Origin of the sequence: Deefgea rivuli DSM 18356 (genome assembly GCF_000620145.1) — a bacterium.
Taxonomy (GTDB): domain Bacteria; phylum Pseudomonadota; class Gammaproteobacteria; order Burkholderiales; family Chitinibacteraceae; genus Deefgea; species Deefgea rivuli.
The window spans coordinates 328782-384441 of sequence record NZ_KK211083.1; the positions used below are offsets into that span (position 1 = coordinate 328782).

A 55660-nucleotide genomic window follows, 5' to 3' on the forward strand; every position below is an offset into this window, starting at 1 on the left:
TACCGTCCACAGTTCTATTTCCGTACTACTGATGTAACTGGCGCGATTGATTTGCCAGAAGGTACAGAAATGGTGATGCCTGGCGATAACGTATCGATTACAGTTTCATTGATTTGCCCTGTTGCGATGGAGCAAGGTTTGCGCTTTGCGATTCGTGAAGGTGGTCGTACAGTAGGTGCAGGTGTAGTTGCAACAGTATTAGCATAAAAAGGTTGCAAAAAGGGTTTAACGTTGTTATAGTTATGCCCTCTCCGTAGGCGAGTAGCTCAATTGGTAGAGTACCGGTCTCCAAAACCGGGGGTTGTGGGTTCGAGACCCCCCTCGCCTGCCACAATATATCAACGGAGCCGTTCCTGAGAAGGAGCGGCTCTGTTTTATGGGTCGCAGATAAAGCAATGCAAAGCATAGAACGACTAAAGTTAGTTGCAGCCCTTTCCCTGGTGTTGTTAGGTGTTGCGGGTTTTTATATGGTTCCAGCGGGTCAATCCTTCTTGGGTTCTTTGTCTGTTGCAGTAGGTTTGGTCGCCGCTGGTACGGTAATGTGGTTTACCACGTTGGGTCGTACATTTGTCGATTACGCTCGCGACTCAATCAAAGAAGCGCAGAAAGTGGTTTGGCCTAGCAAAAAAGAAACATGGCAAGTGACTGCTGTGGTTTTCTTGTTTGTGGGCGTATTGGCTCTGTTTATGTGGGCGGTGGACTCGGGTCTAGCCTGGTTGTTTTACGATATCGTGTTAGGTCGCGGTAAATAAACGGAGGGTTCGCTATGGGTATGCGCTGGTATGTGGTTCATGCGTATTCTGGCTTTGAAAAAAGTGTACAGAAAGCATTGGTAGAAAAAATTGCTCGGCTCGATATGGCGCATTTATTTGGTCAAATCTTGGTGCCAGTTGAAGAAGTAATGGAAATTAAAAACGGTAAAAAAACGCTAACAGAGCGCAAGTTTTACCCAGGTTACGTATTTGTTGAAATGGATATGACCGATGACAGCTGGCATTTGGTGAAAAGTACACCAAAAGTAACTGGCTTTATCGGTGGTAGTGGCACAAAGCCTATGCCAATTCCTGCGAAAGAAGTTGAGCGCATGATGCAGCAAGTGCAGGAAGGTGTTGAGAAGCCACGTCCGAAAGTATTGTTTGAAGTGGGTGAGTCTTTGCGTGTTACCGAAGGCCCGTTTGCTGACTTTAATGCAACGGTTGAAGATGTTGATTATGACAAGAGTCGTCTGAAAGTATCGGTGATGATTTTTGGTCGTGCAACGCCAGTAGATTTGGAATTTTCACAGATCGAGAAAGTTTGATCTGTGTAGGCTGACGCAGTAATGCGTTGATGTTTGGGGAGCTAACTTGCGTTAGCGTTTAACCCATTTTTTAGGAGTTGTATCGTGGCTAAAAAAATTGTCGGCTATGTAAAGCTACAAGTGCCCGCTGGTAAAGCAAATCCATCGCCACCTATCGGTCCGGCTTTGGGTCAGCGCGGTTTGAACATCATGGAATTTTGTAAGGCATTTAATGCTGCAACCCAAGGCGTTGAGCCAGGTTTGCCAATTCCAGTGGTGATTACTGCTTATGCAGATAAATCATTCACATTCGTGATGAAATCACCTCCAGCGACTATTCTGTTGAAAAAAGCTGCTGGTATCACTAAGGGTTCTGCTAAGCCACATACTGATAAAGTCGGTGTTGTGACTCGCGCTCAACTCGAAGAAATCGTTAAAACTAAGCAAAATGACCTGACTGGCGCCGATATGGATGCTTCAGTGCGTATTCTTGCTGGTTCTGCACGTTCAATCGGTATCACCGTGGAGGGCGTGTAAATGGCTAAGCTTTCTAAGCGTCTTGCAGCTCTAAATGCAACTGTAGATCGCAATAAATTGTACCCAGTTGCTGATGCAATTGCTTTGGTTCAATCTGCTGCGACTGCAAAATTCAATGAATCAGTTGATGTGTCTTTCAACCTAGGTATTGATGCACGTAAATCCGACCAAGTTGTTCGTGGCGCGGTTGTGTTGCCTAAAGGTACTGGTAAATCAGTACGCGTTGCTGTGTTTACACAAGGCGCAAACGTTGAATTGGCTAAAGCTGCCGGTGCAGACATCGTTGGTTTTGAAGATTTGGCTGAACAAATTAAAGCAGGCGTAATGGACTTTGATATCGTTATTGCATCTCCAGATGCAATGCGTATTGTTGGTCAATTGGGTCAAATCTTGGGCCCACGTGGCCTGATGCCTAACCCGAAAGTGGGTACTGTAACTCCGAACGTTGCTGAAGCGGTTAAAAACGCGAAAGCCGGTCAAGTTCAATACCGTACTGACAAGGGTGGTATCGTACATGCAACAATCGGCCGCGCATCATTTGCTGCTGCTGATTTGCAAGCTAACTTGGCAGCTTTGGCTGATGCTTTGCAAAAAGCAAAACCAGCTAGCGCTAAGGGCGTGTACTTTAAGAAAATCGCTGTTTCTAGCACAATGGGTGTGGGCGTTCGCGTTGACACTGGTACTGTACTAGCAGCATAAAGACTTTGGGTTGCTGTGCCGTATTTCGATAGGGCGCAGCAAAATGTCAAAGACCGTAGGCGCCAAAATTAATTTTTTGGCTTAATCACAGCGCCCAAACGCTAGCCTACGCAGACGGTGTGCCCAATGCAGGCTTCTCACTGATTCATTCGAATTGGTACAAGTCTCCTGAATATTGGTCGCCGTTTGATTGGGTGGCGCGATTTATCGCGCTGAACTTAACTAATGGAGGTTGACCTTGAGTCTGAATCTTGACGACAAAAAAGCGGTCGTGGCTGAGATTGCAGCAGTAGTTGCAAATGCTCAAACCATCGTTATCGCTGAATACCGTGGAATCGGGGTTGCTAGCATGACTGAACTGCGCAAACAAGCGCGTGAGTCAGGCGTTTTCTTGCGTGTTCTTAAAAACACCTTGGCGCGCCGTGCTGTTGAAGGAACACCGTTCGCTGCATTGGCCGACCAAATGTCTGGCCCGTTGGTGTACGGCATTTCTGAAGACGCAGTTGCTGCAGCTAAAGTGATCCAAAACTTCTCTAAGAAAGATGAGAAGATTAAGGTAATCGCTGGTTCGTACGAAGGCAAAGTATTATCTGCTGCTGAAGTAGCGCAACTCGCAACTATCCCGAGCCGTGATGAATTGCTCTCGATGTTGTTGGGCGTTATGCAAGCTCCAGTTTCTGCGTTTGCTCGTGGTCTTGGCGCATTGGCTGCCAAGAAAGCCGAAGGTGAAGTTGCTGTTGAAGCGCCTGCTGTTGCTGCTGAAGAAGTTGCAACAACAGAAGCGCCAGCTGACGCTGCCTAAGCTTTATCCAATTTTGAATTTGATTTAATCTGACAAGATTTTCAGGAGTACTAGAAATGGCTGTTACTAAAGAAGACATCCTTGAAGCAGTAGGTTCTTTGACTGTTATGGAATTGAATGACCTTGTTAAGGCATTCGAAGAAAAATTTGGCGTTTCTGCTGCTGCTATGGCAGTTGCTGGTCCAGCCGGTGCTGGCGCAGCTGTTGCTGAAGAACAAACTGAATTCGACGTTATCTTGACTGGCGCTGGCGCTCAGAAAGTTGGCGTAATTAAAGTTGTTCGTGAAGTAACTGGCCTTGGCTTGAAAGAAGCTAAAGACCTAGTTGATGGCGCACCGAAAGCAGTTAAAGAAGGCGTGTCTAAAGCTGATGCAGATGCAATCGCTAAGAAATTGATCGAAGCCGGCGCTACTGCTGAAGTTAAGTAATTGTTGTTGAAGTAATGTAGTGCAGGCAGACGGAGCAATCCGTCTGCCCTTTTGCGTTTGTATACTGTGTGCTTGCTTACAAACACTTGGTTCTTATGCATCGTTTGCAGCTTGTTCTTGCAGCTGACAAACCAGAGACCGCTCACAACCGAGCTTTCGGGCGTTTGCGGTTTGTCAATTGCGCCCAACCCATGGAGAGTTTATGAGTATGAAATACTCGTTCACTGAGAAAAAACGTATTCGCAAGAGTTTTGCGAAGCGGGCGAGTGTCCTCGAGGTGCCGTTCCTACTGGCTACTCAGATTGACTCTTATTCCGAATACTTGCAACTAGGCGTTTCTGTAGAAGATCGCCGCGAAATTGGTTTGCAAGCAGCGTTTAATTCAATTTTCCCTATCGTTTCCCATAACGAATATGCACGTTTGGAATTTGTGCATTACACCTTGGGCGTGCCAGCATTCGATGTTAAAGAATGTCAGCAGCGCGGCATTACGTTTGCCGCTCCGTTGCGTGCGCGAGTTCGTTTGGTCATCATGGACCGCGAATCGTCGAAACCAACGGTCAAGGAAGTGAAAGAGCAGGATGTTTACTTCGGTGAAATCCCACTCATGACACGCAGTGGCTCGTTTGTTATTAACGGTACTGAACGTGTAATCGTTTCTCAGTTACATCGCTCTCCGGGTGTGTTCTTTGAGCATGACAAGGGTAAAACCCACAGTTCAGGCAAATTATTATTCTCGGCGCGTGTGATTCCTTATCGTGGCTCATGGCTCGATTTCGAATTCGACCCGAAAGATTTGCTGTTTTTCCGTATTGACCGTCGTCGTAAAATGCCGGTTTCCATCTTGCTTAAAGCATTGGGGTATACGGCTGAACAGATTCTGGCTCAATTCTTTGATACAGATACCTTCTATCTCACTGAAGATGGCGTGTTCTGGGAACTGGTTCCAGATCGCCTACGCGGTGAAGTTGCGAAGTTTGACATCATTGCTGATGACGGTAAGGTACTAGCGCAAAAAGACAAGCGTATTACCGCTAAAACCATTCGCGACATCAACAATGCCGGTATGACGCGTATTCCAGTTCCGCTGGACTATATGTACGGCCGCATGTTGTCGACTGCCGTGATTAGCCCAGAAACTGGCGAATTGGTGGCAAAAGCGAATGATGAGATTACCGAAGATCTATTAGTAAAACTCGATAGCGCTGAAGTAAAAGAAATTAAAACGCTGTACATCAATGATCTCGACCAAGGTGGCTTTATGTCCGCGACCTTGCGTACCGATGAAACATTAGATGAATGGCAAGCTCGTGTGGCGATTTATCGCATGATGCGCCCAGGTGAGCCACCAACTGAAGATGCAGTTCAAGCCTTGTTCAAAGGTTTGTTCTTCAATGAAGATCGTTACGATCTTTCTGCAGTTGGTCGCATGAAGTTCAATAGCCGCGCTTATCCGGATCGTTTGGAAGAAAAAGCACCGGATTGGCAACGTCGTTTCTACGAGCAAGCCGGCAAAAAGGGCATTACTGGCCCAGGCATCTTGTCGACTGAAGACATCGTTGCAGTGATTGGTATCTTGCTTGAGCTGCGCAATAGCCGCGGCGAAGTGGATGATATCGATCACTTGGGTAACCGTCGTGTTCGTTCAGTGGGTGAGTTGGCGGAAAATCAATTCCGTGCTGGTTTGGTTCGTGTTGAGCGCGCAGTGAAAGAGCGTTTGTCACAAGCAGAATCTGACAACTTGATGCCACATGACTTGATCAATGCCAAGCCAGTTTCGGCGGCAGTGAAAGAGTTCTTTGGTTCGTCGCAGTTGTCGCAGTTTATGGATCAAACGAATCCATTGTCTGAAATTACCCACAAGCGCCGTGTATCGGCACTTGGACCGGGTGGTTTGACGCGTGAGCGCGCAGGCTTTGAAGTTCGTGACGTGCATCCAACGCATTACGGCCGTGTTTGCCCGATTGAAACACCGGAAGGTCCAAATATTGGTCTGATCAATTCATTGTCTTGCTATGCACGTACCAATGAATATGGTTTCTTGGAAACGCCTTACCGTAAAGTGATCAATGGTCAAGCCACGCTTGAAATTGAATACTTGTCGGCGATTCAAGAAGGTAAATATGTTATTGCGCAGGCGAATGCCGGTTTGGATAGCGATAGCAAATTGACCGACGAATTGGTGACTTGCCGTGAAGCGGGCGAAACCATTGTTGCTACGCCAGACCGCGTGCAATACATGGACGTTGCGCCAAGCCAAATTGTTTCTGTTGCTGCTTCATTGATTCCATTCTTGGAACACGATGACGCCAACCGTGCATTGATGGGCGCCAACATGCAACGTCAAGCGGTTCCTTGCTTGCGTGCTGAAGCCCCAATGGTCGGTACCGGTATCGAGCGCACGTGTGCGACTGACTCGGGTACTGCGGTCACTGCATTGCGTGGCGGTGTAGTTGATTTCGTTGATGCAACGCGTATCGTGGTTCGTGTGAACGACAGCGAAACCGTAGCGGGTGAGACTGGTGTAGATATCTACAACTTGGTTAAATTTACTCGTTCGAATCAAAATACCAATACCAATCAACGTCCGATCGTCGTCAAAGGTGATCGTATTGAGAAAGGTGATGTCGTTGCTGACGGTGCGTCTACTGACCTCGGTGAGTTGGCTCTGGGTCAAAATATGACCATCGCCTTCATGCCATGGAATGGTTATAACTTCGAAGATTCGATTTTGATCTCCGAACGTGTTATTGCTGAAGATCGTTACACTTCGATTCATATCGAAGAGTTGAACGTGATGGCGCGTGACACGAAGCTAGGTCCTGAAGAAATTACCCGTGATATTTCAAACTTGTCTGAGCGCATGCTCGGTCGTTTGGATGAAGCTGGTGTGGTTTATATCGGTGCAGAAGTTGAAGCTGGCGATGTACTCGTCGGTAAAGTGACGCCAAAAGGCGAAACTCAACTCACACCAGAAGAAAAACTACTGCGTGCAATCTTCGGTGAGAAAGCATCAGACGTTAAAGATACCAGCTTGCGCGTGCCATCAGGCATGGTCGGCACGGTGATTGACGTGCAAGTGTTTACCCGTGAAGGGATTGAACGCGATCCACGCGCTCAAGCCATTATCGAAGAGCAATTGCGTCGCTATCGTCAAGATTTGAACGATCAACTGCGTATTGTTAATGATGACTTGTTCGAGCGTATCGAGCGGATGATTGTTGGCAAGGTCGCGAATGGTGGTCCAAAGCGTCTGATCAAAGGCACTGAAATTACTGCTGAGTATTTGGCAGATCAAGTTTCTCGTCATGATTGGTTCGATATTCGTTTGGCAGAAGAAGAAGCCGCGCGTCAATTGGAAGCGATGAAAGATTTGATCGCCCAAATGAAGCAAGAGTTCGAACTGCGTTTTGAAGATAAAAAACGCAAATTGACGCAGGGTGACGAGTTGCCACCTGGTGTTATCAAGATGGTGAAAGTGTATGTGGCCGTTAAACGTCGCTTACAGCCTGGCGATAAAATGGCCGGCCGTCACGGTAACAAGGGTGTGGTTTCAAAAATCTTGCCTGTTGAAGATCTGCCGCATATGGCTGACGGTACTACCGTTGACATCGTCTTGAATCCATTGGGCGTTCCATCGCGGATGAACATTGGTCAGATTCTTGAGGTGCATTTGGGTTGGGCAGCGAAAGGGATTGGCCAGCGTATTGATGCGATGTTGCGTGAACAACGTAACGTTGCCGAAATCCGTGAAATCTTGGATAAAATTTACCAATCCAAAGGTAAAGCGGAAGATATTAGCGACTTGAGTGATGTAGAAATCATGACTCTGGCGCAAGGTCTACGTACCGGTATGACGTTTGCAAGTCCAGTATTTGACGGTGCTGATGAGTCTGAAATTCAAGAGATGCTAGAACTAGCTTATCCTGATGAAGATCCACGTACTGAACAATTGGATTTCAATAGCAGCAAAACGCAAATGCAGTTGTACGACGGCCGTACGGGTGAACCGTTCGAACGTAAAGTCACTGTCGGTGTGATGCACTACTTGAAACTGCATCACTTGGTTGATGACAAGATGCATGCACGTTCAACTGGTCCTTACTCGCTTGTTACTCAGCAGCCGCTGGGTGGTAAAGCGCAGTTCGGTGGTCAGCGTTTCGGTGAGATGGAGGTTTGGGCCCTAGAAGCATACGGCGCAGCGTACACCTTGCAAGAAATGCTCACGGTGAAGTCCGATGACGTGAATGGTCGTACTAAAGTTTATGAAAACATCGTGAAGGGTGATCATCGCATTGATGCTGGCATGCCAGAGTCATTCAATGTGTTGGTCAAGGAAATCCGTTCGCTTGGTATTGATATCGATCTGGAAACCTACTAATCGCTGTGAGGTATAGGACTGCAGGCTAGATTTAATCTAGCCTTGCGGTCAATACCCTGATTGCCCTCACTGGAGAATATTGGAATGAAAGGCTTACTCGAACTTTTCAAGCAAGTCGCGCAGGACGAAGAATTTGACGCGATTAAAATTGGCTTAGCATCGCCAGAAAAAATCCGTTCTTGGTCTTTCGGCGAAGTGAAAAAGCCAGAAACCATTAACTACCGTACGTTCAAGCCTGAGCGTGATGGTTTGTTTTGTGCTCGTATTTTCGGGCCAATTAAAGATTACGAATGCTTGTGCGGTAAGTACAAGCGTTTGAAACACCGTGGTGTGATTTGCGAGAAGTGCGGCGTTGAAGTGACGTTGTCAAAAGTGCGTCGTGAACGCATGGGTCATATCGACCTCGCATCACCGGTTGCGCATATTTGGTTCTTGAAATCACTCCCAAGTCGTTTGGGTATGGTTTTGGATATCGCTTTGCGTGATATCGAACGCGTATTGTATTTTGAAGCGTTTATCGTGATCGAGCCAGGCATGACGCCGCTTGCGCGTGGTCAACTACTGACTGAAGAAGATTACTTCGCGAAAGTTGAAGAATACGGTGACGAATTCGTAGCCTTGATGGGCGCGGAAGCGGTTCGTGAATTGCTGAAGTCAATGGACGTTGACCAAGAAATTAGCAATTTGCGTGCAGAACTCGATAGCACGGGTTCAGAAACCAAAATCAAGAAAATCGCTAAGCGTTTGAAAGTACTTGAAGCATTTGATCGCTCGGGTATCAAGCCAGAATGGATGATTATGGAAGTGCTGCCGGTGTTGCCACCGGAATTGCGCCCATTGGTACCATTGGATGGCGGTCGTTTTGCGACTTCCGATTTGAATGATTTGTATCGCCGCGTGATTAACCGTAATAACCGTTTGAAGCGCCTGCTCGAATTGCGCGCTCCGGAAATTATTGTTCGTAACGAAAAACGCATGTTGCAAGAAGCAGTGGATTCATTGCTCGATAACGGCCGTCGCGGTAAAGCGATGACGGGTGCGAACAAACGTCCATTGAAATCACTTGCCGACATGATTAAAGGTAAGGGCGGTCGTTTCCGTCAGAACTTGTTGGGTAAACGTGTTGATTACTCAGGTCGTTCGGTCATTACCGTTGGTCCTACTTTGCGCTTGCATCAATGCGGTTTGCCAAAATTGATGGCGCTGGAATTGTTCAAACCATTTATCTTCCATAAATTGGAAGTGATGGGTCTGGCCACGACCATTAAAGCAGCGAAGAAAATGGTAGAAAGCCAAGAGCCTGTGGTTTGGGATATCTTGGAAGACGTGATTCGTGAACATCCAATTCTATTGAACCGTGCACCAACATTGCATCGTTTGGGTATTCAAGCGTTTGAACCGATGTTGATTGAAGGCAAAGCCATTCAATTGCATCCACTCGTCTGCGCGGCATTCAATGCCGACTTTGACGGTGACCAAATGGCGGTTCACGTTCCATTGTCGCTTGAAGCGCAAATGGAAGCTCGCACCTTGATGTTGGCATCGAACAACGTATTGGCTCCTGCAAATGGCGAGCCGATTATTGTTCCGTCACAAGATATCGTGTTGGGTCTGTATTACATGACACGTGAAGCGAAATACGCCAAAGGTGAACGTCTGAATGATGACGGCCAACGTTTGACGATTTTTGCTGACGTATCAGAAGCACTACGTGCTTACCAGAGTAAAGAAGTTACGCTACAAACTCGCGTAGCGATTCGCCTGAAAGAATGGTTCAGAAATGAATCGGGCGATTGGGAAAGCAAAATGGTTCGCCGTGATACAACGGTGGGTCGTGCGATCTTGTCAGAGATTCTGCCAAAAGGCTTGGCGTTCTCGCATATCGATAAATCGTTGAAGAAAAAAGAAATTGGTAAATTGATCAATGCTTCATTCCGTCGTTGCGGTTTGAAAGAAACGGTTATTTTTGCTGACCAATTGATGTACACCGGTTTCTCATATTCAACACGCGGCGGTATCTCGATTTGCGTTGATGATATGTTGGTGCCGGCAAATAAAGTACCGTTGTTGGCTGCTGCACAAGCTGAAGTTAAAGAGATCGAGCAGCAATACAGCTCGGGTCTAGTAACGAACGGCGAGCGCTACAATAAAGTCGTGGATATCTGGGGTCGTGCTGGTGACCAAATTGCGAAAGCGATGATGGACCAGTTGGCGAAAGAAACCGTTTACGATGCCAATGGCAAGAAAGACGAACAAGAATCGTTTAACTCGATTTACATGATGGCCGACTCTGGCGCTCGTGGTTCGCCAGCACAGATTCGTCAGTTGGCGGGTATGCGTGGTTTGATGGCTAAGCCAGATGGCTCGATTATCGAAACACCAATCACGACCAACTTCCGTGAAGGTTTGACGGTTCTGCAGTACTTTATTTCGACTCACGGTGCACGTAAAGGTTTGGCGGATACGGCATTGAAGACCGCAAACTCGGGTTACTTAACTCGTCGTTTGGTCGATGTAACGCAAGACTTGGTTGTAACTGAAGATGATTGCGGCACAAAACATGGCGTTGCCATGAAAGCCGTTATGCAAGGTGGTGACGTTGTTGAAGCCTTGCGTGATCGTATTCTCGGTCGTATCGTCGTTAAAGACGTAATTGATCCTTCAACACAAGAAACCATTTTTGAAGTGGGCTACTTGTTGGATGAAGATTCGGTTGATGAGATCGAAGCGCGTAATATCGATGAAGTTATTGTACGTACTCCGTTGTCATGCGAAACGCGTTATGGCTTATGCGCGAAGTGTTACGGTCGTGACTTGGGTCGCGGCCAGATCGTGAATGCGGGTGAAGCAGTCGGCGTTATTGCAGCACAATCAATTGGTGAGCCTGGTACTCAGTTGACGATGCGTACGTTCCACATTGGTGGTGCGGCATCTCGAGCTGCAGCAGCCAGCCAAGTTGAAGCGAAGTCGAACGGTAAAATTGGCTTTAGCGCCAATATGCGTTACGTCACTAATGCTAAAAACGAACTAGTTGTTATTGCGCGTTCTGCTGAATTGTTGATTTTGGATGATGTGGGCCGTGAACGCGAAACGCATAAAGTACCGTACGGTGCGACCTTGGCTGTTAAAGATGGCGACATCATTAAAGCGGGTGCAGTGCTGGGTACTTGGGATCCGCATACTCGTCCGATCATTACCGAATATTCAGGTATTGTTCGTTTCGAGAATGTCGAAGAAGGTATGACCGTAGTTAAACAAGTTGATGAAGTGACTGGCTTGTCTACATTAGTGGTTATTGCTTCTAAAGCAAAAGTAACTGCAGCCAAAGCGGTTCGTCCACTCGTTAAGCTGTTGGATGAAAATGGTTTGGAAATGAAATTGGCCGGTACTGATACCGCGGTTACCATTTCCTTCCAAGTTGGCTCAATCATTACTGTTAAAGATGGTCAGCGCGTTGGTGTTGGTGATGTCTTGGCTCGTATTCCACAAGAATCGGCTAAAACACGCGATATTACCGGTGGTCTGCCGCGCGTTGCTGAGTTGTTCGAAGCTCGCTCGCCGAAAGATGCCGGTATGTTGGCTGAGATTACGGGTACTGCAAGTTTTGGTAAAGATACCAAAGGTAAGCAGCGTCTGGTGTTGACCGATCTAGAAGGCGCTCCGCACGAGTACCTGATTTCGAAAGACAAGCATGTGATGGTGCATGATGGTCAAGTCGTTAGTCAGGGTGAGGTGATTGTGGATGGCCCGATTGATCCGCATGACATCTTGCGTTTGCAAGGTATTGAAGCGCTGGCGCGTTACATCGTTCAGGAAGTGCAAGAGGTTTACCGCTTGCAAGGCGTGAAGATCAATGACAAGCACATTGAAGTGATCGTGCGTCAGATGTTGCGTCGTGTTGTGATTTCAGATCAAGGTGATTCAAACTTCATCTTGGGCGAGCAAGTTGAGCGTGCCGAAGTCTTGATCATGAACGACAAGTTGACTGAAGAAGGTAAAGAAGTCGCCAAGTTTGACAATATTCTTTTGGGTATTACCAAAGCATCGTTGTCGACTGATTCCTTTATCTCTGCGGCATCGTTCCAAGAGACAACGCGTGTTCTGACTGAAGCTGCAATTATGGGTAAGGTCGATGATCTTCGTGGTTTGAAAGAGAATGTGATTGTGGGTCGTTTGATTCCTGCAGGTACAGGCTTGGCTTACCATAGAAACCGTAAAAAGCAATTGGCTAAAAATGAAGTTTTAGCGCCTTTTGCCGAAGCCGCTGCTGAAGTTATTGCTGAAATTGGAAATATTTCCGAATAATTGCTCAATCGCAAGCCGACTCTTGTCGGTTTGCATTGACGGATATTCGTTCTTTTCCTTATAATTCAAAGTCTTTTTCTGCGGAGAGCGATTTTATCGCTCTCCGCAGCGTTTCCGTTGTGGAAACCTTAACCATGCCACAGTCGTGGTTTGGTCTTTTTTAACGCGGTAGGAAGTGAAAAACAATGCCAACTATCAATCAACTCGTTCGTAAAGGACGTGTTGCGGAAAAACTGAAGAGCAAAGTACCAGCGCTTGAAGCTTGTCCGCAAAAACGTGGTGTATGCACACGTGTGTATACAACAACTCCAAAAAAACCAAACTCTGCATTGCGTAAAGTATGCAAAGTTCGCTTGACCAACGGTTTCGAAGTGATTTCGTACATCGGTGGTGAAGGCCATAACCTGCAAGAGCATAGTGTTGTATTGCTACGCGGCGGTCGTGTAAAAGATTTGCCGGGTGTTCGCTATCACTGCGTACGTGGCTCTCTTGACTTGGCTGGCGTTAAAAATCGTAAGCAGTCACGCTCTAAATACGGTGCAAAACGCCCTAAGGTGTAATTTGTGCGGTATGAGTGGCGGCTACAAATTGAAGCCGTCAAGTAAGTGGTCATCTTTATAGGTGCCCGCGGGGTTTTCCCCAACTGAATGTCACATTAAGGAAGTATGTTATGCCAAGACGCAGAGAAGTCCCTAAGCGTGATGTGTTGCCAGATCCAAAATTCGGCAGCACTGAACTCGCTAAATTCATGAACGTTGTTATGTTGGACGGCAAAAAAGCTGTTGCAGAACGTATCGTTTATGGTGCTCTTGCCCAGATCGAAAAAAAGACTGGTAAAGATGCAATTGAAATTTTTAACACTGCAATTGGCAACGTTAAGCCAATGGTTGAAGTTAAGAGCCGCCGTGTCGGTGGCGCCAACTACCAGGTGCCAGTAGAAGTACGTCCAAGCCGTCGTCTGGCATTGTCGATGCGCTGGGTTCGTGAAGCGGCTCGTAAACGTGGTGAAAAATCTATGGATCTGCGTCTAGCAGGTGAACTTCTTGACGCGGCTGAAGGTCGTGGCGGCGCGATGAAGAAACGCGACGAAGTGCATCGTATGGCTGATGCGAACAAAGCGTTCGCCCACTTCCGTTTCTAATCGCGTAATCAGGATAAGGAAATCGCCGTGGCTCGCAAGACCCCTATTGAGCGATACCGCAATATCGGTATCTCTGCTCACATCGATGCTGGTAAAACGACAACCACAGAACGTGTGTTGTTTTACACTGGCGTAAACCACAAGATTGGTGAAGTTCATGATGGCGCTGCCACTATGGACTGGATGGAGCAAGAACAGGAACGTGGTATTACTATCACTTCTGCTGCAACGACTACGTACTGGAAAGGTATGAGTCTGCAGTTTCCTGAGCATTTGATTAACATCATTGACACTCCTGGTCACGTTGACTTCACAATTGAAGTTGAGCGTTCTATGCGTGTTCTTGATGGCGCATGTATGGTTTATTGTGCTGTGGGTGGTGTTCAGCCTCAGTCTGAAACTGTATGGCGTCAAGCTAACAAGTACAAAGTTCCACGTTTGGCTTTCGTGAACAAGATGGATCGCTCTGGCGCCAACTTCTTCCGTGCAGTTGAGCAAATGAAATTGCGCTTGAAAGCTAATCCAATCCCAGTAGTTATTCCTATTGGTGCGGAAGATAATTTTGAAGGTGTTGTTGATCTGCTTAAAATGAAAGCCATTATCTGGGATGAAGCATCTCAAGGTATGACTTTCACTTACGGTGAAATTCCTGCTGACTTGGTGTCTGTTGCCCAAGAATGGCGCGAAAAAATGGTCGAAACGGCTGCTGAAGCTTCTGAAGAGTTGATGAACAAATACCTTGAAACTGGCGAATTGTCAGAAGAGGAAATTGTTGCTGCGATTCGTACGCGTACTTTAGCTTGTGAAATTCAGCCTGTGTTGTGTGGTTCAGCCTTTAAAAATAAAGGCGTGCAACGTATGTTGGATGCGGTTATCGAGTTCTTGCCATCACCAGTTGATATTGATGATGTTAAGGGTATGGATGATCGTGATCAAGAAGTGTCACGTGCAGCTTCTGATGATGCGCCGTTCTCTTCATTGGCCTTTAAGCTGATGAATGATCCGTATGTTGGTCAATTGACGTTCTTCCGCGTTTATTCGGGCACTTTGAAGTCGGGTGATTTTGTCCTGAATTCGAATAAAGACAAAAAAGAACGTATCGGTCGTTTGGTGCAAATGCACGCGAATGATCGTAAAGAAATTGATGAAGTTCGCGCTGGTGACATCGCAGCTGCAATCGGTTTGAAAGACGTAACAACGGGCGAAACGCTTTGCGACTTGAAGGATGTCATCATTCTTGAGCGTATGGTGTTCCCAGAGCCGGTGATTCACGTCGCTGTTGAGCCGAAAACTAAAGCTGACCAAGAAAAAATGGGTCTTGCTTTGGGTCGCTTGTCTAAAGAAGATCCTTCTTTCCGCGTTAAAACGGATGAAGAGACTGGCCAGACGATTATGTCGGGTATGGGCGAGTTGCATTTGGAGATTTTGGTTGACCGTATGCGCCGTGAGTTTGGTGTTGAGGCTAACGTTGGTGCGCCACAAGTGGCATATCGCGAAACCATTACTCAAATCGCTGCGGATGTTCAAGGTAAGCACGCGAAGCAATCCGGTGGTAAAGGTCAATACGGTGATGTAACTATTACTGTTGAGCCGGCAGGTGAAGGCAATGGCTATAGCTTTGTTGACGAAATTAAGGGTGGTGTAATTCCTCGCGAATTTATTCCTTCTGTTGATAAAGGTATTCAAAATACACTGAAGTCGGGTGTGTTGGCTGGCTTCCCAGTGGTTGACGTGAAGGTTCGCTTGACGTTTGGTTCGTATCACGATGTTGACTCATCGCAAATCGCGTTTGAGTTGGCTGGTTCTATGGCGTTCAAAGAAGCGATGCGCCGTGCCGGTCCAGTGATTCTTGAGCCAATGATGTATGTTGAGATTGAAACGCCTGAAGACTATATGGGCGATATCATGGGTGATATCTCTTCACGTCGCGGTTTGTTGCAAGGTATGGATGATAATCCAGCTGGCGGCAAAATGATTAAGGCTGAAGTTCCATTGTCAGAAATGTTTGGTTACTCGACTACATTGCGTTCTATGTCGCAAGGTCGTGCAACTTACTCGATGGAATTTAAGCATTACTCTATTGCGCCTAAGCACATCGCTGACGCAATCGTTACTAAAAAATAATTTTATTTAAGGAATATTGAAAAATGGCAAAAGAAAAGTTTGCACGGACTAAGCCCCACGTTAACGTAGGTACAATTGGTCACGTGGATCACGGTAAAACAACGCTAACTGCTGCAATTACTACTGTTTTATGCAGAAAGTTTGGTGGTATTGTTAAAGATTACGCATCGATTGATAGTGCGCCAGAAGAAAAGGCACGTGGTATTACTATTAATACTGCGCACGTTGAATACGAAACAGAAAAACGTCACTACGCGCACGTTGACTGCCCAGGTCACGCGGATTATGTGAAAAACATGATTACTGGTGCGGCGCAGATGGATGGCGCGGTATTGGTTGTTTCTGCTGCTGACGGTCCTATGCCACAAACTCGCGAACACATCTTGTTGTCGCGTCAAGTTGGTGTTCCGTACATCATCGTATTCATGAACAAAGCTGATTTGGTTGATGATGCTGAGTTGCTTGAATTGGTTGAGATGGAAATCCGTGATTTGTTGAACAAATACGATTTCCCTGGTGATGATACGCCAGTTATTACTGGTTCTGCTCGTTTGGCGCTTGAGGGTGACCAATCTGAATACGGTGAGCCAGCAATTTTACGCTTGGCAGATGCTTTGGATTCTTACATTCCTGAGCCAGAGCGTGCAATCGACGGTGCATTCTTGATGCCAGTTGAGGATGTGTTCTCAATCTCTGGTCGTGGTACTGTTGTGACGGGTCGTGTTGAGCGCGGTATCGTTAAAGTGGGTGAAGAAATCGAGATCGTTGGTATCGTGCCAACAGTTAAGACGACTTGTACTGGTGTTGAGATGTTCCGTAAATTGCTTGACCAAGGTCAAGCAGGTGACAACATCGGCGCCTTGCTTCGTGGTACTAAGCGTGAAGATGTTCAACGTGGTCAAGTTTTGGCGAAACCAGGTTCTATCACTCCGCACACTAAGTTCACTGCAGAGATCTATGTATTGTCTAAAGATGAAGGTGGTCGTCATACACCATTCTTTAGTAACTACCGTCCACAGTTCTATTTCCGTACTACCGACGTAACTGGCGCGATTGATTTGCCAGAAGGTACAGAAATGGTGATGCCTGGCGATAACGTATCTATCACTGTAACTTTGATTTGTCCAGTTGCGATGGAGCAAGGTTTGCGCTTCGCAATTCGCGAAGGTGGTCGTACTGTTGGCGCTGGTGTTGTTGCCACTGTTCTTGCTTAAGGAACATGTAAATGCAAAACCAAAAAATTCGTATCCGTTTAAAAGCGTTTGACTATGCTTTGATCGATCGCTCGGCTCAAGAAATTGTTGAAACTGCAAAGCGTACCGGTGCTGTTGTTAAAGGCCCGATTCCATTGCCAACAAAAATTGAGCGTTACGACATCTTGAGTTCACCACACGTTAATAAAACTGCGCGTGATCAATTTGAGATTCGTACACACTTGCGTATGTTGGATATCGTTGATCCAACAGACAAAACTGTTGATGCATTGATGAAGTTGGATCTGCCAGCTGGCGTTGATGTGGAAATTAAGTTGAACTAATTTGTTGATTTTTTTGTGGGCCATTAAATGGCTTGCATTAAAGAAAAACATGCGTTAGTATCTCGGGCTTGTCATTTCTTGTGGCAAGCCCGTTTTATTTTTTAATAGTCATAGCCAGTCAATCGTAACTGGCCCTTGAAAAGGGAATAACTATGAGCTTAGGTCTTGTAGGTCGCAAAGTCGGCATGACCCGCGTATTTGCTGAGGATGGTGCTTCCATTCCGGTAACTGTGTTGGATATGACTGCAAATCGCGTCACGCAAATCAAAACTCTGGAAGCTGACGGCTACTCTGCTGTTCAGGTTACTTTCGGTACAAAAAAAGCAAGTCGAGTGAATAAGGCTGAAGCTGGTCATTTCGCAAAAGCAGGTGTTGAAGCTGGTCTGGCGCTCGTTGAGTTCCTTGTTCCGGCTGAAAAAGCTGCTGAGTTGAAAGCTGGTGATGCTTTGTCGGTTGAATTGTTTAGTGTTGGTCAAATGGTTGATGTAACTGGTACTTCCCAAGGTAAGGGTTGGGCTGGTGTTATCAAGCGTTATCATTTTGCTTCTAATCGTGCAACGCACGGTAATTCGCTCTCGCATCGTTCTGCTGGCTCTATTGGTCAAGCTCAAGATCCGGGTCGTGTTTTGCCAGGTAAACGCATGGCTGGTCAGCTCGGTAATGTTAAGCGTACCGTGCAAAACCTTGAAATTGTGCGCGTTGATGCAGAGCGTCAATTGTTGCTGGTAAAAGGTGGTGTGCCAGGCTCCAAAGGCAATGACGTTATCGTTCGTTCGAGCGTTAAGGCAGGTGCATAATGGAACTAAAAGTTGTTAATTCAAAAGGCGAGGCTCAAGTAGCTGTTGCTGCTTCAGATGACTTGTTTGGTCGTGAATTTAATGAAGCCTTGGTTCATCAAGTTGTAACTGCTTACTTCGCAAATGCTCGTAGTGGTAATCGCGCGCAATTGGGTCGTGGTAATGTTAAGCATTCTACTAAGAAACCTTGGCGTCAAAAAGGTACTGGCCGTGCTCGTGCTGGTATGACATCTTCTCCGTTGTGGCGTGGTGGTGGTCGTGCGTTTCCGAACAGCCCTGACGAGAATTTTTCGCATAAAGTTAACCGTAAGATGTACCGTGCTGGTATTGCAACGATTATGTCGCAATTGGTGCGTGAAGAGCGTCTGATTATTGTTGATTCTTTTGCCCTAGAAGCACCTAAGACTAAGGCTTTTGCCCAAAAATTGGCAGAAATGCAGCTCGACAACGTGCTCATTGTGACCAAAGAATTGGATGAAAATCTGTACTTGGCTTCCCGTAATCTTCCGCATGTATTGGTGTTGGAAGCTGCTCAGGTAGATCCAGTTAGTTTGGTGCGCTTCAAAAAAGTTGTGTTCACTCGTGATGCACTACAGGCTTTTGAGGAGTTGTTTGCATGATCAAAATTGCAGAAAATCGCATGCTTCAAGTGATTTTGGCGCCGATAGTCTCTGAAAAGAGCACTATGATTGCTGAAAAAACTGAGCAAGTCGTATTTCGTGTTTCTACCGATGCGACTAAGGCTGAAATCAAGGCGGCTGTTGAGCTTCTCTTTAAAGTGAAGGTTGATGCTGTCAACGTAGTTAATGTTAAAGGTAAGTCTAAGCGTTTCGGCCGTACGAATGGTCGTCGCAAAGATTGGAAAAAAGCTTATGTTAGCTTGGTTTCCGGTCAAGAACTTGACCTTGCAGCTGCGCAATAAGGGGACTAAACATGGCATTGGTAAAAGTTAAGCCGACATCGCCCGGTCGCCGCGCAGTCGTTAAGGTTGTAAGTCCTGACCTGCACAAAGGTGCGCCGTATGCGCCTTTGTTGGTTAAAAAATCAAAAACTGGTGGTCGTAATAATAACGGCCACATCACTACTCGTCATATCGGTGGTGGTCATAAGCAGCATTATCGTTTGGTCGATTTCCGTCGTAATAAAGATGGTATTGTCGCTAAAGTTGAGCGTTTGGAATACGATCCAAACCGTACTGCCAACATTGCTTTGTTGTGCTACACGGATGGTGAGCGTGCTTACATTATTGCCCCTAAAGGCTTGAGTGCTGGCATGACTGTTGTTTCTGGTTCTGATGCTCCGATTAAAGTGGGTAATACACTTCCTATCCGGAATATCCCAGTGGGTTCAACGATTCACTGCATCGAAATGCAGCCTGGTAAGGGTGCGCAAATTGCGCGTTCTGCGGGTACTAGCGTTCAATTGTTGGCTCGTGATGGTGCATATGCTCAGTTACGTCTTCGCTCTGGCGAAATTCGTAAAGTGCATGTGGACTGCCGCGCAACAATCGGTGAAGTGGGTAATGGTGAGCACAGTCTGCGTTCATACGGTAAAGCTGGTGCTAAACGTTGGTTGGGTATTCGCCCGACAGTACGTGGTACAGCGATGAATCCGGTGGATCATCCGCACGGTGGTGGTGAAGGTCGTACTGGTGAGGGTCGTGTCCCTGTTAGTCCATGGGGTCAGCCAGCTAAGGGCTATCGTACGCGTCGTAACAAGCGTACTAGCAATATGATCGTGCGCCGTCGTCCAGCGAACAAGAGGTAATGTAAATGGCACGTTCTCTTAAAAAGGGTCCATTTGTTGACCTGCACTTGCTGAAAAAAGTTGAGGCTGTACGCGCAACTAATGACAAGCGTCCAGTGAAAACTTGGTCGCGTCGTTCTACAGTATTGCCAGACTTTGTTGGTCTGACGATTGCTGTGCATAACGGCAAGCAGCATATCCCTGTGTATGTAAATGAAAACATGGTTGGCCACAAGTTGGGTGAGTTCGCACTGACCCGTACTTTCAAAGGTCACGCCGCGGACAAAAAATCCAAGCGATAAGGTGAAGACATGCAAGTATCTGCTGTACTAAGCAACACTCGCCTCTCCGCTCAAAAAGCGCGGCTTGTCGCTGACCTCGTCCGTGGCAAGCCTGTTGAGCAGGCGTTAAATATTCTGGCCTTCAGCCCTAAAAAGGGTGCAGTTTTGATCAAGAAGGTTTTGGAGTCGGCTATTGCCAATGCCGAGCACAATGAAGGTGCCGATATCGACACTCTCAAAGTGAAAACGATTTATGTGGACAAAGGTCCTTCTCTTAAGCGTTTTACTGCTCGTGCTAAAGGCCGTGGCAATAAAATCGAGAAGCAAACTTGCCACATTACGCTGACTGTTGGCGATTAAGGAGCGACTCATGGGTCAGAAAATTCATCCGACGGGTTTTCGTTTACCTGTCACCAAAAATTGGTCCTCGCGCTGGTATGCTAATAGCAGCAACTTTGCAAAAATGCTTAACGAAGATATCGAAGTTCGTGCGTTTTTGAAGAAAAAGTTGGTTGGTGCTGCTGTTAGTCGTATCGTAATTGAGCGTCCGGCTAAAAATGCAAAAGTTACAATCTACTCGGCTCGTCCTGGTGTTGTAATTGGTAAGAAAGGCGAAGATATTGAGCAATTGAAGCTTGCTTTGCAAAAAATCTTAAATGTTCCAGTTCATGTGAATATTGAAGAAGTTCGCAAGCCAGAAATCGATGCGCAAATTATCGCTGATAGCATTACTGCTCAGTTGGAAAAGCGTGTGATGTTCCGTCGTGCAATGAAGCGTGCAATGCAAAATGCAATGCGTCTTGGTGCTCAAGGTATCAAGATCATGTCTTCGGGTCGTTTGAATGGTATCGAGATCGCACGTACTGAATGGTATCGTGAAGGTCGTGTGCCATTGCATACACTACGTGCGGATATTGATTACGCAACTTCTGAAGCTAAAACTACCTACGGTATTATTGGTGTTAAGGTTTGGGTTTACAAAGGTGATCTTAAGCCGGGCGAGCGCGTTGCTGCTGAGCCAGTAGAACCACAGAAGAAACCACGTAATAAGGGGCCTCGAAATGCTGCAGCCAACTAGACTCAAGTACCGTAAGGTTCAGAAAGGTCGCAATACTGGTATCGCTACTCGTGGCAATACCGTTGCGTTCGGTGAGTATGGTTTGAAGGCGACTACTCGTGGTCGTTTAACTGCTCGTCAAATCGAATCTGCTCGTCGTGCGATTACCCGTTATATTAAACGTGGTGGTCGTGTTTGGATTCGTGCATTTCCGGATAAGCCAATCTCTACTAAGCCTGCTGAAGTTCGTATGGGTGGAGGGAAGGGTTCTCCTGATTACTACGTTGCTGAAATTCAGCCTGGTAAAGTATTGTACGAATTGAATGGTGTATCTGAAGAAGTGGCGCGTGAAGCATTCCGTTTAGCATCTGCTAAATTGCCATTCCAAGTTACCATGGTTACTCGTCAAGTGGGGCAATGATGAAAGCAACTGAACTACAACAAAAAACCGTTGAAGAGCTGAAAGGCGAATTGACGTCGTTGTTGAAGGCCCAGTTTAGTCTTCGCATGCAACATGCGACAGGCCAATTGGCTAACACCAGCGAGATCAAGCGTGTGCGTAAAGATGTTGCGCGCGTTCTTACTGTTCTGAATCAGAAGGCGGCTTAATATGAGCGAAGCAAAACTCAAGCGTACGCTGACTGGTCGAGTGGTTAGCGCTAAGATGGACAAAACTGTAACTGTATTGGTGGAGCGTTTGGTTAAGCATCCATTGTATGGCAAGATGGTTCGTCAATCTAAAAAGTACCATGCTCATGACGAAACTAATCAGTACGCTGATGGTGATTTAGTTATGATCGCAGAATGCCGTCCATTGTCTAAAACTAAAAATTGGACAGTTACGGCGTTAGTAGAAAAAGCTCGTGCTGCTTAATTTTAATTAATTTTGCGTAATAGCTTGTGTGGGCATTCTGCTTTGTGTAGAATGCCCATTTCCTTGTGTGGCTGCATGTTCTGAGTTGCACTGTTTTCCCTTCGGGATCCAAAACTAGCCGCTATTGGCTCGGTACATCCGGGCACCTGGTAAACCAGGCTAATTAAGCGGGTTAAGTTGGAGGTTTGTCTTAAATGATTCAAATGCAATCAAAGCTAGATGTTGCTGATAACACTGGTGCGCGTTCTGTTATGTGCATTAAAGTGTTGGGCGGCTCTAAGCGTCGTTATGCGTCTGTTGGCGATATCATCAAGGTTAGCATTAAAGATGCTGCACCTCGTAGTCGTGTCAAAAAAGGCGATGTATACAATGCGGTAGTTGTTCGTACTGCTAAAGGTGTACGTCGTGCTGATGGCGCGCTTATCAAGTTTGATGGTAATGCTGCTGTTCTTCTTAATGCAAAACTTGAGCCGATCGGCACTCGTATCTTCGGGCCAGTGACGCGTGAATTGCGTACAGAGCGTTTTATGAAGATCGTGTCACTCGCGCCAGAAGTTCTTTAAGGGGTATCCAGCATGAACAAGATTCGCAAAGGCGATGAAGTAATCGTTCTCACTGGCAAAGATAAGGGTAAGCGCGGTACCGTACTTACTTCTATTCCAGCTGAAGGTCGTGTTGTGGTTGAGGGTGTTAATATTGTTAAAAAACACCAAAAACCAAATCCAATGCGCGGCGTTCAAGGTGGTATCGTTGAATTGACTAAGTCAGTTGACGTATCTAATGTAGCTATTTTCAATACTGCGACTGGCAAGGCTGATCGTGTTGGCTTCAAGACTCTTGAAGACGGCAAGAAAGTCCGTGTATTTAAGTCGAGTGGCGAAGTAGTTGGCGGCTAAGGGGAATCAAGATGGCTCGTTTTCAAGAGATTTATGAAAACCAAATTGTTCCGAAATTAGTTGAGCAATTCGGTTACAAGTCTGTAATGCAAGTGCCACGTATTGAAAAAATCACCATCAACATGGGTGTTGGTGAGGCAGTTGCGGATAAAAAAGTAATGGATTTCGCTGTTGGCGATATGCAAAAGATTGCTGGTCAAAAGCCTGTAGTTACTAAATCTAAAAAGTCTATTGCAGGCTTTAAGATTCGTGATAACTACCCGGTTGGTTGTAAAGTAACTTTGCGTCGTGAACGCATGTTCGAATTCCTCGATCGCCTGATCACTATCGCGCTTCCGCGTGTGCGTGACTTCCGTGGTGTTGGTGGCAAGTCCTTTGATGGGCGTGGCAACTTTAACATGGGTGTGAAAGAGCAAATCATCTTCCCGGAAATTGAGTACGATAAGATTGATGCGCTTCGTGGTATGAATATCACGATCACAACTACGGCTAAAACTGACGATGAAGCGCGTGCTCTGCTCGCTGCCTTCAAATTCCCGTTTAAGACTTGAGGCGATCATGGCAAAACTTGCACTGATTAATCGTGAAGCAAAGCGTGTTGCTGTAGTTGCAAAATTTGCAGCTAAGCGCGCGGCGCTCTTGGTCGTTATTAACGATCAAAACGCGAGTGAGGAAGATCAATTCCAAGCCCGCTTGAAACTCCAGCAGCTTCCACGTAATGCATCACCAGTTCGTTTGCACAATCGTTGCACATTAACTGGTCGTTCACGTGGGGTATTCCGCAAATTCGGTCTCGGTCGCAGCAAGCTGCGTGAACTCGCTTTCAAAGGCGAAATCCCGGGTCTGGTCAAGGCTAGCTGGTAATAGGAGAGAAAACACATGGCAATGCATGATCCTATCGCCGATATGCTGACTCGTATCCGCAATGCACAACGTGCCGACAAAGCTGCTGTAGCTATGCCGTCTTCAAAACTAAAAGTAGCTATTGCTAAAGTTTTAGTAGAAGAAGGTTATGTCGAGTCGTTTACCATTGCTGGCGATGTTAAGCCGGTTTTGACGATTGAATTGAAATATTATGCAGGTCGCCCAGTTATTGAGCGTCTTGATCGTGTTTCTAAGCCAGGTCTGCGTGATTATCGCGGTGCTGGTGACATTCCAAATGTAATGAATGGTCTTGGTGTGGCGATTGTGTCTACATCCAAGGGTGTGATGACCGACCGCAAAGCGCGTGCCAATGGTGTTGGTGGCGAGCTTTTGTGCATCGTTGCTTGATGAGGTATCACAATGTCCCGCGTAGCTAAAAATCCGGTAACCATTCCGGCTGGCGTAGAAGTTAATATCGCCGCAGGTGAAATCGTTGTTAAAGGTCCTAAGGGTTCTTTGGCTCAGCCTATCGTTTCAGATGTAACTGTAAAGATTGAAGACGGCAATGTCGTTTTCGCAGCTAATGGCAACAGCAAATTTGCTCGTGCTATGTCTGGTACTTTGCGTGCTCTGGTTAACAATATGGTTAACGGTGTATCTAAAGGCTTTGAACGTAAGCTAACACTAGTTGGTGTTGGTTATCGTGCACAAGCCCAAGGCGAAGTATTGAACCTATCATTGGGTTTCTCTCATCCAGTTGCTCACAGTATTCCTAAGGGTATTACGTGTGAGACTCCAACTCAAACTGAGATCCTCTTGAAAGGTGCCGATAAACAACTTGTTGGTCAGGTTGCTGCAGAGATTCGTGCTTATCGTTCACCAGAGCCATATAAAGGCAAGGGTGTTCGTTACGCTGATGAAGTTGTGGTTATCAAAGAAACCAAGAAGAAGTAATCGAGGCTGAATCATGGATAAGAATCAAAGTAGACTTCGCCGTGCACGTAAAACCCGTGCCAAGATTGCGGAGCTCAAGGTTGTGCGCTTGTCGGTCCATCGTACCAATAGCCATATGTACGCTCAAATTATTGATGCAACAGGTGGTAACGTTTTGGCTGCAGCTAATACCTTGGAAGCAGGGTTGCGTGCTGAAGTTAAAAATGGCGGCAGTGTTGCTGGTGCAACGGCTGTTGGTAAGTTGATTGCAGAAAGAGCAAAAGCAGCTGGCATTGAGTCAGTCGCTTTCGACCGCTCCGGTTTCCAGTACCATGGCCGCGTTAAAGCGTTGGCTGATGCTGCTCGTGAAGCTGGCCTCGCCTTCTAATTGAGTTTGGAGTTGAATAATGGCTAAGAACGAAAGAGAAGAAGTCAAGGACGGTCTACTCGAGAAGATGGTTAGCGTTAATCGCGTAACCAAAGTAGTTAAGGGTGGTCGTATCCTTGGCTTTGCAGCACTAACTGTTGTTGGTAACGGTGATGGTAGTGTTGGTATGGGTAAAGGCAAGTCGAAAGAAGTGCCAGTTGCCGTACAAAAAGCAATGGAAGAAGCTCGCCGTAAAATGGTGAAAGTTAGTTTGCGTAATGGTACTGTGCAACACACAGTGCTGGGTAAACACGGTGCTACTACCGTATTTATGCAGCCAGCTCCTGAAGGTACCGGCATTATTGCTGGTGGCCCGATGCGTGCTGTGTTTGAAGTAATGGGTATTCATAACATTACTGCTAAGTGCCACGGCTCTACTAATCCATACAATATCGTTCGCGCGACATTGGATGGTCTAGCTAAATTGCATACCCCTTCTGATATTGCTGCGAAGCGCGGCAAGACAGTTGAAGAAATTCTTGGGGGTGCACAATGAGCGACGTAAAAACAATTAAGGTGACTCTGGTTAAAAGCCTGATTGGTCGTCTTGAGGCTCACAAAGCATGTGCTCGTGGTTTGGGTTTGCGTCGTATGAACAGCTCTGCTGTTGTTATCGATACGCCAGAAAATCGCGGCATGGTTAATAAAATCAGCTACTTGCTAAAGGTGGAGGGTTAATATGCAACTCAATAACCTAACTCCTGGTGCCGGCGCAAAACATGCTTCTAAGCGTGTTGGTCGTGGTATCGGTTCTGGTTTGGGCAAGACTTGCGGTCGTGGTCATAAGGGTCAAAAATCCCGTACTGGCGGCTTCCATAAAGTGGGTTTTGAAGGCGGTCAAATGCCTTTGCAACGTCGCTTGCCTAAGCGTGGTTTCGTATCTCTTGCAAAAGGCAAGAATGCAGAGATTACTTTGTCTGAATTGAATGCTTTGCCAATTGGTGAGGTTGACTTGTTGAGTCTAATTCAGGCTGGTTTGATTTCTCAGCACTCTTTGACTTGCAAAGTGGTGTTGTCTGGCACGATTGAACGCGCTGTAACCGTAAAAGGTTTGGGCGTAACTAAAGGTGCTAAGGCTGCAATCGAAGCTGCTGGTGGTTCCATTAGCGAGTAATGCTGTAAATCAATAGGATAGGGCAGAACGTGGCAAATCCCGCTTTGGCTGGCTCGGCAAGTAAATTTGCTGATCTCAAGAAACGGATCTGGTTCGTTGTTGGTGCGCTGATCGTTTTTCGTATCGGCGCACATATTCCAGTACCGGGTATTAATCCGGTGGAATTGGCGAACTTGTTCCAATCGTCACAAACTGGCTTGTTAAACATGTTCAACATGTTTTCAGGTGGTGCATTATCGCGCTTTACTGTATTCGCGATTGGTATCATGCCTTACATCTCGGCGTCGATTATTGTTCAACTCGCTGGCGAGGTGCTGCCTTCCCTTAAACAGCTGAAAAAAGAGGGTGAGTCTGGTAAGCGTAAGCTAACTCAGTACACCCGCTATTTCACTGTTCTTTTGGCTTCTGCGCAGAGTTTTGGTATTGCCATGATGTTGTTTCGTCAACCTAATCTGGTTGTTATGGATCAAGGCTTATTTGTCGCTGTGACAATGATTTCCTTGGTTACCGGAACAATGTTCTTGATGTGGTTGGGGGAGCAGATTACTGAGCGCGGAATGGGGAATGGTATTTCTATCCTAATTTGCGCAGGTATTGCTGCTGGCGTGCCTTCTGCGATTGCAAAAACATTAACACTATCAAGTCAGGGTTCTTTACCAATTTTATTGGTGCTGTTTCTGTTTGTTGGTGTCGTATTGTTGACGGCTGTTGTTGTTTTTGTTGAGCGTGGGCAGCGTAAGGTGCCGATTCAATATGCAAAAAGACAAGTGGGCAATCGCTTGATGCAGGCTCAGAGTTCCTTCTTGCCATTGAAAATTAATATGGCAGGGGTTATTCCTCCTATTTTTGCTTCGTCGATTATCTTATTTCCAGCTACGGTTTTATCGTGGACTGGCAATGGGAATAAATTGTCTTGGTTGAAAACATTGGGCGACATGTTGCATCCTGGTCAGCCGCTATATGTATTGTTTTATGCTGCTGCTATTATTTTCTTCTGCTTCTTCTATACGGCGCTGGTATTTAGCCCAAGAGAAACAGCTGAAAACTTGAAAAAGAGCGGTGCTATGGTTCCTGGTTATCGTCCAGGCGAGCATACTGCAAAATATGTAGAGAAATTAATTTTAAGATTGACATTGATCGGTGCTGTTTACATCACTGTGATCTGTTTAATCCCTGAGTTTTTGATCTTGAAATGGAATGTTCCTTTCTATTTCGGTGGCACATCGCTGCTGATTTTAGTTGTGGTAACCATGGATTTTATGGCTCAAATGCAATCTTATGTGCTTTCACATCAGTATGAAGGCTTGTTAAAGAAAGCAAACTTCAAGGGTTAATCTGATCTGCATTTTATGCAAATGTCAGTAAATTTTTGGAATTGTTCCCAGATGTTGGATTTAATATCTGGGAATATTTCCTAATTCGGACGTGCGGTTCTTGTTTTGCTTCCCAGAATGTTTTGAATGCTATATGATTCAGTCCCTCTTGGGTTGAGTGGTCGCAAATCTTTTGTGGTCCCTAAGCAAGAGTTGTATTGTATCTCAGCCTTTGGGTTGAGATTTTACTTTGATCGTAAAGGATAGACCATGAGAGTTCAGGCATCGGTCAAGAAAATCTGCCGTAATTGCAAAGTTATTCGTCGCAACCGTGTTGTGCGCGTAATTTGTACAGACCCACGGCACAAGCAGCGCCAAGGCTGATTTCATAATCAGTTTTTGGAGTTAGTTCCACGACTTTTTAACCTGGGGTAAGAAGTATGGCCCGTATTGCTGGGGTTAATATTCCCAATCATCAGCATACTGTGATCGGCCTTCAGGCGATTTTCGGTATTGGTCAAACTCGCGCTAAAGCGATTTGTGCTACTACTGCAATTGAGCCTAGTAAGAAGGTAAAAGATCTCAGTGATGTTGAACTTGAAAAATTGCGTGACGAAGTAGGTAAATTCACTATTGAAGGTGATCTACGTCGTGAAGTAACCATGAACATCAAGCGCCTTATGGATCTTGGTTGCTATCGTGGTTTACGTCACCGTAAAGGCTTACCTTGTCGCGGTCAGCGCACGAAAACCAATGCACGTACTCGTAAGGGTCCGCGCAAGGCTATCGCTGGCAAGAAGTAACTAAGGACATAAATTATGGCTAAAGCAAACACAGCTCGTGTACGTAAGAAAGTCAAGAAGAGCGTGTCTGAAGGTATCGTGCACGTTCACGCTTCTTTCAATAACACAATCATTACCATCACTGATCGCCAAGGCAATGCTTTATCTTGGGCTACCTCGGGCGGTGCTGGTTTCAAGGGCTCTCGTAAAAGTACACCTTTTGCAGCACAGGTTGCCGCAGAAGCTGCTGGTAAAGTTGCCCAAGAATATGGTGTTAAGAACCTCGAAGTTCGTATCAAGGGTCCAGGTCCAGGTCGTGAATCTGCAGTGCGCGCATTGAACGCACTTGGCTTCAAGATCACCAGTATCTCGGATGTGACGCCTGTTCCGCACAACGGCTGCCGTCCGCCGAAGAAGCGTCGTATCTAATTCTGGAGTAAGAAATGGCTCGTTATATTGGACCCAAGTGCAAACTCGCACGCCGCGAAGGAACGGATCTGTTCTTGAAGAGCGCGCGTCGTTCGCTCGATAGCAAATGCAAGCTGGAACAAGCCCCAGGCCAGCATGGCGCGAAGAAAAATACGCGTCAGTCGGACTACGGCGTACACCTGCGTGAAAAGCAAAAGATCCGTCGTATTTACGGCGTTCTAGAACGTCAATTCCGTGGCTACTTCCATGAAGCAGCTCGTCGTAAAGGTTCTACTGGTGAAAACCTGTTGAAACTTCTCGAAAGCCGTCTCGATAACGTTGTTTATCGCATGGGCTACGGTTCTACTCGTTCTGAATCTCGTCAACTAGTTTCCCACAAAGCTATCACTGTTAATGGCAAACCGGTAAATATCCCTTCTTTCCAAGTGAAAGCGGGTGATGTGGTTGCTGTACGTGAAAAGTCTAAGAAACAAGTACGTATTCAAGAGGCTTTGTCTCTTGCTGAAGGTATTGGTTTCCCGAACTGGGTACAGGTTGATTCTAAGAAAATGGAAGGCGTATTTAAAAATATGCCAGAGCGTTCCGACCTCTCTAGCGATATCAATGAATCGTTAGTGGTGGAATTCTATTCCAAGTAATAACCTGACCCGCTAAGGCAAGGGATACTGACTTATGCAAATCAACGCAAACGACTTGCTCAAACCGCGCATCATCGACGTGCAAGCAATAGCTTCGGCTCATGCTAAAGTTGTGATGGAGCCTTTTGAGCGTGGTTATGGCCATACGCTCGGTAATGCATTACGCCGAATTCTGCTCTCTTCAATGCCGGGCTTCGCTCCGACAGAAGTGAAAATTGAAGGTGTAGTGCATGAATACTCCGCGCTAGATGGTGTACAGGAAGATGTAGTTGACATCCTGTTGAACCTTAAAGGCGTTGTGCTCAAGCTGCATGGTCGGGACTCTGTTACTCTCACTCTCTCTAAAGAGGGTGAGGGTATTGTAACGGCGTCCGACATCCAGCTACCGCATGATGTCGAAGTGATCAATCCGCAGCACGTGATTGCTCACCTTTCTGCTGGCGGTAAGTTGAACATGGAAATTACAGTTGAGAAGGGTCGTGGCTATCAGCCAGCACCTGCTCGATTGAATAAAGAAGAGGGTCGTACTATTGGTACGGTTATGCTGGATGCTTCATTCAGCCCGATTCGCCGTGTTAGCTACCAAGTAGAAAGCGCTCGTGTCGAACAGCGTACCGATCTTGACCGTTTGATTATCGACATTGAAACCAATGGCGTAATTGAGCCGGATGAGGCAGTTCGCCAAGCCGCTCGGATGTTGATTGACCAACTTGGCGTTTTTGCTGATTTGGAAGGTACGCCAGAAGTAACAGTTGCAGAACCTACAATTACGATTGATCCTATCTTGCTTCGGCCTGTAGATGATCTTGAGTTGACTGTGCGTTCGGCAAATTGCCTTAAAGCGGAAAACATCTATTACATTGGTGATCTGATTCAGCGTACAGAGACAGAGTTGTTGAAAGCTCCGAACCTGGGTCGTAAATCGCTGAATGAGATCAAAGAAGTGCTAGCTTCGAAGGGCCTTAGCCTTGGCATGCGCCTCGAAAACTGGCCTCCGGCTGGCTTAGATAAGCCTTGAAGTCGGCACTAGTAAAGGAACTGACAAATGCGTCACCGTCTTTCTAATCGGAAACTAAATCGCACGACAAGTCACCGTCTTGCGATGCTTCGCAACTTGGCTAACTCGTTGCTAAAGCATGAAGTTATTAAAACGACTCTACCAAAGGCTAAAGAACTGCGCCGTGTAGCTGAGCCGTTGATCACTTTGGGTAAAAAACCATGTTTGGCTAATCGCCGTTTGGCTTTTGACCGTACACGTGATCGCGATATAGTTGTTAAATTATTTGATGTTCTTGGCCCACGTTACGCAACACGTAATGGTGGCTACCTTCGCATTTTGAAATGTGGCTTCCGCCAAGGCGACAATGCTCCTATGGCATTTGTTGAATTGGTTGATCGTCCAGAAGATGCTGAAGTTGTAGAGTCTGCAGAATAAAAAATAGTAAAAAAGGCCAACGCAAGTTGGCCTTTTTTTATGTCTGTCATTTAGTATTCTACTAGTCGTGCTATAGAAGGCTGTACGCCGTACCAGCGCCAATGTTTAGCTGTGTATACGGCGGTTGTTACTATGATTTGATGTGCTTCTTCTAGACTGATTTTCAGAAAATCAGCGCATTTGATTAAGTCTTGTTGATTGTATTCTGTATTCCAAGCCCATTCCGAATGTCTTGCAATGCCTGTTGCTAGTTGTACAATTTTGACGCGTGGTTCATCTGAAAAATCTTCGTCGGCGAGATGGACTAATATTTTAGGCAAATGCCATAGCTTGCTGAGCTGCTGCTGTAGTTCATTAACTGTGCAGCCGAGTATCTGTTTTTGTATATCTTTGCTTCTGAGTGTCGAGTCTGATCGCATCGCGCTCTTAATTTCTAGCATGAGTTCTGGCGCTGCTTGCCAAAGTAATATTTCAGCTGTTTCATGTAGTAGTGCGGCAGTTACAATTTCATTAGGATCGATATCTCGGCGATATTTGCCCATTGCCTCTGCAAGTTGTGAGGCAAAAAATGCACGCGCGCAGGTTTGATGGCAGGCATGTAATGCGACTTCATTTTTTTGTAGCATATTTTCTAGGTGTGGACTTCCGCCAAATGTTCGGAAAAAACCTGTAATCCCTATCATTAGAAGAATTTTTTCTATGGTTGTCACATCGGCAGTTTGCTGCAAGCTTCGTTTGTTTTCTTGGTGCTTTAATAGCTTCAGGCTGAGTAGTGGGTCGTGTCTGATGAGTATTGCAATATCCCTTAAGTCTAAATTTCCGATATTTTTTTGTTGCTCTGTTATTTTTTCATGCGTTGTTGCGAGTATTGGTATTTCCACGCTGGAGAGTAGGCTCACCCATGCGTCGAGATGATTTGGATATTTTTTTAGCATTATCAAAATTCTTCTAAGGAAATTTGTTTGATGGCCTGTTACGCAATTGGTGATATTCAAGGATGTTATGAAGAGTTTAGGCAATTACTCTCATTGATACAGTTTAATCCAGATAGAGATAAAGTCTATCTCGTTGGCGATTTGGTCAATCGGGGGCCGAAATCATTAGAAGTATTGCGCTATGTGAAGCAGCACGAGTCTTCCATTGAGTTTGTGCTGGGAAATCATGACTTGCATTTATTGGCTTGCTGGGCAGGTGTTACCAAACCTAAAGGTCTGGATACACTCGATTCAGTGTTCAACGCACCTGATCTGGATGAGTTAATGCATTGGTTGCGTCAGCAGCCTTTGTTGCTTCATTACGAGCAGTTTGTCATTACACATGCCGGTATAAATCCTGCGGTGCCTTTTGATATTTTGCAGGATATTGCGTGTTTTTGCAGTGAGAAGCTGGCTGGGGAGGATTATGCCGCTTGGCTTGAGCATATGTATGGAAATACTCCGGCTAAGTGGAGTCCAACTTTGGTTGAGCCAGAACTATTTCGTTTTGGTGTCAATTCGCTAACACGAATGCGGATGTTGAACGGCACAGAATTAGATTTAAAATTTAAGGCTGAGCCAGTTTTTGCGCCAATCAATTTAAAGCCATGGTTTGCCGATGAAGGCGCTACTGTAAAGAAGGCCGTTTTTGGGCATTGGTCTGCGTTGGGTTTAATTGTGACGGATAAGATAGTGGCACTTGATACTGGGTGCATCTGGGGTGGTCAACTCACTGCCATTTGCCTTGATACTGGTGCTTTATTCCAGGTGCCGGCATTTGCTGCTTCAAGTTTGATGCTTGAGTGATGTTGTTATTCTCTTATTAATTTATCTAGTCGTTATAAGGTTTGGCTAGAGGCTTTGCTCGATTGAGCTGCATTTGTAGTCGATAAGATCGTCTGATATGACTGGACTACGTAGAGAAAAGCAAAACAAATTTTCTAAGCCTGCTTTGCTTTTCGTGTTAAGTCGCTGATACGAGGTGCTTTTTTTAGTGTGCCTATTATTAGTCAATATCTGGCTGGAATTTTAGTGTGTTAACGATTGAAGTGGCGCGCATAGCGAACATCAATTTGCTTGGTTGGTAGTAACATTAGAAAGTCGGCAGTATTGAAATAAGGATCCCAAGCCGGCTCACCGCAGATCATTGCGCCTGCACGAATATAACCTTTAATCAGAGCTGGCGTTTCCACTTTTTGATCGTGTTCCAATGCTGCAATTGGTAATGGGCATCTAGGAAAAACCCGCCATTCGATTGGAGCGAGTGATTTGCTCGCAATTTTATTGTAGAGGTTTGCCGCAAGATGGCCACCATCTGCCAGAGTTACACTCGCGCAGCCAATCATGTATTGATAGCCATGTTTCTGCATGTAGTCAGCTATGCCTGACCAGAGCAGAGCGATGGTCGCTCCGTTGCGATATTTTGGATGTACACAGGTTCTGCCTAGCTCGACTAACTGAGGGCGAATGTGTTGCAGCCGCGTGAGATCGAACTCTGTATCCGAATAGTAGCTACCTACTTTTCTTGCCTGATGTGGCGGTAAAATCCGGTAGGTGCCAATTACTTCACCGGTATCTTCATCATGCGCTACCAAATGGTCGCAGTAGTCATCAAACAAGTCTTGATCTAGGCCTGGGGTTTTAGTTGTGATTCGCGCGCCCATTTCTTCGACGAAAACTTGATAACGCAAAGTTTGAGCCGCACGAATGGTTTCAGTGCTGGTGGCGATTGAAACAGTCAGTGTTTTTTTGTGTTTCTTTTCTGATTTTTCGCTTTCAACAAACATAAATAACTCCCGTTAGATTGGGAGTTAAATTACTCGGCCTTCATGACGAAGTGGTTAAATATTTGTGAAGTTACTGTGGCAGAAACTAGTTGGTGTCTGTCGTATGGCTATGAAGGGAGTCATCAAGCGACTCTGGAGATGTTGAATTGTCAGGCAGGCGATAAGATTCACTGGCCCAGGCGCCTAGGTCGAGCATTTTACAGCGCTCTGAGCAGAATGGGCGAAATGGATTGCTTGTGCTGTATTCAATCAGTGTGCCGCATTGTGGGCAGGCTATTTTTTTCATGGACAACTTACAAATTGCAATAGGCAAGTGTGAATGGAACGTCGGCATCAACGACTTTTGCTCTATCGCCACTGGTGCTTGGTACTACAAAGCGAATATTAATGGCATAGCGGTTTGCTGATAGCTCAGGAACAGCTGGCAGATCATCATTTAGGCTGACTTTTAGCATTTGTACTGTTTTTCCGCCAGACATTTGCTGAAACGAACCCGCTTTGGCAATAAAATGATTGGATTTTGCTGAGTCTCTCAATAGCTTTAAGACGATATCTAAGCCTTGTTTGATAGGCATCAGCGGATTGAGCCAGCGTTCTAAGTCGAGTTTTCTGCGTTCTGCAGACTGGGTGCGCCAGTAGTGATACGAAGGAAGATCGAATTCGCACACGCCACCAGGAATAGATATTCGCTGCTTAATCGCCATCAGCCACTCATTTTCTCTTAAGTATTGACCTAGTTTGCCAGTCATACTTAAAAGTCGAGCGTGAGTTGATTCAATTTCTGACAGTACACGATCAAGCGCATCTTCAGAAATGTGTGGATTATTGCGTAAGGCAAGTAGCGTCTGACGCTGACGTTCAAGCTCTTGAAGTAAGTCGGATTTTAAGTCCGCGCGACTGGCGACTTCCATAATTTCAAATATACCGAGCAAGGCCATATGGTGATCGATCGGTAGGTCGCGCGATGCAAATTCTTCGGTGCGGACGTAGAGGTCTTCGAGCCGCAAAAGGGTTCGTATTCTCTCATTGATCGGAAATTCGTAACTGATCACAATTCATTGGTCCGGTAAAGATTCGCAATTTTGCCGCATACGCGGCATTTTGAAAACCCATTGATTGATTAATTAAGTCTTTTCTAATAAAAAGCTATGCATTTGCGACACTTTCTCAGCAATGCTCGACAATGTGCCATTGTTTGTAATGATGTGATCTGCTAAATAATTGCGTTGTTTGCGGGGCATTTGTGCTGCAATAATGTTTTGGACTTCATTATGGTTTAGCTTGCTGCGTAGCATCACTCGATTGATTTGATCTTGTTCATCGCAGTCAATCACAATTGAGTAGTGGATTAAATTACGAAATGCCGTCGTTTCAAATAATAAAGGGACTGCAACAATGCAGTAGTGGTGTAGCGAGCTGATTTTCTGAATTTCTTCTTTCGTTTTTTTTAAAATTAGAGGATGGAAAATGGTCTCTAATTGTTTTTTTTTGCTCGGATCGGTGAAAATAAGTTGGCGCAGCCATGTGCGATTCAGAGATCCATCGGCAAGCAGCGCATCAGCACCAAATTGCCGGGCGACTTGTGCATTGGCATCGGAGGTGGGCTTAGATAATTGATGAGCAATGTCGTCGGTATCAATAATGGGTACGCCAAGATCTGAAAAGGCAGCGCAGAAACTACTTTTCCCGCTACCTATTCCACCCGTAAGCCCGACGATGAGCACGCTATGCAATTCCGTATAAGGCAAGTGATAAGTCTTTGCCCCAAATCAACGCGAGTAATCCGGCGACGCCTAAATAGGGACCAAATGGCATCGGTTTATTCCAGCCACGTTTCTGTCCGAGCACCATCACAATACCAATGGTGGCTCCTGCGAACGAAGAAAGTAGAATAATCATCGGGATCATACTCCAGCCAAACCAAGCACCTAAAGCTGCGAGGAGTTTGAAATCACCATAACCCATTCCTTCTTTACCAGTGAACAGCTTAAATGCCCAGTATACGCTCCAGAGCGATAGGTAGCCTGCTATTGCGCCATATACCGCACTTTGTAGCGTAGTAAAGGTATTAAAACTATTGAAGAGTAGCCCCAGCCAGATGAGGGGTAGCGTCATGCTGTCTGGGAGCAGATAGGTGTCTGCATCAATCATGATGAGGGCAATCAAAAACCATGCCAAAATCAATGCACCAGCTAGTGCTAAACCCATTCCAAAATGCCAAGCGAGCCCTGCAGAAATGAGCGCAGTGAGTAGTTCGATTATTGGGTAGCGTGCACTAATGACCGCTTTACATTGGCTGCATTTACCTTTTAATGCCAACCAGCTGAGCACTGGAATATTTTCTAGCGCGGTAATTTGATGCTGGCAGTGTGGGCAGGCTGATCGCGGAACCATCAGGTTATAGGGTTTGGCTGGAGCTGGCTCAATGCCGCATTCAAATGCGGCGCATTCAGCCTTGAATGCGCGTTCTAGCATAAGGGGTAATCGGTGAATAACCACATTCAAAAAACTGCCGACTAAAAGACCGATTATCCCAATTAGAAAAATAAACATTGATTTGTCTTGGAGTGAATAAAATGTATCAACCACCAACTGCCGCACCCATTTTAAAGATGGGTAGATACATCGCAACGACAAGTCCACCGATCAGTGTGCCTAATACGACCATAATAATGGGCTCCATGAGGCTGGATAAGGCCTCGACTGCATTGTCGACCTCTTCTTCGTAGTAGTCAGCTACTTTGCTCAGCATGGCGTCTAACGAGCCGGATTCTTCGCCAATTGAGGTCATTTGCATCACCATATTGGGAAATACATTGGCATTTTGCATTGCAACGGTCAGGCTAGTACCGGTACTGACTTCCGACTGTATTTTTTTTGTGGCTATTTTGTAAATATAATTACCTGCTGCGCCACCGACAGACTCCAGTGATTCGACTAAGGGTACGCCTGCAGCAAACATTGTTGCTAATGTCCGTGTCCAGCGTGCGATTGTCGCATTTTTAACAATTTCCCCTAGCACAGGTAGTTTTAGGATAAGTCTATCCATAAAGATCTGCATCGCCTCAGAGCGGCGCCACGCGTTCATAAATAGCCAGAAGCCACCAAAAATACCACCAAATATAATATACCAATAGCTGGTAAATATATCCGAAACGGCAATTACGAATTGGGTTGGTGCAGGCAAGTCTGCACCGAAGCTTGAGAATAAATCTTTAAAAGCGGGAATAACAAAAATCATAATAACGGCGGTGATTACAAATGCAGCAACGATAATCGCAGTAGGGTAAAACATCGCTGATTTGATTTTCTTTTTCACACCAAGGATTTTTTCTTTGTATGTTGCTAGGCGTGCTAGCAGCGCATCAAGAATACCGGCTTGCTCGCCTGCTTGGACGAGATTGCAATATAGCGCATCAAACTGTAGCGGATGCTTTCTAAATGCTTGGGTTAAAGAAGATCCTGTTTCAATATCGGTTTTAATTTCGTTGAGTAGCTTGGTGACTGATGGGTTGCCATGACCTTTAGCAACGATGTCAAATGAGGTGAGTAGAGGCACGCCAGATTTGAGCATGGTGGCCAACTGACGAGTGAACATCGCAATGTCCAACTCGGTAATTTTACGACCGCCTGCCATACGGATTTTTTTTACGCTGGCAACGTTGATGCCTTGGCGACGTAGCGTGTTTTTAACGACGGCTTCACCACTGGCGCGCATTTCTCCGCTGACTGCTTTGCCGGTGCGATCTTTACCTTTCCAGTGAAAAGTAAATTCTTTGACTGCTGCTTTTTTTTGGGCTGCCATAAGTAGGCCTCTATTCGTTGGTGACGGCCATAATCTCTTCAAGAGAGGTTAGGCCTTGTTTGACTTTACGTAAGCCCGCTTCGCGTAGCGACAATACACCTTCTTTGCGTGCTTGATCTGCGATATCAATGGCGTTACCGTTACTCATAATAATGCGGTTTAAATCATCGGTGATTGGCATTACTTGATAGATACCCACACGGCCTTTGTAGCCACTGTCTTTGCAGATCTCGCAGCCTTTTGGCCCATAACTTTTCCAGCTGCCGTCTAAATCACTTTGATCAAATCCTGCACTTAATAATGCAGCTTCGGGGATGTCTACGACTTGTTTGCAACTGCATAAGCGGCGGGCTAGTCGTTGGGCTGTGATTAAGATCACTGACGAAGCAATATTAAACGGTTGGATGCCCATATTGAGCATCCGTGTCAGCGTTGTTGGTGCATCGTTGGTATGGAGTGTAGAGAACACCATATGACCCGTTTGGGCTGCTTTAATTGCAATATCAGCCGTCTCTAAGTCACGAATTTCACCCACCATGATGATGTCTGGATCTTGGCGTAAAAAGGCCTTGAGTGCGGCAGAGAATGTTAGGCCTGCTTTGTCGTTGACGTTAACTTGGTTAATGCCCGGTAAATTAATCTCGCACGGATCTTCTGCTGTGGAAATATTGATGTCGGGTTTATTGAGTAGATTCAAACACGTATAAAGTGAAACAGTTTTGCCTGAGCCTGTTGGCCCTGTGACGAGCACCATGCCATAAGGGCGGTGAATCGCTTCTAAAATAGTTGCTTTTTGGTCTGGGTCATAGCCGAGCGCATCGATGCCTAGTGTTGCAGACGATGGATCTAAAATCCGCATAACAATCTTTTCGCCATGCATCGTCGGTAATGTGGATACCCGAAAGTCAATGGCGCGACTTTTGGATAAAACGAGTTTCATCCGGCCATCTTGTGGAACGCGTTTTTCTGAAATATCGAGCTTCGAAATGACTTTGATGCGTGAGGAAATTTTTTCTTTAATCGCGAGTGGTGGCGTAGCGACTTCGCGTAGGACGCCATCGACGCGATAGCGAATGCGGAAAAACTTCTCGTAAGGCTCAAAGTGGATATCGGATGCGCCTTGATTAATCGCATCCATTAACATTTTTTGTAGGTATTTAACGATCGGAGCATCGTCGATTTCTAAATTGGCTGCACTGTCTTGTACAGGCTGGTCATCACCACCAGCCATTTCAAGGTCGGCCTCATCAATGACCATGTCTTTGAGCGTGGAGCCGCTCGCTTCTATCATTTTGCTGAGCAAAATAGCGAGTTTAGGGTCTTCGACAATAATGGGTTCGACTTGAGCATTGGTTTGGAAGCGAACGTTTTCCACCGCTGCCATATTAGTAATATCAGAAATACCAATGAAGAGCTTAGTGCCGCGTTTATACAGTGGAACGAGCCGCTGTGTTTGCATCGCTTTAGCGTCGAGTATGCCCTGTGGGATATAACTAGGGTCGACTCGGTCGAGGTCGAGCAATGGGTAGCCAAACGTTTTGGAAGAGAAATCGGCAATGTCGCGTGCTGACATTTTCTTGCTTTGAATGAGTTGTTCAATAAAGGAGACTTTATTGCTCGCAGCATTGGTTTGCAGCGCTTCTGCATCGGCTTCAATTAGGCGGCCATGTTGCACTAAAAGCCGTGCAAGCCCAGAAATAGGTGGGGCAGTCATAAGCGAGAAGTCTCTCCAGAGCCGTTATTGATGGTATGAGCGTTGGCTCAATATAGTGTTATTTATGTTTTTGCGCTTGTAGTCTAGCAGATGTAAGACGATTGGCGGGACGACGACGCCGCTCGCGCCATTGAATGTTGCGTGCATGTCGTTTGTGTGTTGGCTTGCGTATTTGTTCTTTTTAGGGGCAGGCGGTGCGTACCTAACTTTTTTGAGTGCAATTTAATCAAGTTTTGTATATGGGTATTGCTTGCTAGCCCTTGCTAAAGAACACTTCCAGGGCAATACGCGTGCCAATATAGCCTAGAAATAATAAGCTAAATCCGGCGAGCGCCCAGTTGGCAGCAAAGCGACCACGCCAGCCATAACGAATTCTACCTATCAGTAGCATGCCAAAAATCGCCCATGAGGCTAAAGCAAAAATAGTTTTGTGTGAGAGCGTGAGCAAAGCACCGTTTATTTGCTCAGAAAAAACGATGCCGGTGATGAGTGCTGCACTGAGTAAAATAAAACCGCTGGTGACGCAGCTAAAGAGTAATTTTTCTAGTGTTAATAGCGGTGGTAGCGTGCGCGCTAGAATTTTTCGGCTGGTATTGTGCAGGTTGCGATCAGAGAAACGCATTAGAATAGCGATCGCTGCGGCGTTGACAATCAGCCCCTGCGCTAGCATCGCGAGTAAAAAGTGGCTGCGCGAGAGGTTGTTTTGTACGTAGGTAATGGCGTGACCAGTCGGGAGCAGTATTGACAGCAGTACAAAGCTGGCGACAAACGCAAAGAGCGGCGGCTCTAGGCCGTCGAGTTTCCAGCGTTGCCTGCCGAGCACATAAATCAGTAAGCTGAGCCATGCGGTCAATGAAAGTGACTCTGCTGCGCCAAAGTGCAATTGTGGCGCGCTCAGCAATGGTAACAGTACCGCTGCACTGTGAATCAGCAAGCCTGCTAGCAATAAACCCAGCTCAGGTAAGTAGCGAGCAGGTGGCTGTCCTGCAAGACGGATTTGGCAAAAATGCCAACCGAGTAACAGGTAAATCAGCAGAGTGAGTGGGGTAAGCAGGGTGAGCACGTCAAATCAGGTTAAAATGTCGATTGTTTAGTCTAACAGAGTCGATGCCGAATCGGCATCAACCGCATTAAAGGTGTAACGCATGTTTGAAAATCTGTCTGGCCGCTTGGGCGGTGTGGTTAAAACGCTGCGCGGTAACGCCCGCTTGACTGAAGACAATATGAAGGATGCGCTGCGCGAAGTGCGCATGGCGCTGCTTGAGGCCGATGTGGCTTTGCCGGCGGTGAAGCAATTTATTGCCGATGTGAAAGTGCGTGCCGAAGGTCAAGAAGTCGTCGGCAGCCTTACGCCGGGTCAAGCCTTGATTGGTGTGGTCTACGAAGAACTCACCAAGCTGATGGGCATGCAAAATGATGCGCTGAACTTGGCTGCCGTGCCGCCCGCCGTGATTTTGATGGCGGGTTTGCAAGGAGCGGGTAAAACCACGACATCAGGTAAGTTGGCCAAGCATTTAAAAGAAACCCAGAAAAAGAAAGTACTTCTGGTTTCTACTGACGTGTATCGCCCCGCGGCGATTGAGCAGCTCAAAACCTTGGCGGGGCAATTGAGCGTTGATTGGTTTCCATCCGATGTGGCGCAAAAGCCGGTTGATATCGCTGTGGCGGCCATCGATCATGCAAAACGACATTTTTATGATGTGCTGATTGTCGATACAGCAGGGCGTTTGGCGATTGACGAAGCGATGATGGCTGAAATTAAAGCCTTGCACGCAGCGGTGAATCCGATCGAGACCTTATTCGTCGTCGATGCGATGCAAGGTCAAGACGCGGTGAATGTCGCGCAAGCCTTTAATGAGGCGTTACCACTGACCGGTATCGTGCTGACCAAAATGGACGGCGATTCACGCGGCGGCGCGGCTTTGTCGGTGCGTCATGTGACCGGCAAGCCAATTAAGTTCTTGGGTACGGGCGAGAAACTCACTGGGCTGGAGCCTTTCCACCCAGACCGGATGGCCAGCCGCGTACTTGGCATGGGCGATGTGCTGTCTTTGATCGAAGACGTGAAAAATTCGGTCGATGAAGCCGAAGCCCTCAAAATGATGAAAAAGGTCAAATCTGGTAAAGGGTTTGATCTGGAAGACTTTAAAACTCAAATTCAACAAATGAAGAAAATGGGCGGGATGTCGGCCTTGATGGATAAATTGCCCGGCAATATGGCTGCGATGGCCGATAGCCAAGTGAACGATAAATCGGTGGCGCGGATTGAAGGCATTATCAATTCAATGACGCCGCTGGAACGTCGGAAGCCTGAACTCCTTAAAGCTAGCCGTAAACGCCGGATTGCGACCGGTGCTGGCGTTTCGGTGCAAGAAGTGAATCGTTTGCTGAAGCAGTTCGAGCAAACGCAAAAAATGATGAAGCAATTCTCGGGTGGCGGCATGATGAAAATGATGCGCGGCCTTAAGGGTATGATGCCGGGAATGTAGGGTTTTATGGGTATTTGAATGTAGCCATCATTTAATATGGCTTATATGCAGATACCCTTAGCTGTCGCTGTCTGCTGCATAGAGTTTCGGCAAGCTACATTGTTGCCGTTTAGAAGTTAATTGTTGTACATCCTTGCGGTGAAGTCTGTTTTCAGGCAGAATCGCCGCCTTTCTGCTAATTACCAATATTGGGTTTTATTATGGTCGTGATTCGTCTAGCTCGTGGTGGCGCAAAAGATCGCCCGTTCTACAACATCGTTGTGACTGATTCGCGCAACCGCCGCGATGGTCGTTTCATCGAGCGCGTAGGTTTTTACAATCCTCAAGCCCGTGGCGCTGAAGAATCAGTACGTTTGACGCAAGATCGTCTGACTTACTGGCTTGGCGTTGGCGCACAGCCATCGGACACTGTAGCTCGTTTGATCAAAAACGCAGCTAAGTAATTCGTGCTGAATAATCTGAAGGCCTCAGCAGCAACGACCGAAGTGCCAGATGATCTGGTGTCGATGGGTTATGTGAATGGGCCTTTTGGCATTCAAGGCTGGATTAGCCTCGTTGCCGACACTGAAAACGCTGATAGTTTACTGAACTACCCAGTTTGGTGGCTAGGGCGTAATGGTGTTTGGCGCGCTTATAAAGTTGTTGATTCGCATATGCAGCCGAAGAAATTGGGCGCAAAACTGGAAGGCGTGAATGACCGCGATGCGGCTTTTGCACTGAAAGGCAGCGAAGTCTTTATCCCGCGCAGCAGTATGCCGCCCGCGGCTGAAGGCGAATATTACTGGGCTGATTTGATTGGCTTGGAAGTATTTAATCAGCAAGATGAGCGTTTGGGTGTTATTGATAAGCTGTTTGAAACTGGCGCTAACGATGTCATCGTCGTTAAAGATGAAACCACTGAGCGGCTTGTGCCGTTTGTGGGGCATGTGGTGCTGGATGTCAACCTTGAAACGCGTGTGATGCGCGTCGATTGGGGCTTGGATTATTAATCCGCAGTGCTCGGTTCTGTGCTTAGGTTCGCATGCAATTTGATGTTGTTACTTTGTTTCCAGAAATGTTTGATGCAATCAGTGCGCATGGGGTAACTCGGCGGGCGGTTGAATTAAATCTGATCGGTTTAACGACATGGAATCCGCGAACGTACACTACGGATAACTATCATCGTGTCGATGATCGCCCCTTCGGTGGTGGTCCTGGGATGGTGATGTTGCCTACACCGCTGGACGAAGCTTTGGCTGCGGCCAAGCAGCATCAACGCGATGTAGGGTGTGTGCCGCACACGATTTATTTGTCGCCGCAAGGCGCACCGCTCACGCATAAAAAAGCGGAACTTTTGGCTCAATTGCCAAGTTTGGTTTTGTTGTGTGGTCGGTATGAAGGCGTTGATGAGCGTGTTATCCAGACGCAAGTTGATGAAGAAATTTCGGTTGGTGATTATGTATTATCGGGTGGCGAGTTGCCCGCGATGATTCTAATCGACGCCGTATCCCGCTTGATTCCTGGTGTGCTCAATACCGCAGCCAGTGCAGTGGAAGATTCATTTGTGGATGGGTTGCTGGATTGCCCGCATTACACCCGTCCCGAAAATTATCGCGGCATGTTGGTACCAGATGTCTTGATGTCGGGTAATCATGCTGCAATAAGGCGCTGGCGCCTAAAGCAGTCTTTGGGGCGTACTTGGTTACGCCGTCCAGATTTGCTGCAAGGCCGCCAGTTAACTAAAGAGGAAGCTCGTCTTCTGGCTGAATTCAAAACTGAATATGCAGCGCTCCCGAATCCTCGGGCAGAAGGTACGGTTTCACACACGGAGTAGTATCCATGAATTTGTTACAAATTCTTGAGCAAGAAGAAATTGCTCGTTTAAACAAAGCGATCCCTGACTTTGCACCTGGCGACACCGTTGTTGTTAGCGTTAAAGTGAAAGAGGGTACTCGTGAACGTCTACAGGCTTACGAAGGCATCGTGATTGCTAAACGTAACCGTGGTCTGAACAGCGCGTTTATCGTGCGTAAAATTTCTTCTGGCATGGGTGTTGAGCGTACTTTCCAAACGTACTCTCCACTGGTTGCTGGTATCGAAGTTAAACGTCGTGGTGACGTTCGCCGCGCAAAACTGTACTACCTCCGTGATCGTTCAGGTAAATCTGCACGTATTAAGGAAAAATTGCCAGCGCGTAAAGTGGTTGCTGCTAAAGCGTAATTGCTTTGCACTAAGCGCTACGTTTGACAGCCAAGCTGTCGGCAAAGAAAACCCCGCATTGCGGGGTTTTTTATTGGGTATTTAACGCTGGGTCTTTTTTAGCAATGGTTATAATTAAATACCCTGCAATAAGCTTTGTTTTGCTGCGTGAATGACAGCGAGGCTAAGTTTCTCTAATTTAGGCGATTGCACACGCCAGCAGTGCCAGTACAGCGTGACATCGGTCGGTTGCTCTGGCGCTAGGTCGATCAATTCGCCGCTACTGAGTAAATCGCGGTACTGTAATTCTGGCACCATGCCGTAGCCCAAACCCAATTGAATCGCCTGCAAAAATGCCTCGCTCGACGGCACGTAATGACAGTGAATATGCGTGCTCGGCAAGCCCAGCGTACGCAGCAAAAAGTTGGCTTGCAGTGCATCCTTGCGGTTAAACACCATTAACGGTGCGACGCGTGCGGCTTCGCGTTGCAAGCCTTGCGGAAAATAGCGCGCCACAAATTGCGGATGCGCCAGCAGGCGATAGCGCATGATGCCCAATGGTTCGGTGCGGCAACCGCGTAGCGCCTCCATCTCGCTGGAAACGCCCGCTAGCGCATGGCCGCTTTCCAAAAACGTATACGTGTGGTCCTGATCGTCGACGGTGATGTCGAGCAAGACGCGCTCGGCAATTAAAAATTCGGCCAGCGCGGGCAACAGCCACGTCGCCAGCGTGTCGTGATTGACGACAATCGGCACGGTGAGGGGCCGATTTTGCTCTTCGTCGAGTTCAGCAAAAAATTCACTTTCCAATAAATGGCTGCGGCGCAGATATTGCGCCAAGCGCTGCCCAGCGCGCGTCGGGCGGCAAGGGCGGGTGCGGTTCAGTAATGGCGTGCCGAGCTGGCTTTCCAGCGCGCTCACGCGTTGCGACACCGCCGACGGCGTCAAATGCAGCAGTGCCGCCGCCTGCTCAAAGCTACCGCAATCCATCACCGCTAGCAGCGCCTCACCTTTGCGTATATCCAGCATCTCCTACCCCTATTAAGATCAAAAGCTTGGATCACGAAAGGCACGAAAAAAGGCCGAAAAAATACGAAAGAAAATCAGTATTGGTTTATTGCTTATTTTCGTGGTTTTTTCGGCCTTGTTCGTGTTTTTCGTGTTCCCCGTTTTTGACTTTGTCCTGCGTCACATTGCTTATTAAGAAAAATTAAGCATTAATTAGAAATAGTAAATCATGTTTAATTTTGCTGCACCTTCTATGACAATCGAGGCATATAAAGTGCAGGTGAACGAGATGATTGATTGGATGGTATTTGTGAAGGCGCTGGGTTTGTGTGCGGCCTTGATTATGGCTATTGGCGCGCAAAACGCTTATGTGTTGCGGGTAGGGATTCAGCGCCAGCATTTGGTCATGACACTGGCGGTGTGCATCGTGCTCGATGCGGCGCTGATTGCCTTGGGCGTTTTTGGTATGGGGGCGCTGGTGCAAGCGTCGCCGATCTTACTCGGCGCGGCGCGTTGGGGTGGGGCGGCCTTTTTGCTGTGGTATGGCTTACGTAGTTGGGCGGCGATTTTGCGTCGCAATACCGCGCTGGAAGTCGAACCGAGTGCTGCGCCGGTAAGCACCAAGCGTGCCTTGCTAACGATTTTGGCGATTTCGTTGCTAAATCCGCATGTCTATTTGGATACGGTGGTGTTGCTCGGTTCGATTGGTGGCAGTTATTCTGCTGATTTGCGGCCTAGCTTTATTTTGGGTGCGGCGAGCGCTTCGCTACTGTGGTTTTGTGTGTTGGGTTTTGCTGCGCACGCGCTATCGCGGCATTTATCGCGGCCTGTGGCGTGGCAATGGATCGATGGGATTACTGGCGGTACGATGCTGTTTTTGGCGGGAACGCTGGTGTTTGCTTGAGCTTTAATCCGAAATAGCTTCAACCATCGCCTTAATTTTGACAGCCTTTTCAAAATGATCGAGGCGATGGGTTTGAATCCACCACGTCGCCGCTTCCATCAATAAGGCGGGATTATCGTTTTTATTGGCAAAAAAAGCATAAAACGACAAGCCGACATTTTCGCCTTTCTGCGCTATTTTTTGCTGGCAAACAGTGATGATTTTTTGTTTTAAGATGGAATTCATAATCTTTAGGTATATTCCGCTACGTTTTATTCATGAAGGCATAGCGGCGTATACATCAGTAGTTAATCTCAGGTGCAATCATTTCGGCGTAATCATACAGCACCGCTAAAATTTCTTCGCCGCGCTCGTCGGCATCTTCAGATAGACGATCAATTTCTTCGCTGTATTGCTCTAAAGTCCGCGCGCCTGCTGCGCCGTCAAATAGCTTGGCGCTGCGCCATTGTTCCCAGCGCTGCATTTCTTGCTCGTTCAGGCTCGCGGGATAATTTCTGGCGCGGTAGCGGAAAAATAACTCTTCCAATTGGCGATCATCAAAATGCGCTTGCTCAACCGCGAGTTTTTCCGGCGACAGGGTGCGGATGCGATTGAGGGTGCGTCGATCCGTCGGTGATACAAAGCCACCGTAGAGATTGGCGTCGACATCGGGTTTTTCGCTACTGGCTTCGCGCTTAAATACATCGCGCCAAATTGTGGCTAAATCACCGCTCGCCGCCAATTGCGCTGCGTGCGCTTGAATGACGTCCATGTCCACGCCCCATAAAGCCGCTTGCTCTGCGCTGAGCGTTTTTAGATTGCTGACGACTATCGGCGATTTATTCGCATGAATCGTTTTGATCGGTAGGCGGCTCACACCTTCGGGCAAATCGGCTTGTTTGCTAAACATGCGTTCGCGCATCGTGGCCGCGTCCAGCGTAAATAGCTCGCTCGGATCGAACGCCAAATCCCAGACGATGATTTCATTTTTATTCGTTGGGTGCATCGCCAGCGGCCAGACAATCGCTAAATTGCCGCGTTCCACACCGTACATGCCGGAAATATGAATAAACGGTTTTGGATTGCCGAGATTGATCTCGTCGAATACACGATCCTTTTTGCGCAGCGCCAGACAGAAATCAAACAGACGTGGTTGTTTTTCACGAATCAGTCGTGCCAACGCAATTGTGGCGCGTACATCAGACAGCGCATCATGTGCTGCTTCGTGGACTAAACCATTCGCGGTGCTCAGTAGTTCGAGTTTAAAGCTGACTTTGCCTTCGTCATTCACGGGCCATTGAATACCGGCAGGGCGCAAGGCATAAGTCGCGCGAACCACATCTAGCAAATCCCAGCGCGAGCAATCGTTTTGCCATTCGCGTGCGTACGGGTCCATTAGATTACGCCAGAACATATAACGCGTGACTTCGTCGTCAAAACGAATCGTGTTGTAGCCAACGCCAATCGTACCGGGTGCAGCCAACTCGCGCTCGATCAAATTGGCAAACTGATTTTCTGGAATGCCTTTTTCTAGGCATATTTGCGGCGTGATGCCAGTTAGCAAGCAGGCAAACGGATCGGGCAGGAAATCATTGGCGGGTTGGCAATAAATCATCAGCGGCTCACCGATTTCGTTCAGCTCGCTATCGGTGCGAATGCCAGCAAATTGGCTGGGCCGATCTAGGCGCGGCACCGCGCCAAAGGTTTCATAGTCATGCCAGAAAAAAGTAGTGCTCATTGCTGTTCCCCAAGACGAAAAAAAGCCCGACATCGCATGATATCGGGCTTTTCTTTTTGTGGGGTGGCTGATGGGGCTCGAACCCACGACAACAGGAATCACAATCCTGGACTCTACCAACTGAGCTACAGCCACCACAAAACTTTAAATTCTTTGATTTCTCGGTATGCTTGGCGCACCCGACAGGAATCGAACCTGTAACCTACGACTTAGAAGGTCGTTGCTCTATCCGGTTGAGCTACGGGAGCTCCGTATTTACTGCTTACTAAGTGTTTCTGGTCGGGGCGGTGGGATTCGAACTCACGACCACCTGGTCCCAAACCAGGTGCGCTACCGGGCTGCGCTACGCCCCGAACAGAGGCCGAACTATACTTTGCCGATTCCTTCCCGTCAACACCCTGTTTGAACTTTTTTGTGAAATTGTTGAAATGATGGGAAAAGAAGTTCAAATAGTGAGAAAATGCGCTCCTTTACAGAATTCGCCGGAGTAAATCCATGACTGCCCAGATCCTTGATGGTAAAGCCATTTCCCAAGAAATCGTTGCCGAAGTTCGTGTCAAAGTGGATGCACGTGTCGCTAGCGGCAAGCGCGCGCCTGCGCTGGCGGTTATTTTGGTGGGCTTGGACCCAGCATCGCAAGTGTATGTGGGCAATAAAAAGCGTCAATGCGAAAACTCAGGGATCACCTCGTTTGCGTATGATTTGCCTGCCGACACCTCCGAAGCCGATGTATTGAAGTTGGTTGCAGAGCTCAATACCCGTGATGACGTGGATGGGATTTTGGTGCAATTGCCGCTGCCTAAACATATTGATGCCGATAAAGTGATCGAATTGATCGATCCGATCAAAGATGTCGACGGTTTTCATCCGTACAATATTGGCCGGTTGGTACTGAAAATGCCTTTGCTGCGCCCATGCACGCCACGCGGCGTAATGACTTTGCTGGAAAAAACCGGCATTGATTTGGTCGGTAAAGATGCGGTGGTGGTGGGAGCGAGCAATATCGTGGGTCGTCCGCAAGCCTTGGAACTCTTGCTCGCGCGTGCAACGGTAACAATCTGCCACAGCAAAACTAAAGATCTGGCCGAGAAAGTACGCGGCGCGGATGTGGTGGTGGCGGGTGTGGGTATCCCGAACTTCGTTAAAGGCGAATGGATTAAAGAAGGCGCAATCGTCATCGACGTGGGTATTAATCGCCTAGACAACGGCAAATTGTGCGGCGATGTGGAGTTTGACGTCGCGAAAGAGCGCGCCAGTTGGATTACGCCAGTGCCGGGTGGTGTTGGCCTGATGACGGTGGCGACCTTGATGCAAAACACGTTTGATGCGTGCGTGAATCGCAACGGTTAAAAAATTCCACGAAAAACACGAAAAAAGGCCGAACTTCACGAAAGAGATTTCGTTTGGGCTGAATGAGATAAGTAGCTAGGGATAGAGGTTAGAACTTGTGGGAGCGGGCTTGCCCGCGCAGCTGTGTATTCGCGGGCAAGCCCGCTCCCACGAAAATTAACAGGTTTTTCTTCGCCAATTTATTTGCTCTTTTTCGTCTTTTTTTGAATTGTTTTTCGTGCCTTTCGTGATCCAGTTTGTTTTTAGCTTTTCAATATGATTTTAATAAGGTTCTGTAATGGCATATCAACTCGCTAAACCGCTGCTGTTTATGATGGAGGCGGAACGCGCGCATCATGCGGCCTTTAAAGGCTTGAGCCTACTGCACAGCATGGGCTTTTTGCGCACGCTGACCCCTTCGGTGCAAAACAATCCAGTGACGGTGATGGGGATTGAGTTTCCAAATCCAGTTGGCCTAGCCGCCGGCTTGGATAAAAACGGCGATTACATCGATAGCTTGGGCGAAATGGGCTTTGGTTTCTTAGAAATTGGCACCGTAACGCCGCGGCCACAGCCAGGCAATCCAAAACCGCGTTTGTTCCGTTTGCCAGAAGCGCGCGCGATTATTAACCGTATGGGTTTTAATAATGGCGGCGTGGACAATCTGCTCGAAAATGTTGCGCGTAGCCAGTATAAGGGCGTACTCGGCATTAACATTGGCAAAAACGCCGATACCCCGATAGAAAAAGCCGTTGATGATTACCTCATCAGCCTGCGCAAAGTCTACGCGCACGCCAGCTATGTGACGGTGAATATTTCCAGCCCGAATACCAAAAATCTCCGTCAATTGCAGCAAGCCGATGAATTTGGCGCGTTTTTGTCTGCGTTGAAATTGGAGCAAGCCAAGCTCGCTGATGAGCATGGCCGATATGTGCCGATTGCCGTCAAAATCGCGCCGGATTTGGATAGCAACCAAATTCAAGAAATGGGCGAGCTGTTGATCGCCAATAAAATCGACGGCGTGATCGCCACCAATACGACACTATCGCGTACCGGCGTGGAACACCTGCGCCACGGCCAAGAAGCTGGCGGTTTGTCGGGCGAGCCAGTACGAGCGAAATCGACGTCAGTGATTCGTGAATTGGCACGAGTGCTGGATGGCGCTTTGCCGATTATTGGTGTGGGCGGGATTGTTTCGGGTGATGACGCCGCAGAAAAAATCCGCGCCGGTGCCGCCTTGGTGCAAGTGTATAGCGGCCTGATTTTTGAAGGCCCACAACTGATTGCCGACTGCGCCGAAGCGATTTTGAAAGTTCAGCAGCATCGTTGAGCGTTTTTGAAATCAAAAAACAGTTGCCCACGAAAAGCACGAAAAAACACGAACAAGTGCAGAATGCGCTGTGATTCCTTGATTTTTTTTCGTGATTTTCGTGGACTATTGAATTGTTTTTGCTTCGAACCGCATTAAACGCGATTGCCCAGCAAAGCGTCACTTCCGTTGAAAAGGTCCCACCATTGAAAGCCCAAGACGAAAAAATCACCCAAACCATCCTCACCTTCGCGCAGCCCGTGCTGGTCGGCTTGCCCAAGCCTTGCTCAAAAGAGCAATTCGCTGGTGTGATGCGCACGGTGCTCACGGTGTGGAATGCGGTGGTGAAAGACAGTTGGGAAGGCGGCGACAAATACGAAACCGCCGTACTGGCGACGATTGCGAGCGCGCCAAAAACGGTGCAATTGATGGTGAAGCGCTTAATCAAACGTAAAAAAACCAAATTTGCCGAAGGCCGCCAAATCATCGGCCAGCATTGGGTGCATGAGCAAGGTGGGGAAGTGTTATTTGGCTGTGAAGGCGTTGATTATCAGGCCTCAAGCGCGTTGCCGTTTAAAGTGAAGTAGGATGGGTTGAGCGCAGCGATACCCATTGTGAGCGGTTCACAAGTACTCTTTTATGTCGTCATACCGGCGCAGGCCGGTATCCAGAGCGACGATAATCATTGCCGCTGGATTCCGGCCTTCGCCGGAATGACGATTTGATGCGTCGTTGGTGCAAGGATGGAGGCGGAGCTGATGGGTATCCGACGAAGTCGGACGCAGATACTAGGGTCGCCTTTCTTTGCTTACTTTCTTTGGCGAAGCAAAGAAAGTAAGTGCCGCGCGGCATGAGCGCGACTCAGGTAAGAAGTACGCCGCATGAGTTACTAAGCAGCAGCGAATAGAAAATAAAAACGAATTTCTTGGTGTACAACTGGCCTCGATAAACGCAAAAAGTAGATTTTCATCATGCCGGTGCGGCGAGGAATTCAGCAATAATGTTGACCGAGGTGAAGCACTGGATACCGGCCTTCGCCGATATGACGATTTCAGCTCAGGCTGAACCAAGCTAATTAGAACGATTTATTATGTATTTAGCTGTAGCCATTATTAAATAAGAGCCACAGGCAAATACCTAACAAAAAATGTGATGCCTCATTACAGGAACGATCATGGATCTGAATCACTACCTCTTATTACTCGTCGGTGCGGTGTTGGTGAACAATGTCGTGCTAGTGCGGATTTTGGGGCTTTGCCCGTTTATGGGCGTGTCCAAAAAACTCGAAGCCTCGATCGGCATGGGCCTCGCGACCGCATTTGTGCTGACGCTGGCGTCGGGCACGTCGTGGATGATCGATCAGGTGCTGATTTTGTGGCATCTGGAATACCTGCGCACGCTGGCGTTTATCGTCGTCATCGCGGCGATTGTGCAATTTACCGAGATGTTCATCCACAAAGCCAGCCCCGTGCTGTACCAAGCGCTGGGGATTTATTTGCCGCTGATTACGACTAATTGCGCGGTGCTCGGTGTACCGCTGATTAATTCGTCCGCCAAACATACTTTTGTTGAATCGCTGCTGTTTGGTTTTGGCTCGGCGGTGGGTTTCTCGCTGATTTTGATTTTGTTCGCCGCGATGCGCGAGCGCTTGGAAGGCGCGGATATTCCGCAGGCGTTTAAAGGCACGCCAGCGGCGTTTATTACTGCCGGCTTGATGAGTTTGGCGTTTATGGGTTTTGCAGGATTGGTTAAGTAGGGCGAGCAGACGGTAGAGCAAAGCGATTGGTCCACGAAAAACACGAAAAGACACGAACAAGAGCGATGGATGCATCGGTTGTTTGGGTGTTTTTTTCTTTCGTGGTTTTCGTGCCTTTCGTGGACTCCGTTTTTGACCTTGCTTCATAACATCTAACCCCTCACAGGAATTCAGATGAGTTTTTTATTAGCACTGGCCTTAATGGCTGGATTGGCCGTTTTGCTGGGGGCTGTCCTAGGCTGGGCGGCAATTAAATATAAAGTCGATGAAGATCCATTGGTGGATAAAATCGATGCGATTTTGCCGCAAACCCAGTGTGGTCAATGCGGCTATCCGGGCTGTAAACCGTATGCAACGGCGATTGCCAATGAAGAAGTTGGCATCAATCAATGCCCACCGGGCGGTGAAGACGGCATTCGCAAGCTGGCCGAGTTGCTCGGCAAGGATTTTGTGCCGTTTGACGATGGCGGTGCGGGTGCGGCAGAAAAACCGCGCGCGGTGGCGGTGATTCGTGAGGACATTTGCATCGGCTGTACGCTGTGCATTCAGGCTTGCCCAGTCGATGCGATTGTCGGTTCGGCCAAGCATATGCACACGGTGATTGAGTCGGAATGCACCGGTTGCGAGCTGTGCATCGCGCCGTGTCCAGTCGATTGCATCGATATGGTCGTGATTGGCGAAAACGTCAATACGTGGAAATGGCGCTATCCGGTCATTCAACTGAAGCAGGTGAGCTAGATGAGCGCGATGGAATTCACCCGCCAAATTTTCCCTTTCCACGGTGGTGTGCATCCGCCGGAAATGAAAGACTTGTCCAATCGAGCGCCGATAGTCGCCGCGCCGATTTCCGCCAAACTGATTATCCCCTTGCAGCAAAGTATCGGTAATAGTGCGCAGCCCGTAGTGAATGTCGGCGATGTCGTGCTCAAAGGCCAAATGATCGCCGCTGCGAATGGCAGCGTATCGGCGGCGGTGCATGCGCCAACGTCGGGAAAAATCATTGCGATTGACGCGCAGCAAGTCGCGCATCCATCGGGTTTGGCGGAGCTTTGCATCACGCTGGCCAGCGATGGCCGTGATGAGTGGGCGCAGAAACAGCCATTTGATTGGCGTGCAGCGATGGCGCGTGGCGACGGCAAGGCGATTCGCGACTATTTGCAAGACATGGGCGTGGTCGGGCAGGGCGGCGCGGTGTTTCCGTCGCATTTAAAATTGTTTGGCCGCGAGCAGCTCGAAACCTTGGTGATTAACGGCGCGGAATGTGAGCCCTACATCACCTGCGATGACAGATTGATGCGCGAACGTGCGCTGGAAATCGTCGCAGGCATTGCCATCGTGCGGCAAATGCTGAACGCCAAAACGGTGCTCATCGGCATCGAAGACAATAAACCCGAGGCCATTGCGGCGATGCGCGATGTACTCAAAACTTGCGGTTTTGCTGCCGAAGTCGTTGTGGTACCGACGCTCTACCCCTCGGGTGGCGCAAAACAGCTAATTAAATTGCTGTGCAATCTCGAAGTGCCGAGCGGCGTGCGCTCGACTGATTTGGGTGTGCAATGCTTTAACGTCGCCACCGTGTACAGTATTTACGCGGCGCTAGAACACGCCGAGCCAGTAATTTCGCGGATTGTGACGCTGACGGGTAATGTCGCCAAGCCGGGCAATGTCGAAGCGCTGATCGGTACGCCGATTGCCGATTTGCTGAAGTTTGCTGGCTTAAATGCAGCGAGCGACTGTATTTACGGCGGGCCGATGATGGGTTTTGTACTGCCATCAACGCAAGTCGGCCTGACCAAGGCAGGCAATTGCATTATCGCGATGGACGCCGCCCACTTCCCCGAAAAACCACGCGAAATGCCCTGCATTCGTTGTGGCGAATGCGCGGTGGCGTGCCCCGCTGAATTGCAGCCTATGGATTTGTATTGGTTTGCGCGCAGTAAAAACTTCGGTAAGGCGCAAGAGCGCAATCTGTTTGACTGCATCGAATGCGGCGCTTGCGCCTATGTCTGCCCGTCGAGCATTCAATTGGTCGATTATTACCGCTTTGCCAAATCCGAAATTTGGGACGCCGAGCGCGCCAAAAAATCAGCCAATACGGCGCGCGAACGGCACGAATTTAAACAATTCCGCGAAGAGCGCGAGAAGGAAGAAAAAGCGGCTCGCCTCGCTGCGAGATCTGCACCAAAACCAGTCACTAGCGAAACCGTGCCAAATTTAGTCGTCAGTGAAGCTACAAGTGATGCGGCTGCGCCGGAAGATAAAGCCGCGAAAATCAAAGCGGCAATGGCACGCGCCGCAGCAGCTAAATCGACGAGCGATGATGTCGCGACGGGCGAAACGCCAGCCCCTGTATCTGCGCCAGCGATGAATGAGGATAAAGCCGCCAAGATCAAAGCAGCAATGGCACGTGCCGCAGCATCTAAATCGACGAGCGATAATGCTGCGGCGGGAGTAACGCCAGCCCTTGTATCTGCTGCGCCAGCGGTAAATGAGGATAAAGCGGCGAAGATCAAAGCGGCAATGGCACGCGCCGCCGCGGCCAAAGCCAGTGCGGAAAATGCCGCGCCGCCGACTGCGACTTTAAGCACTGATTCGGACGCGATGGCGACGGCCGCCGCCGATGCAGTTGCAGCTCTGAAGGCTGAAAAAACCGCCAAAATTCGTGCGGCGATGGCGAAAGCCGCTTTAGCCAAGGCCGAACAAGATGCCTTAACGCTAGAAGAAAAAGCGCAGCGCGAGATTGAAAAGCAAGCCAAGATCGCAGCGGCTGCGGCGAAAAAAGCCGAGCTGGCGATGAAGGCTAGCGAAACGCTAGAAAGTTCTGCGGATGGGTATTCGCCTACGGCCATTTCAGAACAGGTGCTAGAGAGCAATACCTATACTATCATTGAGCCGCCAGCAAAGCCCGCTATCGACGAAGAAAAAGCCACCAAAATCCGCGCTGCAATGGCGGCTGCTGCGGCCAAAAAAGCTGGGCAGCAAGCCGAAGGAAACGAATGATCCGCACCTCTCCGCATGTAATCAAACCCACGCCGCTGCAAGTGGTGATGCTCAAAGTCGCCGCCGCGCTTCTGCCTGGGATTGCCGCCTACGTCTGGGTGTTCGGCGCTGGCATCTTGTTGCAAATCTTGCTGGCGACGATAACGGCGCTGGCGACCGAGGCCGCGTGCTTGAAATTGCGTAATTATCCAATCAAGCCGTTTATCACCGATGGTTCGGCGATTGTGACCGCGTGGCTGTTGGCCTTGTCGCTGCCGCCGTTATCGCCGTGGTGGATGATTGTGCTGGCGACTGCGATTGCAATCGGCCTCGCAAAACATCTCTACGGCGGCTTGGGGCAAAATCCATTTAATCCAGCGATGGTTGGTTTTGCGGTGATGATCGTGTCGTTTCCAGCGTCTGTGAGCCGCTGGAATGCGCCATTGTCTTTGCCGAATGTAGATTTAACTGCGTGGCAGCAGTTTGGGTATATCTTTTCAGGCATTCTGCCAGATGGCTTAGCGTTCGATACCCTTGCATCAGCAACGCCGCTGGATACGGTCAAAACCGCGTTGATGCAATCGCACAGCATGAGCGAAATTTTCAGCGGTGCGATTTTTCAGTCGGCAAGCTGGCTGAGTTTTATGCCCAGCTCAGTGGCGTTGATTGCTGTTGCCTACTTACTCGGCGGCCTGTATTTGCTGCAGCAGCGAATTATCCAATGGCAATTACCGACGGCATTTTTAGCGGTATTGCTGGGGATGTCGGGACTATTTTATCTGATCAATCCAGCGCAATTTACCAGCCCAGCGTTTCACCTCTTGAGCGGCGCGGCGATGCTGGGCGCGTTTTTTATCGTTACCGATCCCGTCACTGCGCCAACGACACCGCG

66 protein-coding genes, 4 tRNA genes and 1 pseudogene (1 of these 71 running past the window's edge) are annotated in these 55660 nt (G+C 47.7%); 56 read left to right on the forward strand and 15 right to left on the reverse strand.

Features of this window, described 5'->3' with window-relative positions; translation table 11 throughout:
* The 42 genes and pseudogenes from Q320_RS0116525 to rplQ form a co-directional block, all read left to right on the forward strand.
* On the forward strand, positions 1–207 hold a 207-nt coding region (locus tag Q320_RS0116525; protein ID WP_027469911.1), incomplete at its 5' end, for an EF-Tu C-terminal domain-related protein.
* A 48-nt stretch (positions 208–255) separates the two neighbouring features.
* Positions 256–331: transfer RNA gene (locus tag Q320_RS0116530), tRNA-Trp, on the forward strand.
* A gap of 64 nt (positions 332–395) precedes the next feature.
* Positions 396–752, forward strand: coding sequence for a preprotein translocase subunit SecE (gene secE / locus Q320_RS0116535; protein ID WP_027469912.1), 357 nt, complete (start codon positions 396–398; stop codon positions 750–752).
* Between the two features lie 14 nt (positions 753–766).
* Positions 767–1300 carry a transcription termination/antitermination protein NusG gene (gene nusG / locus Q320_RS0116540; RefSeq protein ID WP_027469913.1) on the forward strand — a complete coding sequence of 178 codons (534 nt, stop codon included), beginning with the start codon at positions 767–769 and terminating at the stop codon, positions 1298–1300.
* A gap of 84 nt (positions 1301–1384) precedes the next feature.
* On the forward strand, positions 1385–1816 hold the full coding sequence (gene rplK, locus Q320_RS0116545; RefSeq protein WP_027469914.1) for a 50S ribosomal protein L11: 432 nt from the start codon (positions 1385–1387) through the stop codon (positions 1814–1816).
* Positions 1817–2515 (forward strand): 50S ribosomal protein L1, encoded by a 699-nt coding sequence (rplA, locus tag Q320_RS0116550; protein ID WP_027469915.1) that lies wholly within the window; start codon positions 1817–1819, stop codon positions 2513–2515.
* Between the two features lie 238 nt (positions 2516–2753).
* Positions 2754–3251: pseudogene (rplJ, locus tag Q320_RS20355) on the forward strand (50S ribosomal protein L10); the annotation flags it as partial.
* Positions 3252–3373: 122 nt separating this feature from the next.
* Entirely contained in the window at positions 3374–3745 is a 372-nt protein-coding gene (gene rplL / locus Q320_RS0116560) for a 50S ribosomal protein L7/L12 (protein ID WP_027469916.1), read from the forward strand.
* A 208-nt stretch (positions 3746–3953) separates the two neighbouring features.
* Positions 3954–8126 carry a DNA-directed RNA polymerase subunit beta gene (gene rpoB / locus Q320_RS0116565; protein WP_027469917.1) on the forward strand — a complete coding sequence of 1391 codons (4173 nt, stop codon included), beginning with the start codon at positions 3954–3956 and terminating at the stop codon, positions 8124–8126.
* A gap of 84 nt (positions 8127–8210) precedes the next feature.
* A complete protein-coding gene (gene rpoC, locus Q320_RS0116570; RefSeq protein ID WP_027469918.1) occupies positions 8211–12431 on the forward strand; it encodes a DNA-directed RNA polymerase subunit beta' in 4221 nt (1406 codons plus the stop codon).
* Between the two features lie 185 nt (positions 12432–12616).
* Positions 12617–12991 carry a 30S ribosomal protein S12 gene (rpsL, locus tag Q320_RS0116575; RefSeq protein ID WP_027469919.1) on the forward strand — a complete coding sequence of 125 codons (375 nt, stop codon included), beginning with the start codon at positions 12617–12619 and terminating at the stop codon, positions 12989–12991.
* A gap of 110 nt (positions 12992–13101) precedes the next feature.
* Positions 13102–13572, forward strand: a complete 471-nt coding sequence (gene rpsG, locus Q320_RS0116580) for a 30S ribosomal protein S7 (RefSeq protein ID WP_027469920.1) — start codon at positions 13102–13104, stop codon at positions 13570–13572.
* Between the two features lie 27 nt (positions 13573–13599).
* A complete protein-coding gene (gene fusA, locus Q320_RS0116585; RefSeq protein WP_027469921.1) occupies positions 13600–15696 on the forward strand; it encodes an elongation factor G in 2097 nt (698 codons plus the stop codon).
* Positions 15697–15719: 23 nt separating this feature from the next.
* Complete coding sequence (gene tuf / locus Q320_RS0116590; protein WP_027469922.1) at positions 15720–16910, forward strand: elongation factor Tu; 1191 nt, start codon at positions 15720–15722, stop codon at positions 16908–16910.
* A gap of 11 nt (positions 16911–16921) precedes the next feature.
* A complete protein-coding gene (gene rpsJ / locus Q320_RS0116595; protein ID WP_027469923.1) occupies positions 16922–17233 on the forward strand; it encodes a 30S ribosomal protein S10 in 312 nt (103 codons plus the stop codon).
* Positions 17234–17385: 152 nt separating this feature from the next.
* On the forward strand, positions 17386–18030 hold the full coding sequence (gene rplC / locus Q320_RS0116600; protein WP_027469924.1) for a 50S ribosomal protein L3: 645 nt from the start codon (positions 17386–17388) through the stop codon (positions 18028–18030).
* Positions 18030–18650 (forward strand): 50S ribosomal protein L4, encoded by a 621-nt coding sequence (gene rplD, locus Q320_RS0116605; protein WP_027469925.1) that lies wholly within the window; start codon positions 18030–18032, stop codon positions 18648–18650. The genes rplC and rplD overlap by 1 nt, the downstream gene beginning before the upstream one ends.
* Positions 18650–18952, forward strand: coding sequence for a 50S ribosomal protein L23 (rplW, locus tag Q320_RS0116610; RefSeq protein WP_211251250.1), 303 nt, complete (start codon positions 18650–18652; stop codon positions 18950–18952). Before rplD ends, rplW begins: the two co-directional genes overlap by 1 nt.
* 11 nt (positions 18953–18963) lie before the next feature.
* Positions 18964–19797 carry a 50S ribosomal protein L2 gene (gene rplB / locus Q320_RS0116615; RefSeq protein ID WP_027469927.1) on the forward strand — a complete coding sequence of 278 codons (834 nt, stop codon included), beginning with the start codon at positions 18964–18966 and terminating at the stop codon, positions 19795–19797.
* A 5-nt stretch (positions 19798–19802) separates the two neighbouring features.
* Positions 19803–20078: a 30S ribosomal protein S19 gene (gene rpsS, locus Q320_RS0116620; protein WP_027469928.1), complete on the forward strand. Its 276-nt coding sequence runs from the start codon at positions 19803–19805 to the stop codon at positions 20076–20078.
* Positions 20079–20087: 9 nt separating this feature from the next.
* Positions 20088–20417 carry a 50S ribosomal protein L22 gene (gene rplV, locus Q320_RS0116625; protein WP_027469929.1) on the forward strand — a complete coding sequence of 110 codons (330 nt, stop codon included), beginning with the start codon at positions 20088–20090 and terminating at the stop codon, positions 20415–20417.
* Between the two features lie 10 nt (positions 20418–20427).
* Entirely contained in the window at positions 20428–21135 is a 708-nt protein-coding gene (gene rpsC / locus Q320_RS0116630; RefSeq protein ID WP_027469930.1) for a 30S ribosomal protein S3, read from the forward strand.
* Positions 21119–21535: a 50S ribosomal protein L16 gene (gene rplP, locus Q320_RS0116635; protein WP_027469931.1), complete on the forward strand. Its 417-nt coding sequence runs from the start codon at positions 21119–21121 to the stop codon at positions 21533–21535. The genes rpsC and rplP overlap by 17 nt, the downstream gene beginning before the upstream one ends.
* The gene (rpmC, locus tag Q320_RS0116640; RefSeq protein WP_027469932.1) at positions 21535–21723 is read left to right on the forward strand and encodes a 50S ribosomal protein L29; all 189 of its coding nucleotides are present in this window, start codon (positions 21535–21537) and stop codon (positions 21721–21723) included. Before rplP ends, rpmC begins: the two co-directional genes overlap by 1 nt.
* A gap of 1 nt (position 21724) precedes the next feature.
* Complete coding sequence (rpsQ, locus tag Q320_RS0116645) at positions 21725–21988, forward strand: 30S ribosomal protein S17 (RefSeq protein ID WP_027469933.1); 264 nt, start codon at positions 21725–21727, stop codon at positions 21986–21988.
* 194 nt (positions 21989–22182) lie between these two features.
* A complete protein-coding gene (gene rplN, locus Q320_RS0116650; protein ID WP_027469934.1) occupies positions 22183–22551 on the forward strand; it encodes a 50S ribosomal protein L14 in 369 nt (122 codons plus the stop codon).
* Positions 22552–22563: 12 nt separating this feature from the next.
* A complete protein-coding gene (gene rplX / locus Q320_RS0116655; RefSeq protein WP_027469935.1) occupies positions 22564–22884 on the forward strand; it encodes a 50S ribosomal protein L24 in 321 nt (106 codons plus the stop codon).
* 11 nt (positions 22885–22895) lie between these two features.
* A complete protein-coding gene (rplE, locus tag Q320_RS0116660) occupies positions 22896–23435 on the forward strand; it encodes a 50S ribosomal protein L5 (protein ID WP_027469936.1) in 540 nt (179 codons plus the stop codon).
* Between the two features lie 7 nt (positions 23436–23442).
* The gene (gene rpsN, locus Q320_RS0116665; protein ID WP_027469937.1) at positions 23443–23748 is read left to right on the forward strand and encodes a 30S ribosomal protein S14; all 306 of its coding nucleotides are present in this window, start codon (positions 23443–23445) and stop codon (positions 23746–23748) included.
* A gap of 15 nt (positions 23749–23763) precedes the next feature.
* Positions 23764–24156 carry a 30S ribosomal protein S8 gene (gene rpsH / locus Q320_RS0116670; RefSeq protein WP_027469938.1) on the forward strand — a complete coding sequence of 131 codons (393 nt, stop codon included), beginning with the start codon at positions 23764–23766 and terminating at the stop codon, positions 24154–24156.
* 12 nt (positions 24157–24168) lie between these two features.
* Entirely contained in the window at positions 24169–24702 is a 534-nt protein-coding gene (gene rplF / locus Q320_RS0116675) for a 50S ribosomal protein L6 (protein ID WP_027469939.1), read from the forward strand.
* 13 nt (positions 24703–24715) lie between these two features.
* Complete coding sequence (gene rplR / locus Q320_RS0116680; RefSeq protein WP_027469940.1) at positions 24716–25069, forward strand: 50S ribosomal protein L18; 354 nt, start codon at positions 24716–24718, stop codon at positions 25067–25069.
* A 19-nt stretch (positions 25070–25088) separates the two neighbouring features.
* Entirely contained in the window at positions 25089–25604 is a 516-nt protein-coding gene (gene rpsE, locus Q320_RS0116685; RefSeq protein ID WP_027469941.1) for a 30S ribosomal protein S5, read from the forward strand.
* A complete protein-coding gene (gene rpmD, locus Q320_RS0116690; protein WP_027469942.1) occupies positions 25601–25786 on the forward strand; it encodes a 50S ribosomal protein L30 in 186 nt (61 codons plus the stop codon). Before rpsE ends, rpmD begins: the two co-directional genes overlap by 4 nt.
* Before the next feature lies 1 nt (position 25787).
* Positions 25788–26222, forward strand: a complete 435-nt coding sequence (rplO, locus tag Q320_RS0116695) for a 50S ribosomal protein L15 (protein WP_027469943.1) — start codon at positions 25788–25790, stop codon at positions 26220–26222.
* Between the two features lie 29 nt (positions 26223–26251).
* The gene (gene secY / locus Q320_RS0116700; protein ID WP_027469944.1) at positions 26252–27556 is read left to right on the forward strand and encodes a preprotein translocase subunit SecY; all 1305 of its coding nucleotides are present in this window, start codon (positions 26252–26254) and stop codon (positions 27554–27556) included.
* A gap of 249 nt (positions 27557–27805) precedes the next feature.
* Positions 27806–27919 carry a 50S ribosomal protein L36 gene (gene rpmJ / locus Q320_RS21410; RefSeq protein ID WP_072428311.1) on the forward strand — a complete coding sequence of 38 codons (114 nt, stop codon included), beginning with the start codon at positions 27806–27808 and terminating at the stop codon, positions 27917–27919.
* 56 nt (positions 27920–27975) lie between these two features.
* Positions 27976–28338: a 30S ribosomal protein S13 gene (gene rpsM / locus Q320_RS0116705; RefSeq protein WP_027469945.1), complete on the forward strand. Its 363-nt coding sequence runs from the start codon at positions 27976–27978 to the stop codon at positions 28336–28338.
* Positions 28339–28353: 15 nt separating this feature from the next.
* A complete protein-coding gene (gene rpsK, locus Q320_RS0116710) occupies positions 28354–28746 on the forward strand; it encodes a 30S ribosomal protein S11 (RefSeq protein ID WP_027469946.1) in 393 nt (130 codons plus the stop codon).
* Positions 28747–28760: 14 nt separating this feature from the next.
* Entirely contained in the window at positions 28761–29384 is a 624-nt protein-coding gene (rpsD, locus tag Q320_RS0116715) for a 30S ribosomal protein S4 (RefSeq protein ID WP_027469947.1), read from the forward strand.
* Positions 29385–29418: 34 nt separating this feature from the next.
* Positions 29419–30402, forward strand: coding sequence for a DNA-directed RNA polymerase subunit alpha (locus Q320_RS0116720; RefSeq protein WP_027469948.1), 984 nt, complete (start codon positions 29419–29421; stop codon positions 30400–30402).
* Between the two features lie 27 nt (positions 30403–30429).
* Positions 30430–30819: a 50S ribosomal protein L17 gene (rplQ, locus tag Q320_RS0116725; RefSeq protein WP_027469949.1), complete on the forward strand. Its 390-nt coding sequence runs from the start codon at positions 30430–30432 to the stop codon at positions 30817–30819.
* Positions 30820–30869: 50 nt separating this feature from the next.
* Here rplQ and Q320_RS20360 read toward each other — a convergent pair whose 3' ends face one another.
* Complete coding sequence (locus tag Q320_RS20360; protein WP_051534847.1) at positions 30870–31754, reverse strand: HDOD domain-containing protein; 885 nt, start codon at positions 31752–31754, stop codon at positions 30870–30872.
* 30 nt (positions 31755–31784) lie between these two features.
* Between Q320_RS20360 and Q320_RS0116735 the strand changes: the two genes are divergently transcribed.
* Positions 31785–32600 carry a symmetrical bis(5'-nucleosyl)-tetraphosphatase gene (locus tag Q320_RS0116735; RefSeq protein WP_027469950.1) on the forward strand — a complete coding sequence of 272 codons (816 nt, stop codon included), beginning with the start codon at positions 31785–31787 and terminating at the stop codon, positions 32598–32600.
* Positions 32601–32830: 230 nt separating this feature from the next.
* Here Q320_RS0116735 and Q320_RS0116740 read toward each other — a convergent pair whose 3' ends face one another.
* The 8 genes from Q320_RS0116740 to Q320_RS20365 all read right to left on the reverse strand — a co-directional run bounded on the left by Q320_RS0116740 (position 32831) and on the right by Q320_RS20365 (position 40162).
* On the reverse strand, positions 32831–33580 hold the full coding sequence (locus Q320_RS0116740; protein WP_027469951.1) for a GNAT family N-acetyltransferase: 750 nt from the start codon (positions 33578–33580) through the stop codon (positions 32831–32833).
* Positions 33581–33665: 85 nt separating this feature from the next.
* Positions 33666–33914 carry a DNA gyrase inhibitor YacG gene (locus tag Q320_RS21415; RefSeq protein ID WP_308417141.1) on the reverse strand — a complete coding sequence of 83 codons (249 nt, stop codon included), beginning with the start codon at positions 33912–33914 and terminating at the stop codon, positions 33666–33668.
* Complete coding sequence (gene zapD / locus Q320_RS0116745) at positions 33874–34632, reverse strand: cell division protein ZapD (RefSeq protein WP_027469952.1); 759 nt, start codon at positions 34630–34632, stop codon at positions 33874–33876. Before zapD ends, Q320_RS21415 begins: the two co-directional genes overlap by 41 nt.
* Before the next feature lie 72 nt (positions 34633–34704).
* Positions 34705–35304 carry a dephospho-CoA kinase gene (gene coaE, locus Q320_RS0116750; protein WP_027469953.1) on the reverse strand — a complete coding sequence of 200 codons (600 nt, stop codon included), beginning with the start codon at positions 35302–35304 and terminating at the stop codon, positions 34705–34707.
* Position 35305: 1 nt separating this feature from the next.
* Entirely contained in the window at positions 35306–36223 is a 918-nt protein-coding gene (locus Q320_RS0116755; RefSeq protein WP_281174246.1) for a prepilin peptidase, read from the reverse strand.
* Positions 36162–37385, reverse strand: coding sequence for a type II secretion system F family protein (locus Q320_RS0116760; protein ID WP_027469955.1), 1224 nt, complete (start codon positions 37383–37385; stop codon positions 36162–36164). Before Q320_RS0116760 ends, Q320_RS0116755 begins: the two co-directional genes overlap by 62 nt.
* A gap of 10 nt (positions 37386–37395) precedes the next feature.
* Positions 37396–39099: a type IV-A pilus assembly ATPase PilB gene (pilB, locus tag Q320_RS0116765; RefSeq protein WP_027469956.1), complete on the reverse strand. Its 1704-nt coding sequence runs from the start codon at positions 39097–39099 to the stop codon at positions 37396–37398.
* 253 nt (positions 39100–39352) lie between these two features.
* The gene (locus tag Q320_RS20365; protein WP_035854043.1) at positions 39353–40162 is read right to left on the reverse strand and encodes a cytochrome C assembly family protein; all 810 of its coding nucleotides are present in this window, start codon (positions 40160–40162) and stop codon (positions 39353–39355) included.
* A gap of 82 nt (positions 40163–40244) precedes the next feature.
* Between Q320_RS20365 and ffh the strand changes: the two genes are divergently transcribed.
* The 5 genes from ffh to rplS all read left to right on the forward strand — a co-directional run bounded on the left by ffh (position 40245) and on the right by rplS (position 43787).
* On the forward strand, positions 40245–41588 hold the full coding sequence (ffh, locus tag Q320_RS0116775) for a signal recognition particle protein (protein WP_027469957.1): 1344 nt from the start codon (positions 40245–40247) through the stop codon (positions 41586–41588).
* A 200-nt stretch (positions 41589–41788) separates the two neighbouring features.
* On the forward strand, positions 41789–42031 hold the full coding sequence (rpsP, locus tag Q320_RS0116780) for a 30S ribosomal protein S16 (RefSeq protein ID WP_027469958.1): 243 nt from the start codon (positions 41789–41791) through the stop codon (positions 42029–42031).
* 3 nt (positions 42032–42034) lie between these two features.
* On the forward strand, positions 42035–42577 hold the full coding sequence (gene rimM / locus Q320_RS0116785) for a ribosome maturation factor RimM (RefSeq protein ID WP_308417142.1): 543 nt from the start codon (positions 42035–42037) through the stop codon (positions 42575–42577).
* Positions 42578–42609: 32 nt separating this feature from the next.
* Positions 42610–43401, forward strand: coding sequence for a tRNA (guanosine(37)-N1)-methyltransferase TrmD (trmD, locus tag Q320_RS0116790; RefSeq protein ID WP_027469960.1), 792 nt, complete (start codon positions 42610–42612; stop codon positions 43399–43401).
* Positions 43402–43406: 5 nt separating this feature from the next.
* Positions 43407–43787, forward strand: coding sequence for a 50S ribosomal protein L19 (rplS, locus tag Q320_RS0116795; protein ID WP_027469961.1), 381 nt, complete (start codon positions 43407–43409; stop codon positions 43785–43787).
* A 114-nt stretch (positions 43788–43901) separates the two neighbouring features.
* Here rplS and Q320_RS0116800 read toward each other — a convergent pair whose 3' ends face one another.
* Positions 43902–44795: a LysR family transcriptional regulator ArgP gene (locus Q320_RS0116800; protein ID WP_027469962.1), complete on the reverse strand. Its 894-nt coding sequence runs from the start codon at positions 44793–44795 to the stop codon at positions 43902–43904.
* A gap of 268 nt (positions 44796–45063) precedes the next feature.
* On the opposite strand from Q320_RS0116800, the gene Q320_RS0116805 reads away from it, so the two are divergent.
* Positions 45064–45678, forward strand: a complete 615-nt coding sequence (locus Q320_RS0116805) for a LysE/ArgO family amino acid transporter (protein WP_027469963.1) — start codon at positions 45064–45066, stop codon at positions 45676–45678.
* A gap of 3 nt (positions 45679–45681) precedes the next feature.
* Here the strand turns inward: Q320_RS0116805 and Q320_RS0116810 are convergent, their stop codons facing one another.
* The 5 genes from Q320_RS0116810 to Q320_RS0116830 all read right to left on the reverse strand — a co-directional run bounded on the left by Q320_RS0116810 (position 45682) and on the right by Q320_RS0116830 (position 47748).
* Complete coding sequence (locus Q320_RS0116810; protein WP_027469964.1) at positions 45682–45903, reverse strand: DUF6500 family protein; 222 nt, start codon at positions 45901–45903, stop codon at positions 45682–45684.
* A 55-nt stretch (positions 45904–45958) separates the two neighbouring features.
* Positions 45959–47395, reverse strand: coding sequence for an exodeoxyribonuclease I (gene sbcB / locus Q320_RS0116815; RefSeq protein ID WP_027469965.1), 1437 nt, complete (start codon positions 47393–47395; stop codon positions 45959–45961).
* 59 nt (positions 47396–47454) lie between these two features.
* Positions 47455–47530: transfer RNA gene (locus tag Q320_RS0116820), tRNA-His, on the reverse strand.
* Positions 47531–47566: 36 nt separating this feature from the next.
* Positions 47567–47643, reverse strand: a tRNA-Arg gene (locus Q320_RS0116825).
* A gap of 28 nt (positions 47644–47671) precedes the next feature.
* Positions 47672–47748: transfer RNA gene (locus tag Q320_RS0116830), tRNA-Pro, on the reverse strand.
* A gap of 142 nt (positions 47749–47890) precedes the next feature.
* On the opposite strand from Q320_RS0116830, the gene folD reads away from it, so the two are divergent.
* The 7 genes from folD to Q320_RS0116865 all read left to right on the forward strand — a co-directional run.
* Positions 47891–48745 carry a bifunctional methylenetetrahydrofolate dehydrogenase/methenyltetrahydrofolate cyclohydrolase FolD gene (gene folD, locus Q320_RS0116835; protein ID WP_027469966.1) on the forward strand — a complete coding sequence of 285 codons (855 nt, stop codon included), beginning with the start codon at positions 47891–47893 and terminating at the stop codon, positions 48743–48745.
* Between the two features lie 277 nt (positions 48746–49022).
* Entirely contained in the window at positions 49023–50054 is a 1032-nt protein-coding gene (locus tag Q320_RS0116840) for a quinone-dependent dihydroorotate dehydrogenase (protein WP_027469967.1), read from the forward strand.
* Between the two features lie 185 nt (positions 50055–50239).
* Positions 50240–50620, forward strand: a complete 381-nt coding sequence (locus Q320_RS0116845; RefSeq protein ID WP_027469968.1) for a hypothetical protein — start codon at positions 50240–50242, stop codon at positions 50618–50620.
* Positions 50621–51207: 587 nt separating this feature from the next.
* The gene (rsxA, locus tag Q320_RS0116850) at positions 51208–51789 is read left to right on the forward strand and encodes an electron transport complex subunit RsxA (protein WP_027469969.1); all 582 of its coding nucleotides are present in this window, start codon (positions 51208–51210) and stop codon (positions 51787–51789) included.
* Positions 51790–51963: 174 nt separating this feature from the next.
* Entirely contained in the window at positions 51964–52527 is a 564-nt protein-coding gene (gene rsxB, locus Q320_RS0116855; RefSeq protein WP_027469970.1) for an electron transport complex subunit RsxB, read from the forward strand.
* Entirely contained in the window at positions 52528–54789 is a 2262-nt protein-coding gene (rsxC, locus tag Q320_RS20370; protein WP_084282733.1) for an electron transport complex subunit RsxC, read from the forward strand.
* Positions 54786–55660 carry the 5' portion of an RnfABCDGE type electron transport complex subunit D gene (locus Q320_RS0116865; protein ID WP_027469971.1) on the forward strand. Its footprint extends 166 nt past the window's final position, so the window shows 875 of its 1041 coding nt (coding positions 1–875); the start codon lies at positions 54786–54788; its stop codon lies off the right edge, out of view. The genes rsxC and Q320_RS0116865 overlap by 4 nt, the downstream gene beginning before the upstream one ends.

Bases quoted from the DNA above. Each gene is read 5' to 3' on its own strand.
- rplP (WP_027469931.1), top strand. From the start codon at position 21,119: ATGCTGCAGCCAACTAGACTCAAGTACCGTAAGGTTCAGAAAGGTCGC.
- tuf (WP_027469922.1), top strand. From the start codon at position 15,720: ATGGCAAAAGAAAAGTTTGCACGGACTAAGCCCCACGTTAACGTAGGT.
- Q320_RS0116810 (WP_027469964.1), bottom strand. From the start codon at position 45,903: ATGAATTCCATCTTAAAACAAAAAATCATCACTGTTTGCCAGCAAAAA.
- Q320_RS0116735 (WP_027469950.1), top strand. From the start codon at position 31,785: ATGGCCTGTTACGCAATTGGTGATATTCAAGGATGTTATGAAGAGTTT.
- rpsD (WP_027469947.1), top strand. From the start codon at position 28,761: ATGGCTCGTTATATTGGACCCAAGTGCAAACTCGCACGCCGCGAAGGA.
- ffh (WP_027469957.1), top strand. From the start codon at position 40,245: ATGTTTGAAAATCTGTCTGGCCGCTTGGGCGGTGTGGTTAAAACGCTG.
- rplN (WP_027469934.1), top strand. From the start codon at position 22,183: ATGATTCAAATGCAATCAAAGCTAGATGTTGCTGATAACACTGGTGCG.
- rplR (WP_027469940.1), top strand. From the start codon at position 24,716: ATGGATAAGAATCAAAGTAGACTTCGCCGTGCACGTAAAACCCGTGCC.
- rsxA (WP_027469969.1), top strand. From the start codon at position 51,208: ATGGATCTGAATCACTACCTCTTATTACTCGTCGGTGCGGTGTTGGTG.
- rplF (WP_027469939.1), top strand. From the start codon at position 24,169: ATGTCCCGCGTAGCTAAAAATCCGGTAACCATTCCGGCTGGCGTAGAA.
- Q320_RS0116800 (WP_027469962.1), bottom strand. From the start codon at position 44,795: ATGCTGGATATACGCAAAGGTGAGGCGCTGCTAGCGGTGATGGATTGC.
- rpsN (WP_027469937.1), top strand. From the start codon at position 23,443: ATGGCAAAACTTGCACTGATTAATCGTGAAGCAAAGCGTGTTGCTGTA.
- Q320_RS0116760 (WP_027469955.1), bottom strand. From the start codon at position 37,385: ATGGCAGCCCAAAAAAAAGCAGCAGTCAAAGAATTTACTTTTCACTGG.
- rpsL (WP_027469919.1), top strand. From the start codon at position 12,617: ATGCCAACTATCAATCAACTCGTTCGTAAAGGACGTGTTGCGGAAAAA.
- rplX (WP_027469935.1), top strand. From the start codon at position 22,564: ATGAACAAGATTCGCAAAGGCGATGAAGTAATCGTTCTCACTGGCAAA.
- rplB (WP_027469927.1), top strand. From the start codon at position 18,964: ATGGCATTGGTAAAAGTTAAGCCGACATCGCCCGGTCGCCGCGCAGTC.
- rplV (WP_027469929.1), top strand. From the start codon at position 20,088: ATGCAAGTATCTGCTGTACTAAGCAACACTCGCCTCTCCGCTCAAAAA.
- rpsQ (WP_027469933.1), top strand. From the start codon at position 21,725: ATGAGCGAAGCAAAACTCAAGCGTACGCTGACTGGTCGAGTGGTTAGC.
- secE (WP_027469912.1), top strand. From the start codon at position 396: ATGCAAAGCATAGAACGACTAAAGTTAGTTGCAGCCCTTTCCCTGGTG.
- nusG (WP_027469913.1), top strand. From the start codon at position 767: ATGGGTATGCGCTGGTATGTGGTTCATGCGTATTCTGGCTTTGAAAAA.
- rsxC (WP_084282733.1), top strand. From the start codon at position 52,528: ATGAGCGCGATGGAATTCACCCGCCAAATTTTCCCTTTCCACGGTGGT.
- rpsG (WP_027469920.1), top strand. From the start codon at position 13,102: ATGCCAAGACGCAGAGAAGTCCCTAAGCGTGATGTGTTGCCAGATCCA.
- sbcB (WP_027469965.1), bottom strand. From the start codon at position 47,395: ATGAGCACTACTTTTTTCTGGCATGACTATGAAACCTTTGGCGCGGTG.
- rpsJ (WP_027469923.1), top strand. From the start codon at position 16,922: ATGCAAAACCAAAAAATTCGTATCCGTTTAAAAGCGTTTGACTATGCT.
- Q320_RS21415 (WP_308417141.1), bottom strand. From the start codon at position 33,914: ATGCCGACGTTCCATTCACACTTGCCTATTGCAATTTGTAAGTTGTCC.
- rpmC (WP_027469932.1), top strand. From the start codon at position 21,535: ATGAAAGCAACTGAACTACAACAAAAAACCGTTGAAGAGCTGAAAGGC.
- rpoC (WP_027469918.1), top strand. From the start codon at position 8,211: ATGAAAGGCTTACTCGAACTTTTCAAGCAAGTCGCGCAGGACGAAGAA.
- Q320_RS0116840 (WP_027469967.1), top strand. From the start codon at position 49,023: ATGGCATATCAACTCGCTAAACCGCTGCTGTTTATGATGGAGGCGGAA.
- rplQ (WP_027469949.1), top strand. From the start codon at position 30,430: ATGCGTCACCGTCTTTCTAATCGGAAACTAAATCGCACGACAAGTCAC.
- rplA (WP_027469915.1), top strand. From the start codon at position 1,817: ATGGCTAAGCTTTCTAAGCGTCTTGCAGCTCTAAATGCAACTGTAGAT.
- rpsP (WP_027469958.1), top strand. From the start codon at position 41,789: ATGGTCGTGATTCGTCTAGCTCGTGGTGGCGCAAAAGATCGCCCGTTC.
- rpsH (WP_027469938.1), top strand. From the start codon at position 23,764: ATGGCAATGCATGATCCTATCGCCGATATGCTGACTCGTATCCGCAAT.
- rplC (WP_027469924.1), top strand. From the start codon at position 17,386: ATGAGCTTAGGTCTTGTAGGTCGCAAAGTCGGCATGACCCGCGTATTT.
- Q320_RS0116720 (WP_027469948.1), top strand. From the start codon at position 29,419: ATGCAAATCAACGCAAACGACTTGCTCAAACCGCGCATCATCGACGTG.
- pilB (WP_027469956.1), bottom strand. From the start codon at position 39,099: ATGACTGCCCCACCTATTTCTGGGCTTGCACGGCTTTTAGTGCAACAT.
- rpoB (WP_027469917.1), top strand. From the start codon at position 3,954: ATGAAATACTCGTTCACTGAGAAAAAACGTATTCGCAAGAGTTTTGCG.
- folD (WP_027469966.1), top strand. From the start codon at position 47,891: ATGACTGCCCAGATCCTTGATGGTAAAGCCATTTCCCAAGAAATCGTT.
- rpmJ (WP_072428311.1), top strand. From the start codon at position 27,806: ATGAGAGTTCAGGCATCGGTCAAGAAAATCTGCCGTAATTGCAAAGTT.
- rpsK (WP_027469946.1), top strand. From the start codon at position 28,354: ATGGCTAAAGCAAACACAGCTCGTGTACGTAAGAAAGTCAAGAAGAGC.
- rplO (WP_027469943.1), top strand. From the start codon at position 25,788: ATGCAACTCAATAACCTAACTCCTGGTGCCGGCGCAAAACATGCTTCT.
- rsxB (WP_027469970.1), top strand. From the start codon at position 51,964: ATGAGTTTTTTATTAGCACTGGCCTTAATGGCTGGATTGGCCGTTTTG.
- rpsE (WP_027469941.1), top strand. From the start codon at position 25,089: ATGGCTAAGAACGAAAGAGAAGAAGTCAAGGACGGTCTACTCGAGAAG.
- rpsS (WP_027469928.1), top strand. From the start codon at position 19,803: ATGGCACGTTCTCTTAAAAAGGGTCCATTTGTTGACCTGCACTTGCTG.
- rplD (WP_027469925.1), top strand. From the start codon at position 18,030: ATGGAACTAAAAGTTGTTAATTCAAAAGGCGAGGCTCAAGTAGCTGTT.
- Q320_RS0116740 (WP_027469951.1), bottom strand. From the start codon at position 33,580: ATGTTTGTTGAAAGCGAAAAATCAGAAAAGAAACACAAAAAAACACTG.
- rpsM (WP_027469945.1), top strand. From the start codon at position 27,976: ATGGCCCGTATTGCTGGGGTTAATATTCCCAATCATCAGCATACTGTG.
- rplL (WP_027469916.1), top strand. From the start codon at position 3,374: ATGGCTGTTACTAAAGAAGACATCCTTGAAGCAGTAGGTTCTTTGACT.
- trmD (WP_027469960.1), top strand. From the start codon at position 42,610: ATGCAATTTGATGTTGTTACTTTGTTTCCAGAAATGTTTGATGCAATC.
- rpsC (WP_027469930.1), top strand. From the start codon at position 20,428: ATGGGTCAGAAAATTCATCCGACGGGTTTTCGTTTACCTGTCACCAAA.
- rplE (WP_027469936.1), top strand. From the start codon at position 22,896: ATGGCTCGTTTTCAAGAGATTTATGAAAACCAAATTGTTCCGAAATTA.
- rplS (WP_027469961.1), top strand. From the start codon at position 43,407: ATGAATTTGTTACAAATTCTTGAGCAAGAAGAAATTGCTCGTTTAAAC.
- rpmD (WP_027469942.1), top strand. From the start codon at position 25,601: ATGAGCGACGTAAAAACAATTAAGGTGACTCTGGTTAAAAGCCTGATT.
- Q320_RS0116805 (WP_027469963.1), top strand. From the start codon at position 45,064: ATGATTGATTGGATGGTATTTGTGAAGGCGCTGGGTTTGTGTGCGGCC.
- Q320_RS20360 (WP_051534847.1), bottom strand. From the start codon at position 31,754: ATGCTAAAAAAATATCCAAATCATCTCGACGCATGGGTGAGCCTACTC.